Here is a 56,317-nt window from a genome sequence, read left to right as displayed (position 1 = left end):
CTGGATCGGCTTCGACCCCACCAACGACCAGCTCGCCGACGAGCGCTACGTGGTCGCGGCGTGGGGACGCGACTACGCCGATGTGCCGCCACTGCGCGGCATCATCTACACCGAGGCCAAGGAGAGCTCGATCACCGTCTCGGTCGACGTCGCTCCGCTCGAAGTGTGAATACCCAATTCGCGACAACCTTCGGCTCGGCCCCTTCTCGAGGTCACCAGCGACTCCGCGCGAAAAGGCTGCTCTCAGGCGCGGAGGCGTTCGCGGCGTAGTTGGTCGACCTCGGGGAGGTGCAGTGGTTCGAGGGTGTCGACGCCGAGGGCTCGGGTGAGGAGGAGGTCGGCGAGTTCGGGGTTGCGGGCGAGGGCCGGGCCGTGCATGTAGGTGCCGATGACCGAGCCCTGGACGACGCCCTCGAGTCCGTCGCCGACGCCGTTGCCGACGCCGCGGGTGACGCGCGCGAGGCCGGTCGCTTCGAGGCCGAGTTTCGTTCCACCACGGTGGTTCTCGAAGCCGGTGAGCGGGGCGGTGAGGCCGTCGAGCATGGGACTGGTGGTCACTTCGCCGATGGCACGCTTGGCCTGGGGCGAGGTGGTGACGTCGATGAGCCCGACGCCGTCCACGCGCTCGCCCGAGGAGGTCTCGTACCAGTTGCCGAGCACCTGGATCGCCGCGCAGATGGCAAGCACCGGAGCGCCTTTCGCGGCCGCCTCCTGCAGGCCGGGGTAGCGCTGCAGGTGCCGGGTGGCCAGCCGCTGCGCGGAGTCCTCCGCGCCGCCGAGGGTGTAGATGTCCAGCGAGTTCGGAACCGGTTCGGGCAGTGTGATTTCCACGATCTCGGCGTCGTAGCCGCGCATGCGCAGCCGCTGGCGCAGCACGAGCGCGTTGCCGCCGTCGCCGTAGGTGCCCATCACATCGGGCAGTACGAGGCCGATCCGTACCGTCGAGTCACCCATGATTCTCCAAGTCGCGGTTGAGGTCGCGGAACGCGGTGTAGTTGGCGAGCACCTCGACCTGCCCGGGCGGACAGGAAGCGATGGCGCGCAAGGGATCCGGGACGGTGGTGTGCTCGACGCCCGCGTACGTGAGGCGGACCGCGAGATCGGTGGCGCGCTCGCCGGAGGCGACGACCTGCACGCCCTCGAAGTGCTCGAAGCGCACGTCCCACAGCCAGGAGAGGTCCTCGCCGTCGGGCACCTGCCCGTTCACCGCGATCACCAGCCCGGCCGCGCTCGGCTCGATCATCGACAGGGCTTCCTGCCAGCCCGCCGGGTTCTTCGCGAGCAGCAGCCGCGCGGCGTGCTCGCCGACCTGCACGGTCCGGTAGCGGCCCGCGATCTCGCGCACCGTACCCGCGGCGACGACGGCCTTGGCCGTTTCGGCGCCCAGCGCGACCGCGGCGGCGACCGCCTGCGCGGCGTTACCCCGGTTGGCCCGGCCGGGCAGCGCCAGCTCGAGCAGGTGGCGTTCGCCGTCGGGGCCGACGAGGTCGTTCCCCTCCAGGTGCCAATCCGGTTGCGGCCGTTGGAAATCCGTACCGGTGCTGCGCCAGTGCTCGCCCTCCCAGACGATCGGCTCGCCGGAGCGCGGACAGCTCGTCGCGTCCATCGCCCAGCCGCCGCCCGCGGCGACCCACACCACGTTCGGGTGGTCGTAGGCGATCGAGGTGACCAGCACGTCGTCGCAGTTGGCGATCACCACGGTGTCGGGGTGACGGGCGAGACCGGCGCGCAGCTTGCGCTCGATCATGTTGATCTCGCCGACCCGGTCCAGCTGGTCGCGGCTGAGGTTCAGCAGCACCACGGCGGCCGGGTTCAGCGAGTCGCTGACGTGCGGCAGATGCAGTTCGTCCACCTCGATGGCGGCCAGCGGCACACCCTGGTGCGTGCTCAGCGCGGCGACGATGCCCGCGTCCATATTGGCGCCGTCGGCCTGCGTGGCGACCTGACCGAGGGTGCTCAGCGCGGCGGTGGTCATCCGCGTCGTCGTCGACTTGCCGTTGGTGCCGGTGACCAGCACCGTCCGCCTGCCACGTCCGAGCTGGTCCATGATCGTCGGGTCGATCTTCAGCGCGATCAGGCCGCCGATCATCGAACCCTTGCCGCGTCCCGCCTTCTGCGAGGCCCACGACGCTGCCGCCGCGGCCCGCAGGGCGATCCGCCCACGCATCGATATCTTCGCCACGCCGAGAGTCTATGTGCGGGGTTCGGGGTGCGCCGCGACAGCGTGGTCGGTGAGGTCGGGGTCACGGCGCGCCGGGCCAGTTGCGGCTGTCGCACCGAGGTAGGGGTGGTGGCCACACAGTCTGTGCACTCCTCACATAGGCGGTGGCTATGTGACGCGTACACGGGGCGTGTGGGAGCCCGCTGCTACGGGAGTCAGTCGCGGTACAGTTTTGCGGCGTAGTTTTCTGGGGAGTAGTAGTGCTCTAGGTCGTCTACCGTCTCCTTGATGTTCGGGTCTACGTCCTTGACCAGGCAGGCGGTGCTGGGGAGGGTGTCGGCGGGCCACTGCTCCGGCTCCCACAGGTGGCTGCGGAGGAACGCCTTGGCGCAGTGGAAGAAGATCTGTTCGACGGCGACCTCGACGGCGAGGATCGGGCGGTGGCCCTTGACCACCATGTCGTCGAAGTAGGCGGCGTCGCTGACCAGGCGGGCCCGGCCGTTGACGCGGAGGGTGTCGCGGCGGCCTGGGATCAGGAAGAGCAGGCCCACGTGCGGGTTGGCGAGGATGTTGAGGTAGCCGTCGGCCCTGCGGTTGCCCGGGCGCTCGGGGATGGCGATGGTGCGATCATCGAGCACTTTCACGAAACCCGCCGGGTCGCCCTTGGGCGAGGCGTCGCAGTTGCCGTCGGCGTCGCAGGTGCTCATCACCAGGAACGGGGAGCTGGCGATCCACTCACGATCGCGCTGGTGCAGTGCGACGCGCTCCTTGGTCGCCGCGCGCGGCATCACCGCACCGAGCAGCGCACGCAGGTCGTCGGGGTCGGTGATCTTCGTGGTCTCGCCCATACTTCGATTGAAGCACCGCGGCGACGGCCCGCGCGATCAAACATGGGGGTACCTGCACAGAGGGTGGGTCTCAATGTGAGTGCCTGGCAACGGAAGACAGGGTCTGCTTGTGCGCCGTCTCCGCACAAGCGCACCCTTGGGCAGTACACACGCCCCGCCTTGGCAGGTGTACTTGTGTGGCGACGGCGCGCAGCAGGTGTGTGTTTTCCCGTTGTCAGGCGTTGATACGGAGAACCACTGTTGGGCAGGTACACCTGCCCCCGCCTTGGCAGGTGTGCCTGTGCGGAGACGGCGCACAGCAGGTGTGTGTTTTCCCGTTGTCAGGCATTGACCCGGAGAACCACTGTCGGGCAGGTACACCCGCCGACAGGTGTACTTGTGCGGAGACGGCGCGCAGCTGGCGTGTGTTTTCCCGTTGTCAGGCATTGATACGGAGAACCACTGCTGGGCAGGTACACCCGCTTCAGTCGAATAGGTTCGGCAGACCCGCCGCGTACCGATCGGCGTCCATGCGCCGCAACGGTTCCAGCTCGGTCGCGCGGTACAGCGTGTACATCCGGCAGCGCGGCGCGTCCGAACCCGCGACGTCGAGCAGCGCGTTCACCGCGGCCCGCGCCGACTCGTTGGCGCCCTCCATGGTGGCCAGGTCGACGTTGGTGCGCACGTAATCGCCCGCGAGGAACAGGTTTTCGAGATCGCCGTGCGGTTCGGGGCGGAGCTCCCACGACCCGGCGGTGTTGATCAGCAGCGGGTCGGCGTTGGTGTTGCGGCGCTGTTCGGACTGCCAGACGATCGCGGGATCGAGGAACCAGGAATGCAGGTCGGCGTCGCGCAGTTCCTCGCCACGATCGTTGAGGTGGGCCTGCAACTGCGCCCACACCTCGCGCGCGATCTCCTGGTGCGTGCACTCCTTGGCGGTCTTGCCGTACAGGATGCCCGGGGTGTTCCAGTCGGAGATGTCGACCGAAAGGCAGTCCTGCACAGTGCCGTCACCGAATTCGGCGAGCTTGCGCGTCCACAGCTGGTTCTGGCTGATCGAGGTGAGCGACCACGGCGCGTCGATGTAGGCGGTGTGGCCCCTGGAGATCTCGGCCGGTCTGCGCAGGTAGAACTGGATGCCGGTCATCCAGTCCACGAACAGCCGGTCCATCGCGGCCAGCTCGGGGCGCACCTCGAGCACGTCGGGCGACCACAGCGCGCGGGCCTGTTCGGCGGCCAGCGCCACCACGAAGTAATCGGCCTCGACCGTGCGGCTGCCGTTGCCGTCGACGATGCGAGCGCCGCTGATGCGCCGGTTCCGCACCTCCAAACCGCGCACCTCCGCGCCCAGCGCGAACTCGACGCCGAGCTCACGCAGCCGCGCCGTCCACGGATCGATCCACGCCGCGTTGGTCGGGCCGTTCAGCACCCGGTCCAGCGCGCCGTCGTTGCCGACCTCGAACGGGTTGCCGAGGAACTGCTCGCCCATGTTGCCGATAGTGCGCACGCTGGCGAGGTTGTCCTTGGCGGCGACCATGATGCTGGTCAGCGTGCGCGAGATCAGCGCGCGGAATTCGTGCGAACGGTGGTGCGCGCCGACGAAATCGCGCCAGGCCATGTGCTCCCACTGGCCGTAGCGGCGGGCGTCGCAACTGGTGTTGAACACGAGCAGCCGGTTGGCGAAGAAAAGTCCTTCCGCGGCGGGCATTTTCAGTGCCGTCGCGATGGCGGCGCCGACGGTCTCGCGGAAGTCCTCCGGTCGCGGATTCGGTCGGGCGCGGAAGCCGAGCGGGATCTGGAAGTCGTCGCCGTCGCGGCGGGACATGCGCGCCTCGGGTATCGCGATCAGGTTGTTCCAGACTCCTTCGGCGTTGCCCGCGAACGGGATTCGCCGCATCGTGTCCGGAATGTGCTGGTAGAAGCCGGGAAAGAAACGGAAGCCGTGTTCACCCGGCAGATCGGGACGTCCGCCGGATCCGCTGCCCGGCACCGGAATGCTGCGCGCCTTGCCGCCGAGCGCCCGCCTCTCGTAGACGGTGACCTGGAATCCGCGTTCGGCCAGTTCGTGCGCCGCGGTGAGTCCCGCGACCCCGCCGCCGAGCACCACCACCCGTCTGCCGTCGGGTGCGCCCGACGCGCGCCCCGGTCTCAGCGCACCGGCCGTGTGAACCCCCGCCGACGCGACCCCCATTGCCGCCGTGCCGCGAATCATCGATCTTCGCGAGACGGCCCACCGCTGTTCTGCCATGCGCGACTCTGCTGCCTAGCCTTCGGTTCCCTACCTTCACCGCCGCACCCACTGTAAAGCGCCTGCTCGGGGCCATCCCACCCACCCCTGCCGCCGCTGGCTCGCGGCCGGTGACGAACCTCGGCCGCGGCGAGTTCAGCGCCCCGAGAGTACCGCCGACCTCGCGCGGCGCGAGCTACTTCCCGAAACTCGCAATTCGCAAACTCGCACTAGAGAGGGGTCCGCATCGCAGCCGGGTTCGCAGAGCCGTTCTGGTTCGGCGGCCTTCCCGGCCCACGGAACTCGCACTCGCCGGGCGCTCAGCGTGGGTTCGGCGGCCGGGTTCGGAGGGTTTCGCGGCCCTCGCACCGTGCACTCCAGGCGGCTGCTCAGCGCAGCGCGGGTTCGGCGGCCGCTGCTGGTTCCGCGGTCTTCACAACCCTCGGCCGCCGACCACCGGTGGTCGCGACGAACGCACCCGTGATCACGATCAGGCCGCCGAGCAACTGCCACGCGGTGGGCGTCTCGTCGAGGAAAGCCCAGGCCGCGGCGATGCCGACGACCGGGACCAGCAGCGAGAGCGGCGCGACCGCGCCCGCGGGATAGCGGCTCATCAGGAACGTCCAGAGCCCCGAGCCCGCGACCGTGCCCAGCGCGACGATGTAGGCGAGGCCGATCAGCGCGGGCCATCCGGTCGGCGACGCGAGGTCGGCCAGTGCGTGCCAACCGATCGCCGGGCCCTCGGTGAGCGCGGAGAGGGCGAACAGTGGAAGCGGCGGCACCACCGTCATCCACAGGGTCAGGTGCAGTGGGTTGACCGCTCCTGAAGCCGCGGCCAGCCGCGAGCCGATATTGCCGAAGGCCCAGCCGAGCCCGCCCGCCAGGGTGAGCAGCAGCGGCAGCAGCGGCGCGACGTGCACGCGGTCGGCGCCGATCACCACGATCCCGGCCACCGCGACGAACAAGCCGCCCAGCTGGACCGGGCGCAGCCGCTCGCCCAGCAGCAGCGCGCCGAGCACCACCGTGAACGGCGCCGAGGATTGCAGCACCAGCGAGGCGAGCCCGGTCGGCATGCCCGCGCGCATCGCGGTGAACAGGAACGCGAATTGCAGCACCCCGAAACCCGTGCCGTACAACAAGAGCCAGCGCAGCGGCACGTTCGGACGTGGCACGAACAGCAGCACCGGCACCGCGAGCACCGCGAAACGCAGGGCCGCGAAGAACAGCGGCGGGAAGTGGTCGAGGCCGACCCGGATGGCGATGAAGTTCAGGCCCCAGAGCAGGACGACGGTGAGGCCGAGCAGGCGGTCGCGGTTGGTCACGCTCACCATGGTCGAGCTCGGAAACCATCAGCACAATCGAATAAATTTGTACTGATATTGTAGTCGAGCTTCACTATCTACGAGAGGACGTGCCGGTGCCGGTCGAGTCGCAGGGACCGCCGATGTCCCTGGATCGGCTGCGGGTGCTGCGCGAATTCGCCGACCGGGGAACCATTTCCGCGGTGGCCGACGCGCTGTCCATGACGCCGTCGGCGGTCTCCCAGCAACTCAAGACGCTGGCCAAGGAGGCCGGTGTCGCATTGCTCGAACCCGACGGCCGTCGCATCCGGCTCACCGACGCGGGGCAGGCGCTGGTCGTTCGCGCCGACGAGGTGCTCGCCGCCATGGACCGGGCGGTCGCGGAGATGGCGCACTATCGCGGCTCGCCGCGCGGGCAGGTGCGGGTGGCGCTGTTCCCGTCGGGCGCGGCGCTGCTGCTGCCGCTGGTGTTGCCCGCGCTGGCGGGCAGCGATGTCGATGTGGTCGCCCGCGACGAAGACGTGCCGCCCAGCGGTGTGCCGCGCCTGCTCGCCGACTACGACATCGTCCTCACTCACCGCGACGAGCGCTCCGGCTCGGTGGCCGGACCGCGCATCACCTCGCGGTTCCTCATGCGCGAACCCATCGACGTGGTCGTCGCCCCGACGCACCGGCTGGCCGGGCAGCGCTCGGTCGCCCCCGCCGAACTCGCCGAGGAGACCTGGCTCAGCGTGCGCGGCGGCTTCCCGGTCGACGACGTGCTCGAATCGATCGCCACCGTGACCGGAGTGCAGCCGCGAATAGCACAGCGGCTCAACGATTTCCGCGTCATCGAGACGCTCGTCGCGTCCGGCTACGGCGTCGCGCTGATGCCGCGCTTCGCCGTCGCCCACCCCGACCTCGCGGTGCTACGACTCTCCGGCGTACGCGCCGCCCGCAACTACGACCTGGTCACCCGCGCGCACGCGGAGAAGCGGCCCGCGATCGCCACGGTGCTGGCGGCCTTTCGTGTCGCGGCGGAGCAAATCACCGCGGAGTAGCAGCCGCGAAGTCGCCGCTCTGCCAGCGTGGTCCGCACCGGTGTAGCGGTCGGCGATCGCCACCGGCGGCATTCTGGTCTGCGGCCGACCGGGTCGAAGTAGCGGCTACGGACGCCAGGCGCTGCGGGGTTCGATCTGCGGTCGCCCAGGGTGCTGGCAGCGTTCCGGGCCGCGGCGGAGCAGGTCACCGCGGAGTGCCGCGGCGGAGCAGGTCATCGCGGAGTGCCGCGGCGGAGCAGGTCATCGCGGAGTGCCGCGGCGGAGCAGGCCACCGCGGAGTAGCTGGTCCGCGCGTAGAGCCGCGTGCTCTCGCCGCCGTGCTCTCGGCCGCACCGGGCGCATCACTGTGGGAAGTCGCCGGAAACGAAGGCGGCCCGGCAGTTCGACTGCCGGGCCGCGACTTTCGACTACCGCAGCTCGTCCTCGGGATCCACGGTCGCCGCCTTCGATCAGACGCCGACGCGCGCCGAGCGTCCGAACCAGCGCCGCGCAGTGCGTCTAACGCAGACCCATCGGCCCAGGATGGTGGTACTGCTGGGCGCCGATGTAGCCGAAATCGTCGGCGACCATCGCGGCCAGTTCCAGCAGTGCCCGCCGGGTCGGCTTGCTGACGAGCTCCAGGTCGATTTCGGCGCCCTCGGCGAGGTGATCGTCGAAGGGCACCACCTGCACCGCGCGGGTGCGGTCCAGGAACAGCTTGCGCAGCTGATCCAGGTCGACGGTGGAGGCGCCGCGCCGCGAGGCGTTGACCACCACCACGGTGCGCTCGACGAGCTTTCCGTAGCCGTGGTGGTCGAGCCAGTCCAGCGTGGCCGAGGCGCTGCGCGCGCCGTCGATCGCGGGCGAGGTGACCAGCACCAGCGAGCTTGCCATGTCGAGCACGCCGGACATCGCCGAGTGCATCAGGCCGGTGCCGCAGTCGGTGAGGATGATGTTGTAGAACGACTGCAGGATGCCGATGGCCTTGCGGTAATCGGCTTCGCTGAACGCCTCGGAAACGGCCGGATCCTGTTCGGAGGCAAGCACTTCCAGGCGGCTCGGGGCCTGCGAGGTGTGCGCGCGGACATCCGAGTACCTGGAGATCTGCTGATCCTCCAGCAGGTTTCGCACGGTGGAGCGGGTCTGCCGCGGCACCCGGTGCGCCAGCGTGCCGAGGTCCGGGTTGGCGTCGATCGCGATGACCCGGTCGCCGCGCAGCGAGGAGAAGGTGGAGCCGAGGCCGACCGTCGTCGTCGTCTTGCCGACGCCGCCCTTGAGCGAGAGGATCGCGATCCGGTAGTCACCGCGCACCGGCTGGTTCACCCGGTCGACGAGATCGCGGTAGACGACGTCGGCCGCGGATTCGCCCGGGTTGATCATGCCGCCGGAAGCCTTGTGGACGGCGCGGCGCCACCCGCTGCGCGGCGCCCGGCGGGCCCGCTTCAGCAGGTTGAGGTCGTTGACCGAGTGGCCGGGTTGACCGGGCTGCGGCACGTGCTGCGGCTGGAACGGCTGGTGCTGCGGCTGCGGCGGCGGTCCGCCCTGCCACTGCTGGCCGGGACCGGTGAGCCCGGGCGGCGTCTGCCCGGGACCCGTGAGCCCGGGCGGCGTCTGGCCAGGACCGGTGAGTCCGAGCGGCGGCTGGCCGATCGGCGCGGGCGGCTCCTGGTACATCGGCTGCGGCGGAGCCATCGGCTGGACCGGCGGAGGCGGCGGCGCCCAGCTGTAGATCGGGCCGCTCTGTTGATCCTGTGCCGCACCGGCTTCCGGCCCGCTCTCCTGCGGAACTCGACGGACCAGACCGTCCGGTCCGATCTCCTGGCGGTACTCGCCGTAGGGCGCGCCCTGCTGCTCGGGACCGGGCGGCGGCGGAAGCTGTTCGGGGCCCGGCTGATACGGCCCGCCCTGGTAGGGACCGGGCTGCTGCATGAACTGGCCGGTGCTGTACGGACCGTACGGCTCCGCGGCTCCGTTCGGCGCGAAACCCTCGGCGGGACCGTAGCCGGGCGGGGCGACGGGCTGCGGGTACACGCCGGTCGGATCGCCGGGACCCATCGCGGGCGGATAACCGATCGGATCGCCGGGGCCCGCGGCGGGCGGATAACCGGTGAACTGTCCCTGTTCCGGCGCGGCGTCGGCCTGCGCCGGTACGCGAGCACCCGGTGCGGCCTCTTGGCCTTCGGCGGGTTCGGCCGCTGCTACGGCGTCCTTTTCGGGCGCCTCGGCGGGTGGCTCGTTCGTCTCGTCCTGCGCCGCTTGCGATCCGGAGGGTTCGGCGGTGACCGCGGCCGTATCCACCGAAGGACTCTGCAACCAGGGCGGAGAGGTCGGATTGTGGTCGTTGTTTGTCACAGTTCCCCCATCTGCTCGGGATTCGAGCAGAGAGCTCGGCGCTTGAGTGCAAACCAACGCTAGCAGGTGAGCAAACCCGCGCGCAGGCTGTGCCCGGCTGGGCAGCGGCCATAGCCTGGCGCAATGATCTTCGAGCCGCCGATGCTACTGCGCTGTGACGGCAAACCTTTCGCCACGATCGTCCGCTACGGCTACGAGACGCCGTGGGCCACCGGCGAGCTGCACGCGGACAACCCGGACGACTACGAGAGATTCGATAGCGCGGGTGCGCTGGAGCGATGGTCGCGCGAGCAGGCCGAGTTGTTGACGGACGACGAATACGACGCGGGATACGCGCGCGAACAGGCGCGTCTCGGGCTGTCGGATGCCGATGTGCGGCACTGCGAATCGGCGGTGTGGACGATCGTCACCGCGGACGGGACTGAGCACCAGACGTATTCGCTGGATTTCCTGAACGGCTACATCCAGTGGCGCTGGTGACGACGCCGCCGAGCGCGCGTCGATCGAACCGGCGCGTGCGGCGATTCGACGACCTACAGTCACGCGGCGACGCACTGATGACGTGGCCGGAGCACGAAGACCCCGGCCACGTCGGACGCGTCAGCTTGCGCGGTTGACCGCGGAGACGACCGCGCGCAGCGAAGCGGTGGTGATCGAGGTGGCGATGCCGACGCCCCAGACCACCTTGTCGCCGATGGCGACCTCCACGTAGGCGGCGGCCTGCGCGTCGTCGCCCGCCGACATGGCGTGCTCGGAGTAGTCCAGCACCCGCACGTCGTAGCCTACGGTCGCGATGGCGTCGACGAACGCGGCGAGCGGTCCGTTGCCGTTGCCGCTGACCTCCTGCTCGACGCCGTCCACCTTCACCACGGCGGTGATGGAGTCCACCCCGCCGTCGGTCTCGGACGCGGTGACCTTCTGCCGGATCCGCTCCAGCGGCCGGACCGGCGCCAGGTACTCCTCGTGGAAGACGTCCCACATCTCCTTCGGCGTGACCTCGCCGCCCTCGCCGTCGGTGATCCGCTGGATCGCCTGGGAGAACTCGATCTGCAGGCGCCGCGGCAGCACCAGGCCGTGATCGGTCTTCATGATGTAGGCGACGCCGCCCTTGCCGGACTGCGAGTTGACCCGGATGACCGCCTCGTAGGTGCGGCCGACGTCCTTCGGGTCGATCGGCAGGTAGGGCACCTCCCACACGATGTCGGACACGTCGGCGTCCTGCGCGTCGGCCGCGGCCTTCATCGCGTCCAGGCCCTTGTTGATGGCGTCCTGGTGGCTGCCGGAGAACGCGGTGTAGACCAGGTCGCCGCCGTACGGGTGGCGCTCGTGCACCGGCAGCTGGTTGCAGTACTCCACGGTGCGGCGGATCTCGTCGATGTCGGAGAAGTTGATCTGCGGGTCGACGCCGCGCGAGAACATGTTCATGCCCAGCGTCACCAGGCAGACGTTGCCGGTGCGCTCACCGTTGCCGAACAGGCAGCCCTCGATGCGGTCGGCGCCGGCCTGGTAGCCCAGCTCGGCCGCGGCGACCGCGGTGCCGCGGTCGTTGTGCGGGTGCAGGGACAGCACGATCGAGTCGCGGCGGGCCAGGTTGCGGCTCATCCACTCGATGGAGTCGGCGTAGACGTTGGGCGTCGCCATCTCGACGGTGGCGGGCAGGTTGATGATCAGCGGCTTCTCGGGGGTCGGCGCGATGATCTCGGAGACCGCGTCGCAGACCTCGCGCGCGTACTCCAGCTCGGTGCCGGTGTAGGACTCCGGGCTGTACTCGTAGCGCCAGTTGGTGTCGGGGTAGCGCTGCTCGACCTCCAGGCACAGCTTCGCGGCGTCGGTGGCGATCTTCTTGACCGCGTCGCGCTCGGCGCGGAAGACCACCCGCCGCTGCAGGATGGAGGTGGAGTTGTAGAAGTGCACGATGACGCTGCCCGCGCCCGCGCAGGCCTCGAAGGTGCGTTCGATCAGCTCGGGGCGGCACTGCGTCAGCACCTGGATGGTGACGTCGTCCGGGATGGCGCCGTCCTCGATGATCTCGCGGACGAAGTCGAAGTCGGTCTGGCTGGCCGACGGGAAGCCGACCTCGATCTCCTTGTAGCCCATCCGCACCAGCAGGTCGAACATGCGGCGCTTACGCGCGGGGCTCATCGGATCGATCAGTGCTTGGTTGCCGTCGCGCAAATCCACGGCGCACCAGCCGGGGGCGCGGTCGATGATCTTGTCCGGCCAGGTGCGGTCGGGCAGGGTGATCGGCTCGACCTCCTCGGCGAACGGCCGATACCGGAATGTCGGCATCGAGGAGTTCTTCTGCTTGTTCCATCTGGGCTGGTCGGCTGGCGCGGCCTTGCTCGGAGCGGTGATGGTGCGCGAGCCGGAAACGTAGGCGTCAGCAGGGGACATGCGTGTTCTCCATGGTGTGGGGTTTCCCGATTATGGGGCGACCGGCAGGCGAAACCCCGCGACGGGAGCCGGTCCGATCAGACCCCGTCGCGGCGGCCGAGAAGAAGTGCCCGCTGCATGATTCTCCCGAGTTTAGCGTGTCGCGGCGCGGCGCTGGAAGCCCGGTCCGATTGCGCGTGGTATGCGGGGCTGCCGATAGCGTGCCTGGAAGAACTGAACGCTTGTACGGGCCGCGGGTCCGACGGGACGTCTAAGGAACGTATCGGATGACTTGGCTCGAACTACTCGCCGTCTTCGGAGCGGGCATCGCCGCGGGCGGAATCAACACGATCGTCGGCTCCGGCACCTTGATCACCTTCCCGGTGCTGCTGGCCTTCGGGCTGCCGCCGGTCACCGCGAATGTGTCGAACACCATCGGCCTGGTGCCCGGTTCGATCAGCGGCGTCATCGGCTACCGGCGCGAACTCGCCGGTCAACGTTCCCGGCTGCTCCAGCTCGGCACGGCCTCGCTGCTCGGTGGCATCACCGGCGCAGTGCTGCTGCTGGTGCTGCCCGCCGCGGCGTTCAAGGCGATCGTGCCCGCGCTGATCATCGTGGCGCTGATCCTGGTGGTGGTGCAGCCGCGGCTCGCGGCCTGGGTCAAGCGGCGGCGCGAGAACGACAACGGGACCGTTCCGGAGCACGGCGGGCCGATCCTGCTCGCGGCGGTGTACGGGACCGGTATCTACGGCGGCTACTTCGGCGCGGCCCAGGGCGTGCTGCTGATCGGCCTTCTCGGCATCTTCGTGCACGACGAGCTCCAGCGGCTCAACGGCGTGAAGAACGTGCTGGCGCTCATCGTCAACGCGGTCTCGGCGGTGATCTTCATCGTGGTCGCCGAGGTGGACTGGCAGGCGGTGGCGATGATCGCGATCGGCTCGATCATCGGCGGCCAGCTCGGCGCCCACTACGGCAGGCGGTTGTCGCCCACCATGCTCCGCGCGGTCATCGTGGTGGTCGGCAGCATCGCGGTCGTGCGGCTGCTGACGTCCTGATCCGTGCCCCCGAGAGGAGAACCATGGCGCTGGAGATGCGCACGGCGTGCGAGCGCTGCGATGCGGCGCTCGTCGCGGACGGTCCCGCGGTGATCTGTAGCTACGAGTGCACGTTCTGCGCGGCGTGCGGGCGCGCCATGGGCGGCGTGTGCCCGAACTGTTCAGGCGAGCTGGTGGCGCGGCCGCGGCGGACCGCGCGATGAGACGGCAAGGACCGGAAGCGATCTCGGCGATCTCAGGGACGAATTCGTCACAAAGGATGACGACGCGCGCGGTGCCGACGGCACAGGATGGTCACCGTGCGTAGGTGGAAGTTCGTGCTGATCCTGGTCGCGGCGGCGGCGCCGGTGCTGACCGCGTGCACCGCGGTTCAGCAGGCGTCGGCCGTCTCGGAGCTGGTCCGGCAGGCCGACGCGGCGCCGACGCCGCGCCTCGACTGGCGGCCCTGCGCCGACGCCGATCTCAGCGGCTTCGAGTGCGCGACCGCCGCGGTACCGCTGAACTACGCCGAGCCCGAGGGCAAGACCATCGAAATCGCGGTGGTCCGGCAGCTCGCCACCGATCCCGAGCGCCGTATAGGCACCCTGTTCACCGCCGTCGGCGGGCCCGGCGGCTCCGGCCTCGACTGGGCGCGGCAGGGCGAGCTGGCCGAGGGTGAGCTCCGCGAGCGCTTCGACGTGATCACTTTCGACCAGCGCGGGATCGGCCGCAGCGCCGCGGTGCGCTGTTTCGACAGCGACGAGCAACAGCGCCGGTTCTGGGACGCCACGCTGCTGCCGCCCGCGAACGCCGAGCAGGAGCGCGCCGCCGAGCAGGCCGCGCGCACGCTCGCGGAGGGGTGCGCGAAGCACAGCGGCGAATTGCTCGGGCACCTCACCACGGTCGACGCGGCCAGGGACATGGACCTGCTGCGGCGCGCGGTCGGCGAGGAGCGACTGACCTACACCGGCGGGTCCTACGCCAGCTATCTCGGGCAGGTGTACGGCGCGTTGTTCGGCAAGCGCGTGCGCGCCCTTCAGCTGTCCTCGATGATCGACCCGAAGGTCTACACCGACGACGTCCGCGCCTCGGTCATCGATACCGCCGCCGGCACCACGGAGATCCACGCGGAGTTCCTGCGGCTGTGCGCCGAGGCGGGAAAGACGAAGTGCGCCTTCGCCGGTGGCCCCGAGCGGTCCGACCTGACCGGTCCCGCCACGCCGCCGGAGCGGGCCGAGAAGGCGGGCAGCGCCGCGCCCGAGCGCGTCGAGACCACCACCCTCGAGCCCGCCGACGCCGGGGCGGATCGGTTGCGCGCCAGGGACAACGCCCTGCTCGAGCGGCTGCGCCAAGGCCCGATCGCGGTCGGCGCGGGCGAGCACGCGTTGCCGGTGCGCTACAGCGAGGTCGTGCAGGCGCACGCGCTGCTGCTCTACAGTCCGGAGCGCGGCTGGCCCGCCCTCGCCGAACTGCTCATCGAACTGGAACGCGGACCAACGGGCGATCCGGCGAAGGTGCGCGAGATCCTGGCGGCGGGCGCGCCCGGATACGACTTCCTGGACGCCTTCACCGCGATCACCTGCGCCGACCAGAGCGCGGGTTGGCGGGCCGCCGACTGGCCCGTTCTCGCCCGCGAGACCGCTTCCGCCGAACCACTTTTCGGCCCGTTCTGGCTCGCCATGCACCAGCCGTGCGCGACGTGGCCCGCACCGGAGGACGGCTACCCGCAGCGCCACACCGGCCCGTGGACGCTCGGCTCCGACAAACCCGCGCTGCTGCTGAACAACCGCTTCGACCCGGTGACGCCGCTGACCTTCGCCAAGCGCGCGCAGCAGGAGCTGGTCAACGCCAGGCTGGTGGTGGTGGCCGACGGCTACGGCCACAACCCGGACGGCGACTGCGTGCGGCGACTGCGCGAGCGCTACCTCGTCGACCTGCGATTGCCCGCGCCCGGCGCCACCTGCGCCGCCGATCGGCAGCCGTTCGCGTCCTGACCCACGCTGCCTCCGGTCGGGCCGTGACGTTTCACAGTAGATAGCCCACTCCCGCTCAGGCACGCTATTCTGCGCTCGGCCATGCGTGATGAGGGAGGTGGCCTGGTGCACAGACGCGCCTTTTTCAAGGCGGCGGGTTTGGCAGCGCTTTTCGGCGCTGTTGGTTCGACGCTCGACTCGCGGCCCGCCGCGGCCGACCCCGTCTGGCACACGATGTTCCAGAACTGGGTGCCGGAAATCTTTGCGCCACTTCCCGATCCGCCCGAGCATTCGCCCGCTATCGTCATCGGCTCCGGTTTCGGCGCCGCCGTCACCGCGCTGCGGCTCGCCGAGGCGGGCGTCGCGAACACCGTGCTGGAGCGTGGATCGCGCTGGCCCAACGACCCGTGGCGGGAGATCTTCACCGGCGACGACCTCCCCGACGGCCGCGGCTTCTGGCACCGCACCGATTTCACCGGCGTCACCAAGGTTCCGATGCATTTCGCCAAGTTCGGCGGCGTGCTCGACTGCACCGAATACGCCGGCATCGATGTGTGGCGGGCGGCGGCGGTCGGCGGCGGCTCGGTGATCTTCTCGGGCGCGATGATCGCGCCGGAGCGCCGCTTCTTCGACGAGGTCTTCCGCGGTTCGGTGGCCTACGACGAGCTCGAGCGCGTCTACTACCCGCGGGTGCGCCAGATGTTGCGGCTGGACCCGATTCCGGCCGACATCTACGCCTCGGCCCCGTTCGCGCACTCCCGCGCCTGGGACGACCAGGTGCGCAAGGCCGGATACCACCCGCTGCCCAACGATTCGATCTTCACCTGGGACATCCTGCGCGGCGAGCTGGCGGGCACCACGCGGCCGTCGGCGACGGTGGCGCGCAGCAATCTCGGCAACTCGAACGGCGCGAAGTTCGACCTCAACCAGAACTACCTGCGCTACGCCCAGCAGACCGGCAAGTCGGCGGTGTTCCCCGGGCACCGCGTCGACGCCATCGGCAAGGAGTCCGGCGGTCGCTACGCGGTGCGCATCAGCAAGCTCGCGCCGACCGGCGAGGTGCTGGGCACCCGGACACTCACCTGCGACCGGCTCTTCCTCGGCGCGGGTTCGATCGGCACCTCCGAACTGCTCGTGCGCGCCAGGGCCACCGGAGCGCTGCCGGATCTCAACGAGCACATCGGCGAGGGCTGGGGCACCAACGGCGACGTGGTGCTCGCGCGCGGCGCCAGCTCGGTGGCCGGATTCGGCCAGGGCGTGCCGAGCGCGAGCCGCATCCTCGACGAGTCGACCGTGCCGGTCACGCTGGAGAACTGGTACATCCCCGGCATCCCGTTCGAGACGGGCGCGCTCGCCTCGCTCGGCATGGTGCTCGACCCGACGCGCAGCCGCTTCGGCTACGACCGGGCCAGCGACTCGGTGGGGCTGTCCTGGTCGACGCGCAATCGCGACGAGGTGGTCGCCGCCGCGCGCGCCGTCGATCGCCGCATCGCCGAACGCGCCGACGCGCTCGTGGAATACGGCGCGCTCGGCTACGACGCGAACGCCGTGTTCACCGCGCACCCGCTGGGCGGCGCGGTGCTCGGCTCGGCCACCGACGGCTACGGCCGGGTGCACGGGCATCCGGGTCTGTACGTGATGGACGGCGCGGCGATGCCGGGCAGCGCGGGCGCGGTGAATCCCTCGCTGACGATCACCGCGTTGGCCGAGCGCAACATCGAGGAGATCATCCGCTCCGGCCGCTGAGGATTCGCCGAGAACCATGTCCGGTCGGCCGTTTTCGGGCGGCGGGCCGATTACGCTCGGCGGGGACGTCGGCGTCGAAGGGATTCTTTCCGTGACAGTCCCCACCACCACATCGGACTTCGCGCAGGCACCGTACGCGAACGAGTACCCGCGTAAACCGCCCGCGCTGTGGACCGATTTCGTGATGCTCGCGCTCGCGGTGATCTCGGTGGGGCTGGTCGTGTGGATCACCTTCTTCACGGTGTCCGACCGCACCTATCGGACCATCGTGATCGTCGACTACGCGATCTGCGCGGTGTTCGCCGTGGAGTTCCTGTGGCGCTGGCGCAGGGCGGGCTGGCCGTGGACGTTCCCGTTCGTCTACTGGTACGAGGTCATCGGCATGATCCCGGTGGCGAACCCGTTGTTCCGCGGATTCCGGTTGCTGCGGCTCGTGGTGATCCTGGTGCGGCTGGCCAGGGTCGCCGACCGGGTCTTCGGCGATCGGGTGACCGCGGCGGTGGTCAACCGGTTCGTCAAGACCATCGTCGACGTCATCCGGCGGCCGATGACCATCGCGGTGCTCGACGAAGTGGCCCATGTGCTGCGCACCGGGCACTACACCCGCAATATCGCCGCCGCGCTGGAGGAGAACCGCGTGGAGATGGACGAGATGATCCTGGAGCTGATCAAGAAGGATCCGCAGGCCGGGAAGGTCCGCTACATCCCGTTCCACGACGACATCATCCGGCTGATCGCCGATACCAGCTTCCGCATCGTGTTCCAGGTCCTCGCCGATCCGCGCACAGACGAGCTGGTCTCGGACATGATCAGGGAGAACGTGGAGCAGATACGGCAGGCGGTGCGCGACGGCGTGCGCGTCGAGCCGTCCGCCTACGGCCCGACGCGGCACGAGCACACGGTGCGCTACCTGCTGGCCAACGACAAACCGCTGCCGTAGGCGTGCCTCAGTCTTCGTTCCGGCCGTGATCGTTTTGCGTACCTGCGCCTTCGCTCCGGCTCTGCGCGTTTGCGTACCGCGCCTTCCTTTCGGCCGTGCGGACTATCCGCGGACCGCTCCGGCTGTGTGGCTCACTCGGCGTGCGCCCCGTGCCGGATCTCGTCGCGCGGCCGCGCGTAGCGGATGGTCTCCCAGAGAATCAGCCCGCCGAGCACCACGAACAGGATGGCCAGCGAGGCCAGCGCGGGCAGCGCGCACGCCAACGGGGTGAGGGCGAGCAGCACGACCGCGGCGACCACTCGCTGCACGGACACCATCCGGGTCGCGTAGTGCTTGAAGCCGACCAGTGCGAGCAGGTAGATCACCACGCCGCCGTACAGCGCGTAGAGCGGGATGCCGTAGAGCGCGTCCGTCAGCGTGTGATGGGACGAGTCGCCGACGTAGTAGAGCACCTTCTTCAGCCCGAGCGAGAGCGCGATGATGCCGACGACCATCGGAAAGTGCCAGTACGTATAGCAATTGCGGGCGATCTTGATCTGGCGTTCGCCCTCGGCGCGCTTCAGTTCGTGTTCCACCGAGAGCGCGGCGACGTCGAAGTACGCCCACCACAGCAGGCCGGAGACCGCGAGCCCGAGCATCGAGGCGAGCGCGATCGGCCAGGAGATCGGCAGTCCGGCCACGCCGATGCCGATCGAGACGATCGATTCGCCGAGCGCGACGATGATGATCAGCCCGTGCCGTTCGGCGAAGTGGGTCGCCGAGTTGAGCCGCCAATCCTCACCGGCGAACATCGTCCACAGCATGTCGCCGACGATCGCCGCGAGCCACAGCCCGATCTGCACCGCGCCGTCGGTCATCGCGGCGATCACCAGCAGGGTGGTGCCGATGGCGATCGAGCCGAGCCCCCATCGCACCACCTGCCCGCGCAGTTGCGCGTCCTCGGCGCTGGCCAGCAGGAAGACCCATAGGTGCACCAGTCGAACGAGCAGGTAGGCGATCGCGAAGACGAGCGGGCCGAACCAGCCGCCGTCCAGGTCGTCGAAGGCTTCCGGGATGGTCAGCGCGGCGAGGAACGCCCCACCCATCGCGAAGAACATCGCGATCCTGGTGATGCCTTCGTCGGCGCGGACCACATTTCCCACCCACGCGTAGGCGATCCACACCCACCACATGACCGCGAGCACCAGCAGCGCGCGCACGATGTTCTCGGCGCTGGTGTCCCCGGCCGCCAGGGCGGTCACCATGGTGAACGCGAAAACTAGGACGAGGTCGAAGAACAACTCGAGCTGGGTCACCGAGGCGCCTTCGGCCATCGGTTGGAACCGAACTCGTTTGGTACCGATCATGGTGCCCATCGTCGCACCCGCGCCGGTTCGGCGCGGCCCGGAAACAAGGCGCGACCGTGCTTTTCGCTGAGGGCGTCATCGGCGCCCGGAATTATGCGCGCTCGCTATATCGCGAATTATGCGCACTCGCTATACGGAATGAAAACTCTCGGCTTCCGGGTAGCTTTCCGCGAATTCGATGAAGTTCTGCACGACTGTTTCATTCCAGCGTTGCACGGTGCGTTTCATCAGCAGGCCGGGCAGCGGGAGACGGGATTGCAACTCGGAGTGGTACCAGACGTTCGTGCCGTCCGCGCCGTCGGAGACCTCGAACCAGCCGCCGCCGCCGATCCCGCGCGAGCTGTCCACGACCTGCCAGGACGCGCGGTTCTCGGTCCATTCGTATTCGAGCACCTGCAAATCGGAGCTGCCGAGCACGTCGGCGGTGACGTAAACGCGGTGCGGCCTGCCGTATTCGTCGCGAGTGGCCACGCGCGCGTCCTGATACATCGACCATTCCGGCAGCATTTCGATCGCCGCCAAAGCGTCGAGAACGTGAGCCGGACTTACCTCGACGGTGAAGCGGATATCGGTTTTCGTGCGCATGCCTGTACCTCCGCCCCCCGGTGGATCAACTCGCCGATTCTGCACAGCGCTCTTCCCATTCGTCAACAACGAGGTCTATGGTGCGCGGTGCTACTGGCGAGTAGATATCAGCGAGGGCCGGAACGACTTTCGGGTCGGCCGTGGCAGCGATGTATTCGGACGCTATTCGCGGTGGTCGGGTCGGCGACCCGCCGGGAATCGGCGGGCCTGTTCGTCCTCTGGGCGGGGCAGCGCGGTTCAGGCGCCTTTACGGGCGATCACTCGGGGTGCTCGATCGTCGCGTCAGGTCCGGGATACACCAGGGATTCGTGTCCGTCCGTGAAACGAACCATGTAGGGCGGACCGCCGTCCGATCCGCGGACCTCGATGATCTCGCCTTGGCGATCACCTTCCCCCACCACGTGTCCGTGCACGTGCAGTCGGTCTCCAACGTTCGCCATCATCGGTCCATTATCGGATGGGCGTGACGCGTGTCACAAGGTTCCGGCGAATTCGCGCGGGTTCAGTCGCGGACGAGTCGTTCGACCGCCGTCTCGATCAGGTGCATGCTCTGTTCCTCGGTGAAGATGTCGGGCAGCGTCATGCGGTCCACGATCAGCCAGTTCAGCGTCAGATAGAGCAGGCGGACGGTGTCGGCGTCGCCGGGCTGGCCGGACTCCAGGTGGTTGCGCACATTGAAGTCGAGATCCTCGCGCACCCGTTCGGTGAGCACCGCGCGCAGCTCCGGTCGGCGCGTGGCTTCCAGGCGCAGTTCCAGCATGGCGAGGTAGCCGGTGCGGAACGCCTCGATGCGCGCGACGATGTCTTTCATCAGCTCGGTGATGTTGGCGCGGGTACGCGGCCCCTCGGTCACCTTGGCCATGGTCTCCTCGCTCGGTTGCAGCCGCTCGTAGAAGCGGCTGCCCACCTGGGTCATCAGGTCGTCGCGATTGGCGAAGTAGTTCGACGCCGTGCCCGCCGGGACCGCGGCTCGTTTGTCCACCGCGCGGAAGGTGAGGCCGCGCGCGCCCTCGTCCGCCAGGACCTCGATCGCCGCATCGATGAGCGCCTGCCGCCGCTCCGGGTTCGTCCGCATGTTGACACCACTCCATTCGTAGTACTACAGTTCAAATCACTACAAGCAGAGTACAACATGTCAGGTGGTCCAATGCGAAAGCTTGTCTATTACGTCGCCGTCTCGCTGGACGGATACATCGCGGGCCCCGGCGGGGAGTTCGACTTCTATCCGCTCGCGGACGACATGTCCGCCTGGATCAATGCGCACTACCCGGAGCCGATGCCGACTTCGATCCGAGCGCTCACGGGGATGCCGGTGGATACGCCGAACAAGAACTGGGACACGGTTTTGATGGGGCGCGGCACCTACGAAGCCGGTGGGATCGCCAACCCCTACGCGCACCTGAAGCAGTACGTCATCTCCAGCAGCCTCGGCCCGAGCGGCGACCCGGCCGTCGAAATCGTGGCGGGCGACCCGGTCGCCCTGGTGCGGCAGCTGAAGCAAGCCGATGGCCTCGACATCTGGCTGTGCGGTGGCGGCAATCTCGCGGCCCAGTTGGCCGACGAGATCGACGAACTGATCATCAAGAGCTACCCGGTCGTCGCGGGCAGCGGCATCCCGGCCTTCGCGGGTGCGTTCACCCCGACGCTGTTCACCCCGGCCCGGCGCCTGGAATTCACCAACAACGCCCAGGTCACCTGGTACAGCCGCGCCTGAATCGCCCGACCGAACCTTCCCCAGAAAGCAGGATCCCCATGCGAAAGCTCGTCTACTTCGTCGGCATGAGCCTCGACGGTTACATCGCCGGTCCGGACGGCGGCATCGAGTTCTTTCCGATAGCGCCGGACTTCGCCGAATGGCTCGCCGCCGAGTACCCGGAGACCTTGCCGACGCACGCACGTCCGCATTTCGGTCTCCCGGCCGACGCGCCATCCAAGAAGTTCGACACGCTGGTGATGGGCCGCGGCACCTACGAGCCCGCCTTGGCCGTCGGCATCACCAGCCCGTACTCGCACATGCGGCAGTACGTCGTTTCCAGCACGCTCGGCCGGATCGAAGACCCCACGGTCGAGCTGGTCGACGGCGATCCGGCGGGTCTGGTCCGCCGGTTGAAGCAGGAGGACGGCATGGACATCTGGCTGGCCGGTGGCGGCAAGCTCGCGGGCGCGCTCGTCGAGGAGATCGATGAACTCGTCGTCAAGAGCTATCCGGTCACCGCCGGTGCGGGCGTCCGCGCGTTCGACGGGCCGTTCCGGCCGACGCTGTTCGCCCCGACGCGGCGGCAGGAGTTCGGTAACGGCACCCAGGTCACCTGGTTGACCAAGGCGTGACGATCAGGCGGCGGTGAGGAAGGACAGGCGCACCTGGCGGTCGGGATTGTCCACGTTCAGGTCGACCATGGCGATCGACTGCCAGGTGCCGAGCATCAACTTCCCGCCGACGACCGGCACCGTGGCATAGGGCGCGATCATCGCGGGCATGACGTGCGAACGCCCGTGCCCCCGCGAGCCGTGCGCGTGCCGCCACCGGTCGTCGGCGGGCAGCAGATCGCCCAGCGCGGCGAGCAGGTCGTCGTCGCTGCCCGCGCCCAGTTCGATGATGGCGATACCGGCTGTGGCGTGCGGCACGAAGACGTGCAGCAGCCCGTCGCCACCTGCCGTTCCGGCGAACTCGGCGCACTGCGGCGTGATGTCGTGCACCACCTCGTGGCGGCCCGTGGTGACCGCGATCAGTGAGCTCTCCATGGCCCCATCATTCCCGGTTCGCGACGCCGCGCGGATGATCATTCGAGAGTTCCCGCACGTGTGTGCTTTTGCACAGCTCGGGGAGGTAGCCACGAATCCCGTGGACGGCGGCCGGTACTGTTGGTGGCTGTTACCAGCTGATTGTCGATCTTGGAGGACCCAGTCGTGGCTCTCGTTGTTCAGAAGTACGGAGGATCCTCGGTCGCTACCGCCGAGCGTATCCGGCGCGTCGCTGAACGGATCGTCGAGACCAAGAAGCAAGGCCACGACGTGGTGGTCGTCTGCTCGGCGATGGGTGACACGACCGACGAACTCCTCGACCTCGCCCAGCAGGTGGCGCCCGCGCCGCCCGCCCGCGAGATGGACATGCTGCTCACCTCCGGCGAGCGCATCTCCAACGCGCTCGTCGCCATGGCGATCCACTCGCTCGGCGCCGAGGCGCGTTCGTTCACCGGCTCGCAGGCGGGTGTGATCACCACCGGCGCGCACGGCAACGCGAAGATCATCGACGTCACCCCGAGCCGCCTGCGCGAAGCCCTGGACGAGGGCACCATCGTGCTGGTCGCCGGTTTCCAGGGCGTCAGCCAGGACAGCAAGGACGTCACCACGCTCGGTCGCGGCGGCTCCGACACCACCGCGGTCGCGCTGGCCGCGGCGCTGGAAGCCGACGTCTGCGAGATCTACACCGATGTGGACGGCGTCTTCACCGCCGACCCGCGCATCGTCTCCGACGCGCAGAAGCTCGAGCAGGTCTCCTACGAGGAGATGCTGGAGATGGCGGCCTGCGGCTCCAAAGTGCTGATGCTGCGCTGCGTCGAGTACGCGCGCCGCTACAACGTGCCCGTGCATGTGCGCTCGTCCTACACCGACAAGCAGGGCACCTACGTTTACGGATCGATGGAGGACATCCCCTTGGAGAAAGCAATCCTCACTGGCGTCGCGCACGACCGCAGCGAGGCCAAGGTGACCGTGGTCGGTCTGTCGGACGAACCGGGATTCGCCGCCAAGGTGTTCCGTGCCATCGCCGACGCCGAGATCAACATCGACATGGTCCTGCAGAACATCTCCAAGGTGGAGACCGGCAAGACCGACATCACTTTCACGCTGCCCAAGACCGAGGGCGCGCGCGCCGTCGAGATGCTCACCAAGCGCCAGGGCGAGATCGGCTTCTCCCAGGTCCTCTACGACGACCACATCGGCAAGGTGTCGCTGGTCGGCGCGGGCATGAAGAGCCACCCGGGCGTCACCGCCACGTTCTGCGAGGCGCTGGCCGACGCGGGCATCAACATCGACCTGATCTCCACCTCCGAGATCCGGATCTCGGTCCTGGTGAAGGACACCGAGCTGGACGACGCCGTGAAGGTGCTGCACCGCGCCTTCGATCTCGGCGGCGACGAGGTGGCCGTGGTGCACGCCGGAACGGGGCGCTGACATGATCGGGTCAAGCCCGGAGGCGGTAGCGGAGCGTGGCCACGTAGGGCTCCCGATCATGTCGAAAGGACACTGACATGATCGGGTCAAGCCCGGAGGCGGTAGCGGAGCGTGGCCACGTAGGGCTCCCGATCATGTCGAAAGGACACTGACATGGGTATTCGAGTAGGAGTCGTCGGCGCGACCGGACAGGTCGGCGCCGTCATGCGCAAGCTGCTGGAGGAGCGCGACTTCCCGGCCGACGAGGTGCGGTTCTTCGCGTCCGCGCGCTCGGCGGGCAAGAAGCTGCCGTGGCGCGGCGGCGAGATCGTGGTCGAGGACACCGAGACCGCCGACCCGTCCGGCCTGGACATCGCGCTGTTCTCCGCGGGCGCCACCATGTCCCGCGTGCAGGCACCGCGGTTCGCGGCGGCGGGCGTCACCGTCATCGACAACTCGTCGGCATGGCGTAAGGACCCCGAGGTTCCGCTGGTGGTCAGCGAGGTCAACCCGGAGGCGACCCGCAACCTGGTCAAGGGCATCATCGCCAACCCGAACTGCACCACCATGGCCGCGATGCCGGTGCTCAAGCCGCTGCACGACGAGGCGGGCCTGACCAGACTCGTCGTCTCCAGCTACCAGGCGGTCTCCGGTTCCGGCCTGGCCGGTGTGGACGAGCTGGCCTCGCAGGTGCGCGCGGTGATCGACGACGCCGAGAAGCTGGTGCACGACGGCAGCGCCGTGGCGTTCCCCGCGCCGAACAAGTACGTCGCGCCGATCGCCTTCGACGTGATCCCGCTGGCCGGTTCGCTGGTCGACGACGAGTCCGGCGAGACCGACGAGGATCAGAAGCTGCGCAACGAGAGCCGCAAGATCCTCGGCCTCCCCGAGCTGCTGGTGAGCGGCACCTGCGTGCGGGTTCCGGTCTTCACCGGGCACTCGTTGTCCATCAACGCCGAGTTCGCCAACCCGCTGTCGGTGGCGCGGGCCAAGGAGCTGCTCGCCGACGCGCCCGGTGTGAAGCTGGTCGACGTGCCGACGCCGTTGCAGGCCGCGGGCGCCGACGAGTCGCTGGTCGGCCGCATCCGCCAGGATCCCGGTGCGCCGGATGGTCGCGGTCTCGCGCTGTTCGTCTCCGGTGACAACCTGCGCAAGGGCGCGGCGCTGAACACCATCCAGATCGCCGAGGTGCTGCTCAGCGACCGCTGAGTTCGCTTGTCGAACCGGGCCGTCCGATCCGCCGCAGGGTCGGGTCGGCCCGGTCGTCGTATCCGGGGCTGGCACAATCCCTCCGGTAGGCGAGTTCGGCGTGGAGAGGTGTGGCCGGTGGGTTCATATGTCGCCGTGCACATCGCGGACTGGCCGCGGCTGGCGCGGACGGTGACCGAGCGGGCGCCGCGCCGGTTCGCCGACCTGGACTGGCCCGACGAAGACCATCGCCAGCGGTACCCGATCGGCCTGCGCTGGCTGGACAGCGCCGAGCACTGGATCGCCGAATACCGTTTCCACGCTTATAGCTCCGCCGCGCTGCATTCGGAATTCGAAGCCGTCTGGCGCGAAGCCCGCCTCTTCGTGCCGTGGGACGCGCCGACCGAAACGGCCGAGCTGATCGCCGACACCGACCTGTTCCTACGCGGCCTCTACGGCGCCGAGCTGCCCGTCGAACCCGCCGCCCACCACCCGTGGCGTCCGCACAGCGACACCATCCAGCCCACCACCTGGCTAGCGCACTCTCCGGCGCACTTGGCCACCCTCGCCAATCTCTGGGGCCGCATCGCTCCCCGAATCTCCGACCTACAGCCCCACCTGGAACGCGAAACCGGCAGCCGCCACCGCATCACCAACCCCGCCACCTTCGAACGCATCCTCCGCGACTGGGGCGAGGTGGTGCACGAAGCCGACACCCGGCGCTGGGGCATGCTCGTCGACATGTGGTGAGACCACCCGTGCCGCGCGAGGTACGGACGGTCTGTGGTCGGTCAGCGGATGCCGGGAGTGCGGGGATCGTGCCCGAGGCAGACGACGATGAAGCACCCGGGGGGGATATCCGCGAACGGAGGCGCGAGCTGGTAGTTCAAGCAGGAGAAGACATTGCAGCCCGGATACGCGGCCGGGCCGATGCCGAAGACCGCGAGCAGCAGGTCGGCGTCGACGAGGCGGCGCGGATCCAGGCGGATCGGCGGCTCGACGTACGGCCCGGGATCGGGGACGGGATTCTCGGGCATGGCGGCGAAGAGCATGCGAAAGAACTCGTACGGCAGTTCGTCGGTGTTCTGCAAGACGCCGGAAACGCCCTTGCTGCTGACGTTGCCGAAGACGCCGGTCCACATCACCATCAGATCGAGCGAGGGCAGCACGAAGACGTTCTGCAAACCCAGCCCGGCCATCATGTACATGTCGGGCGGCATGAACGCTGGCGATTCCGCGCAGTCGGGGCCGAGCCAGAAGAGGTAGCCGTAGCACGGGTTCGGCTGCGACGGCGTAAGCGCCATCCGGAGATACTCCTCGGACACGAGTTGTGCTGCGCCCCAACGTCCTTCGTTGCTCACCAGCAGGCCCAGCTTGGCGAGGTCGTTCGGCGGGATCATCAGATGCGCGTAGCCGTAGGTGTTTCCGGCGCGGTCCTTGGCCCAGTAGTAATCGGTGCGGAGGATGCCGAGCGGGTCGAACAGCTCGCGCTGCGCGAACTGCTGGAACGGCTCGCCGATGGCCAGTTCGATGACGAACGTCAGCAGGTCTACGTTGCGCTGGCTGTAGCTGAAGACGGTGCCCGGCGGATTGTCCAGCGGCACAGCGAGCGCCTGCACCGCGCTGTGTGGATCGATGGGGACGACTCCGGTGATGCCCTCGGTGAGCACGCCCACCGTCATGCCCGACGTCTCGGTGAGCAGGTCCTCGACCCGGATGGCTCGGTGCGCGGGATCGCCGAGCCCCGGGGGCAGGTACCTGTCGACCGGGGCGTTCAGGTCGAGCAGGCCACGATCCCACGCGATGCCCGCGAGCAGCGAGACCACACTCTTGGTCACACTCCAGACGTTCCACGCCACGTTGTCGGACTTCGCGTTCTTCAGCCCTTCGCCGATCAGGCAGTTGTGTCGAAAGACCTGGATGTTGAAGCGGTTTCGGCCACTGGCGAACTCCAATGCGGCGTCGAGCAGTTCGGCGTCGAACCCGGCTTGCTCCGGAGTCGCGCGTTGCGGCTCCCGACCGGAGCTGACCTCGCAGCGAACCTGTTTCGTGGTAGCGGCCGGAGCCGCCTGGGCCGTCGCGCCCGCAAGGCATCCCGCGACCAGCGAAACCGCCGCGATTCCGGCGAGGAATCCACAGAAACGCCCCATGGGCAAGAGGCTAGCGCGCCGGACCTTCGCATACGGGCCAACAGGCGGCGGCGCGCGGCACGAAAATCGCGGCGGCTCAGCGTGCCCGGCGCGGCACCGCGTAGAGCGCCGCGCCGAGTGCCAAGACGGCGAGTCCGACGAGCACCGACGCCGTCGGCAGCGCGGCCGCGACGACCATGCAGCCGAGCGCTCCCACCACCGGAATCCACCGCGCGGGGCGGTCCTCCGCCGCGGTCAGCGTCCCCGCCGAGACATTAGCGACGAGGTAGTAGACCAGCACGGTGAACGACGAGAACCCAATGGCCGCACGCAGATCGACGCTCGCCGCGACAACGGCGACCACCGCGCCGACGACCAGCTCGGCCCGGTGTGGCACCCCGAAGCGGGGATGCACCGCGGCGAGGGCGTGCGGAAGATGGCGGTCGCGCGCCATGGCGAGCGTCGTGCGCGAGACGCCGAGAATCAGCGCGAGCAGTGAGCCCGCCGCCGCGACCACCGCGCCGATCCGCACCACCGGCGCCAGCGCGGGGGCGCCCGCTTCCGAAACCACTCGCGCCAAGGGGTCGGTCGCGTCCGCCAAGCCGGACGAGCCGAGCACCGCGAGTGCGGCAGCCGCGACAACGGCGTAGACCGCGAGCGCGACGACCAGCGCGATCATGATGGCGCGCGGAATGGTGCGGCGCGGCTCGCGCACCTCCTCGCCGAGGGTGGCGATTCGGGCGTAACCGGCGAACGCGAAGAAGAGCAGCCCGGCCGCCTCCAGCACGCCGCGTGGACCGATCCGGTCCGGCAGCGCCGTGGCGGCGGTGTGCGTGCCCGCCAGTCCGATCACCGCCACCATCGCGAGCACCGCGAGCACGATCGCGACGATGACGCGGGTGGCCAGCGCGGACTTCTGCACGCCGGTGTAGTTGATCGCGGTGATGGCGAGCACCGTCGCGACGGCGACCGCCTTGGCCTGCTCGGGCCACGCGTAGTGGCCGACGGTGAGCGCCATCGCGGCGCACGAGGCCGTCTTGCCCGCCACGAATGCCCACCCGGCCAGGTATCCCCAGAACGGGCCGAGCCGTTCCCGGCCGTAGACGTACGTGCCGCCGGATACCGGGTAGCGCGCCGCGAGCCGCGCCGAGGACGTCGCGTTGCAGTACGCGAGCAACGCGGCGATGGCCAGCGCGAGCAGCAGCCAGGAGCCCGCGGCCGCCGCGGCGGGTGCGAGCGCGGCGAAGATCCCGGCGCCGATCATCGCGCCGAGACCGATCAGCACCGAGTCGGCCAATCCCAGCCGTCGGTGCAGTGCCGCGTCGCCTGAAATCATGGCAGCATCTTGGACCATTTCGGTGAACGCGTCTCACCGACTCCGCGGCGGCGAGCGGTTCATCGATGGACTGTGCCGGGCAGCGCCGATATGCGAAACGCCGCCAGGTCGGGGGGTAACCTGGCGGCGCCGCGGCGAGTAGCGGGACGCCACGCCAGCATCCCGACTCGGGTGTCGACGTCCCACAAGCGCCTCTCGGCGAGTGGTCGCTCGAAGCGACGAAGGGTGCGGCCCGGGGCTGTCCGGACGCCGACGGTGAGCTACAACCGGCGCCCGGCGGCAACTATTCCAGTGCTCAAATGTGTTGTGCGTCACGCTCGGTGCGCGGCGGGACGCGACCGGAGGACGCGAGGTTTCCGGGCGGTGACCGATTAGGATCAGCGGGGTATTCATGTGCTCGAACGGGGGAACCGCCGTGACCGATGATCCGGTGCTGGTCGAAATGCTTGCCGCGCTGGACCGAAGCCCCGATGTGCTCGCGCTGCGGCTGCGGGTCATCGAACTGCTCGCCGAGCGCGGCCGCCACGCCGAGGCGCTCGCGCAGTGCGGCGCCGCGCTGACCCAGGAGCCAGGCAACGCACGGGCCGTGGAGCTGCTGCAACAGTGCACCGCGGCGCTCGCGGGTGGCGCGGCTGCCACGCCGCACGCGCCCAGCGCGCCTGGTTCCGATGTCACGGCGTCGAGCACGGCAGCGTCGGCTGGTTTCAATGCCGCTGCGCCCGATGGAGTTTTGAATGCGCTCGCCGACTCGTCACGCGATGGGCAAGTGCCGGACGTCGAACCCGCCGCGCCGTCGAACCCCGAATCGGTCGCGGACTACGACTGGGACGCCGCCGAGGACCAGGTTTCCGACATCATCGCCCCGGCCTTCATCGATCCCGGGCCAGCGGAATACGCCGCGTCCACCGACGCCGGGTTGTTCTCCCGCAGCCGGGTGACGCTCGCCGACGTCGGCGGCATGGACGAGGTCAAGCGCCAGCTCGACCTCACCCTGCTCGGCCCGCTGCGAAACCCGGAGCTGGCCAAGGCATTCGGCACGTCCGCGCGCGGCGGCCTGCTGCTGTACGGCCCGCCCGGCTGCGGCAAGACTTTCATCGCCTCGGCGGTGGCGGGCGAGCTCGGCGCGAACTTCTATCCGATCGAGATCGCCGACATCCTCGACATCTACACCGGTTCCAGCGAACGCAACCTGCACAGCGTCTTCGAGGTGGCGCGGCGCAACGCGCCGTGCGTGCTCTTCCTGGACGAGGTGGACGCGCTCGGCCACAAGCGCAGCCAGATGTCGGGCAACTCGGCCATGCGCACCGTGGTGAATCAGCTGCTGAACGAGATGGATTCGGCCACCGTCGACAACGAGGGCGTCTACATCCTCGGCGCGACCAACCACCCGTGGGACATCGACGTCGCGCTGCGCAGGCCGGGCCGCTTCGACCGGATGATCCTGGTCGCGCTGCCGGATCCCGCCGCGCGCAAGGCGATTCTGCACTACCACCTGCGCGAGCGTCCGGTGGCGGGCATCGATCTCGGCGCGATCGCCGCGCGCACCGAAGGGTTCTCCGGCGCCGACCTCGCGCACGTGTGCACCTCGGCCACCCAGCTGGCGATGGCGGAATCGATCCGCACCGGCGCCGTCCGCCCGATCGGCATGGCCGACCTGGAGGCCGCGATGGCCCAGATCAAGCCGAGTGCGGGCGCGTGGTTCGAATCGGCGCGCAACGTGGTGGAATTCGCCAACGGCGACGGCAGCTACGACGAGCTCGCGATGTACATGAAGCGGATGAAGATGCGCTGAAAAGCCCTGCGGCATGACTAGTTTCGCCCACGAGGAGGTCGCGCGGGCCAAGGTGCTCATCGACCTCGGCCGGATCGAGGCGGCGCAGGCGAAGCTCGGCGCGGTGCTGGCGGGCGAACCCGACAACGCCGACGCGCTGATGTTGATGGGCTACGCCTGGTTCCGCACCGGCGAGTACGAGAAGTCCATCGGCTACAGCGCCGCCGCGCTGGCCGCGTTCCCCGACTACCAGTCCGCGCTGCGGGTGCTGGCGCTGGCCGAACAGGAACTGGCGCACCTGACCGAGCACGACCCGGCGGAACGGCAGCGGCACTACGATCGCGCGCTCGCCGCGGCCACCCGCAGCGCGGAACTCGACCCGGAGTACGTCGAGAACCTGCGCCTGCTCGCGGGGGTCCAGTCGGTGACGGACCCGGCCGCGGCGCTGGCGACCATCGACCGCGCGATCCAGATCGACCCCGACCACGCCGACCTGCACCGCGTCCGCGGTTCCATCCTGCGGCGCGGCGGCTCCTCCGCCGCGGACGCGGAAGCGGCGCTGCGCGAAGCGCTTCGGCTGCAACCCGAGCACGTCGACGCCACCCAGGAACTCGCGCTGCTCGACCTGGACCGCGGCGATTGGGAAGCAGGGGAGCGGGGTCTGCGCCTTGTCGCCCAGTGGGATCCGAGCCGCGCCGATTTCGTGCGCGCCACCCTCGCTGCGGTGGACGAACAGGCCGAATCGCTGGTTCGGCCGGAGTCTGCGTCCCCGTACATGCCCGCGCCGCCCGAGGTGCGGTACCTGCCGGAGACGCCGCGTTCGAACTGGCGGATCTGGGTGTCGCTGGTGTTCGGCGCCTTTCTGGTGCTGCGGCTGATCTTCGCCGCGGCGGGCTCCAACCCCGAGACGGAACCCTCGCGCCGGTCGCCGACGCATCAGGTGCCGACAGACCGTTTCCCGGGACACATTCCCACGCCTTATTTTCCGCCTACCCCGCGACCGTGGCCGTCGGGCTTCCCGCCGACCCTGCATCCGTGGCCATCGGGCTTCCCCCGGCCCGGTCTCACGCCGCCACGACCGCCTGTTCAGCCGCCGCCGAGGACGGTCCCGCCCCGCGTGCCCTGAGCCGACGGATCGCGCTTGGTCAGGAAGCCGGAGCTCCGACCGGCGCGAACAACGCCCTGAGCACCGCGGCGACCTGGGCGACCGCGCGCTCGACCGGGCCCAGCGGCTGGAAGAGGTGGCTGAGGGTGAGCCGGATGACGATCTCCGTGCGCGTCGTGAGTTCGTCCTCGGACAGGTCGGCCAGCTCGTATCGCGCCCGCACTGCCGCGCCGACCGCGTCGAGCGCCCGGCCGAGAATCGGCTCGGGGTCGGTCATCAGCGTCGGCAGCAGCTCGGTGTTGGCGGTGGAGCGCCCGGAAAGCACCGCTTTCAGCAGTGCGTTGTCGGAACCGGTGCGCAGCGTGAAGTCGACCGCGGCGGTCAGCCCCGCGGTCACGTCCGCCGGGTGCTCGGCGAGGCTGTCGGCGATACCGACCAGGAAGGTCTCCAGCTCCTGCTGGAGGACGAGGTCGGCGAGGTCCTGCTTGGTGCCGATCTCCTTGTAGAGCACCGGGCGGCTGACGCCGACCTCCTTGGCCACCCGCGACATGTTCACCGCGCCCCACCCCTCGGTGCAGACCAGCTCGCGCGCGGTCTCGATGACCCGTTCGCGCAGCAGTAACCGCATCTGGGACTGAAATCTCGGCGCTTCGGGCACGCCTTCCATCGTACACAGCACCCCAATTTGTCCGTGCTATTGACACTTGACGGCAAAGTGTATTCCAATTGGACACAGAGGCGCTATATGTAAAGTGCTCCACACCACACAAGATCGCCCGCGCCGACTCCGGCTTTCCGGGCAAGCGCGAGTTCTACGAGGAGACGAAGAATGACGACATCGCGATCGGAAGCGCAGGCACCGGCGCTGGAATGGCAGGATCGCAAGCGATATCTGTGGCTGTTCGGCCTGGTCGCGCCCACCGCCGTGTTTCTCGCGGCCTGGCTGGTCTGGATGTTCAACCAATTCGGGTTGCAGCCGGTGGCGCCGGTGTGGTGGTGGATCGGCCCGCTGCTCGTCTATGTGCTGCTGCCGCTCCTGGACCGCTTCTTCGGTCCCGACGGGCAGAACCCGCCCGACGAGGTGATGGAGCAGCTGGAGAACGACAAGTACTACCGGTACTGCACCTACGCCTACATCCCGCTGCAACTGCTGAGCCTGGTGTTCGCCTGCTACCTGTGGACGGCGACCGACCTGTCCTGGCTCGGTATCGACGGTGGACTCGGCCTGATCTCCAAGATCGGCCTCGCGCTGAGCATCGGCACGATGGGCGGCGTCGGCATCAACACCGCGCACGAACTGGGCCACAAGAAGGACGAGCTCGAGCGCTGGCTGTCCAAGATCACCCTGGCCCAGACCTGGTACGGCCACTTCTACATCGAGCACAACCGCGGCCATCACGTGCGCGTCGCGACCCCCGAGGACCCGGCCAGCGCCCGTTTCGGCGAGACGTTCTGGGCCTTCCTGCCGCGCAGCGTGTGGGGCAGCTTGCGCTCGTCTTGGGAGTTGGAGAAAGCGCGTCTGGCGCGAATGGGCAAGAGCCCGTGGACGATTCACAACGACGTGCTCAACGCCTGGCTGATGTCGGCGGTGCTGTGGGGCGCGCTGGTCGCGGTGTTCGGCCCGATCGTGCTGCCGTTCCTGATCATTCAGGCCGTCTACGGCTTCTCGCTGCTGGAGACCGTGAACTACCTGGAGCACTACGGCCTGCTGCGGCGGCGGACGCCGGGCGGTCGCTACGAGCGCTGCACCCCGGAGCACAGCTGGAACTCCGACCACATCGTCACCAACATCTTCCTGTACCACCTCCAGCGCCACAGCGACCACCACGCCAACCCGACCCGGCGCTACCAGACCCTGCGCAGCATGGACGGCGCCCCGAACCTGCCGAGCGGCTACGCCAGCATGATCACCCTGGCCTACCTGCCGCCGCTGTGGCGCAAGGTGATGGACGACCGGGTGCTCGCGCACTACGGCGGCGACATCACCCGGGTGAACATCCAGCCGAGCAAGCGCGACCGCGTGCTGGCGAAGTACGGGGTGCGGTGATGGCCGTCTACCGCTGCCCGATCTGCGAGTACGCCTACGACGAGAGCGCGGGCGCGCCCCGCGAGGGCTTTCCGCCGGGAACGTCGTGGTCCGCGGTGCCGGAGGACTGGTGCTGCCCCGACTGCGGCGTCCGGGAAAAGCCCGACTTCGAAAACCTGTCCCTCACAACCGGAAACTTACGATGAACACCGATTACAAACTCTTCCAGTGCGTCCAGTGCGGCTTCGAATACGACGAGGCGCTCGGCTGGCCCGAAGACGGCATCGAGCCCGGTACCCGCTGGGACGACATTCCCGACGACTGGTCCTGCCCCGACTGCGGCGCGGCCAAAGCGGATTTCGAGATGGTCGAGGTCAGTCGCGCATGACCGAACAGATCGTGATCGTCGGCGCGGGCGTCGCCGGAGCAACGGCGGCCAAGACCCTGCGCGCCGAAGGGTTTTCGGGTCGCATCGTCCTGGTGGGCGCCGAGGACGGCCTGCCGTACCGGCGTCCCATGGTCTCGAAGGAACTGCTCGCGGGCACCGCGGTCGAGCGGAGGACGTTGCTCGAGTCGCCGGAATCCTGGCGGGACAAGGACATCGAGCTGCGCACCGGCGTCACGGTCGAAACCATCGACACCGAGCACGGACGGGTGGCATTGTCCGGCGGCGAAACGCTCGGCTACGACCGCTTGCTGCTGGCGACCGGCGCCCGCGCCCGCACCCTGCCCGCACCGCAGCGCAACGTGCACACCTTGCGCGGCGCCGCCGACATCGAACCGCTGCGCGCGGCGATCGACGCGGGTAGATCGCTGTTGATCGTCGGCGGCGGTCTGATCGGCTGCGAGGTCGCGGCGACGGCGCGTTCGCTCGGCGCCGAGGTGACCGTGGTGCACGCCGGTTCGGCCCCGCTCGACCGCGTCGCCCCGCCCTCGGTGGGCTCGTTCTATCGAAAACTGCACGCGGACAACGGCGTCGCGATCCTGGACGACGTGCGGCTGACGCGCGTCGAGGGTCACGAGAGCGGCGTGACGGCGACAGCGCACGACGGCCGCGAGTGGACGGCGGGTGTGGCGCTCGTCGCCATCGGCTCGGTCCCCGACACGGCTCTCGCGGAGGTGGCGGGGCTGTCGGTCGACGACGGCATCCTCGTCGACGAGCACTACCGCACCTCCGCGCCGGGAATCTACGCCGCGGGTGACGCGGCCAGGCGCTTCGACCCAGAACTCGGTGCTCACGAACGCACCGAACACTGGAACAGCGCGCTGGCGCAGGGCGCGGCCGCCGCAAGAGCAATGCTCGGCAAACCCGCTGTCCGCCAAGATGTCTCGTGGGGCTGGTCCACCCAGTACGGTCTGAACCTTCAGTTCGCCGGACGTCTGCGGCACGACGACGACTTCGTGCTGCGCGGCACGCTCGCCGAGCCGAACTTCACCGTCCTCGCGCTGCGCCATCGCCGCCTGGTCGGCGCGGTCGCCATCGCCCGTCCCTCGGACATCCGTGCCGCCCGCGAGCTGATCGGCCACGGTGCGGTCCTCGACCCGGTCGAGTGCTCCGACGTATCGGTGGACCTCACCGAACTCCTCGCCCGGCACCGCGCGGAGCGGCGCTGATCCTTCGATAAAATTGGAACAGATCATTTTCTTGACTCATTCCAGAAAAGCATTCATGATGGGTTCATGCACACCAACCACACCGACCCTCGCGCCTTGCTGCGAGCGGCAGGCCTGCGGGTAACCGCCCCGCGGGTCGCGGTGCTGGACGCGGTCGCGGCCCGGCCGCATTCGGACGCCGACCGGGTGGCTGCCACGGTCCGGGAGGCCCTGGGCACGGTGTCCACACAGGCCGTCTACGACGTGCTGAACGCCTGTGTGCGCGCCGGAATCCTGCGGCGGATCGAACCGGCGGGCTCGCCCGCGCGGTACGAGACCCGGATCGGCGACAACCACCATCACCTGGTGTGCCGGAGCTGCGGCACGGTCGTCGACGTCGACTGCGCCGTTGGCAGTGCCCCGTGCCTGCAACCGCTGAACGATCACGGTTTCGTCGTCGACGAGGCCGAGGTCGTGTTCTGGGGCTTGTGCCCGACCTGCGGCTCGCGGGAGCAGCAGCCCGACGCGGCGGACTGAGCTCCGCCCACCATGTCAGCCCGGGCCCGCCCATCCCCCGGGACGATGCTCATCTGCGAAGGAGGCTTCGAATGACCAAGCCGACAACCACGAACACCGGAATCCCGGTGGAGAGCGACAACGAATCGCTCACCGCCGGCGCACAGGGACCGATCCTGCTGCACGACCACTACCTGATCGAGAAGCTCGCCCAGTTCAACAGGGAACGGGTGCCGGAGCGGATCGTGCACGCCAAGGGCTCGGGCGCCTACGGCGAGCTGGTCGTCACCAACGACGTCAGCGCCTACACCAAGGCCAAGCTGTTCCAGCCCGGCGCGCGCACCGAGTCGCTGGCCCGGTTCTCCACCGTCGCGGGCGAGCAGGGCAGTCCCGACACCTGGCGCGACCCGCGCGGTTTCGCGGTGAAGTTCTACACCGAGGACGGCAACTACGACCTCGTCGGCAACAACACCCCGATCTTCTTCATCAAGGACCCGATAAAGTTCCCGGACTTCATCCGCTCGCAGAAGCGTTTGCCGGGCAACGGACTTCGCGATCACAATATGCAGTGGGACTTCTGGACCCTGCGTCCGGAGACCGCGCACCAGGTCACCTGGCTGATGGGTGACCGCGGCATCCCGAAGACCTACCGGCACATGAACGGCTACGGTTCGCACACCTACCAGTGGATCAACGCCGCCGGTGAACGCTTCTGGGTGAAGTACCACTTCAAGACCGATCAGGGCATCGAATTCCTGACCCAGGCCGAGGCCGACCGGCTCGCGGGCGCGGACGCCGATTACCACCGCAAGGATCTGTGGGAGGCGATCGAGCGCGGCGAATTCCCGAGCTGGACCGTGTACGTGCAGGTCATGCCGGTGGCCGAGGCCGAGGGCTACCGCTTCAACCCGTTCGACCTGACCAAGGTGTGGTCGCACAAGGACTACCCGCTGATCGAGGTCGGCAAGTGGACGTTGAACCGGAACCCGGGCAACTACTTCGTCGACATCGAGCAGGCCGCGTTCGAGCCGTCGAACGTCGTTCCCGGCATCGGCTTCTCGCCGGACAAGATGCTGCTCGGCCGGGTGTTCGCCTACGCGGACGCGCACCGCTACCGCATCGGAACCAACTACGCGCAGCTGCCGCCGAACCGGGCGCGCGCGGCCGAGGTGAACTCCTACTCCAAGGAGGGCGCCATGCGCTACGACTACAACGACGCGAGTGTGCCGGTGTACGCGCCGAATTCGTTCGGCGGCCCGCACGCCGATCCGGAACGGGCGGGAGACGCCGGTATCTGGGACTTCGATCCGGCCATCGTGCGCGCCGGATACGTCCAGCACGCGGAGGACGGCGATTTCACCCAGGCGGGCACCCTCGTCCGCGAGGTGTACAACGACGAGCAGCGTGATCGATTGGTGGACAACATCGTTGGTCACGTTCTCGGCGGTGTCCGCGAGCCCGTGCTTTCCCGGGTGTTCGAGTACTGGAGGAACGTCGACGCGGATCTCGGCAAGCGCGTCGAGGAGGGCGTGCGCGCCGGTCTGAACGGCAACGGCTCCACCCCGCCGCCCGCGCAGGGCTGACTCGCAAGCGGCAAAGGTGCGCGCCGGCTTCCGGTGCGCACCTTTCTCGTTCTACCGCAGCGATTCTCGGGCAGATCACGCTCGTTCGCGGAGCGCGGGATCCAGGCCGTCGAGAATCATCTCGATCTGCTTGACGAAAGTATCGGCGGGCATCCGCACCTCGGCGGCGTCCAGCCGAGACGCGTAGCGTTTGTGCATCCTCGGGTACGGCCGGGACGCGGCCTCGCCCGCCGCCAGCATCTTCTCCAGCCAGTCCGCGGTGTCGAGCCCGCTGCGCCGAATCACCGCCAGTGAAGCGGCTTCCGCGGCGGTGACCCCGATGACGTAGCCGAACAGCACGTTCATCGCGTCGTCGGCTTGCTCCTCGTCGAACCCGGCGGACTCGAGCACCGTGAGCATGCCCTCGTTGGAGCGCATCATGTTCGGCCCCAGGTATAGGGTGCCGATCTCGCCGAAGACCGTCGCCAGCCACGGCTGGCGCAGGATCAGCCCACGCAATTCCGTCGCGAACTCCCGCATGGCCGCGCGCCAGCCGCCGGGGTGCGCCGGATCGGGAACGGTCAGCTCGCCGATGACCTTGTCGGCGGCCAGCTCGACGATCTCGTCCTTGTTAGCGACGTGTGTGTAGAGCGAGGTGGCCCCCGCGTTCAGTTTCGCGCCGAGCTTGCGCATGCTCAGCGCCTCGGTGCCCTCGCTGGCCAGCAGCTCGATCGCCGCGTCGACTATCTGCGCGCGGGTCAGCGCGGGCTGCTCGCGCTTGCGCCGCTGCGGTCGTGTCCATACGGACTGGATGTCCCCGTCGTCGGCTTCCACCTGCGTTCCTCCTCGGTCGTCCGGTCAGCCTATCCCGTGCTCGCACGGCGTTCGCGTGTATGAACGCCGTTCAGTTCTTGCGAACACTGTTCGGTGACCGTACAGTGTTCGGAAGAACGCACGCCGTACGGAACGGCTATTCGAAAGGGCTTCCGATGAAAACGACCGACCTCGCGGAGGCGACCGCGACCAGCCGCGACCCGCGGCGCTGGCTGATCCTGATCGTGTTGTGCCTGAGCACCCTGGTGCTGGTCATCGACAACATGGTGTTGAACGTGGCCATCCCGCAGATCGCCACCGACCTCGGCGCGAGCGCCCAGGACATCCAGTGGATCATCGACTCCTACATCCTGGTGTTCGCCGGGCTGCTGCTCACCTCGGGCAGCCTGTCCGACAAGTTCGGCCGCAGGCTGGTGATGATCATCGGCCTCGCATTGTTCGGCGCGGCCTCGGTCCTCGCGGCCTTCGCGACGACGCCCGAACTGCTGATCGCGGGCCGGGTGGTGATGGGCATCGGCGGCGCGCTCATCATGCCGAGCACTCTGTCGATCCTGATCACCGTCTTCGACGAGGACGAGCGGCCCAAGGCGATCGCGGCGTGGAGCGCGGTCGCGGTGGTCGGCATGGTCGGCGGACCGGTGACCGGCGGGCTGCTGCTCGATCACTTCTGGTGGGGTTCGGTGTTCGTGCTGAACGTGCCGGTCGTGGTGCTGGCGATCGTGGCCGCGATGGTGCTGATGCCGGAGTCGAAGGGCCCGTGGCGCAAGCCGGATCTGCCGGGCATGGTGCTGTCCATCGTCGGCATGACCGCGCTGGTCTGGACGATCATCATGGTTCCGACGCACGGCTTCACCGACAGCGGCACCCTTACCGCGGGCGCCATCGCCGTGATCTGCTTGGCGGGCTTCGTGATTCGCGAACTGACCACCGATTCGCCGATGGTGCCGCTCGGGCTGTTCGGCAACCGGGTCTTCACCGGATCGAGCTTCTCGCTGGTGCTGCTCACCTTCGCCAACGGCGGCCTGCTGCTCGCGCTCACCCAGTACTTGCAATTCGTGCTCGACTACACGCCGACCGAGACCGCCTTCGCGTTCACCCCGATGGCCGTGGCCGTGCTGGCGTTCAACGGACTCGGTGCCACCTTGGCGAGCAAGGTCGGCAACCGCAGCATCACCGCCGTCGGCCTCACCGTGACCGCCGCGGGCTTCGGACTGCTCACCCTGCTGGAGCCCACCTCGAGCTTCTGGCTGCCCGCGCTCGCGATGGCCGTCATGGGCAGCGGCTTCGGTCTGGCGATGCCCGCCACGATCGGCGCGCTGATGGGCGCGGTGCCCGGCGAGCACGCGGGCGTCGGCTCCGCGCTCAACGACACCATCCAGCAGGCAGGCGCGGCCCTCGGCGTCGCGGTGCTCGGCGCGGTGCTGTCGACCACCTACTCCGACGCGATGCCCGCCGACGCACCGGAATCCGGCCGCGAGTCCATCTCCGACGCGTTGGCCATCAGCACCGCCACCGGCGACACCGGCCTGGCCGCCGCCGCCCGAGACGCCTTCACCTCCGGCATGTCGACCACCTTCATCGTCGCCGCCTGCTCGGTCCTCTGCGCCGCCGCCCTGTCCCTGATCCTGCTGCGCGAACGCAAGTCGGACACCGACGCGGATGTCCTGGACTCGGACGAGTCCGCCGAGGTTCTCGCCGAATCACGCTGAGCGCCTGCAGAACCGCGGAACAACGCCGAGCAGCCACGCCACCGACGAAAGTCGGCTCAGCAGAACCGCAGAAAGGTGCGCACCCGTACGGTGCGCACCTTTCGCGTTCTCGCAGTGCAGTTTTGCAACACCGCGCCGATGCCCGACTGTCAGGGGCGCTCGAATTCACCCTCCCGCACGCCCGCGGTGAAGGCATCCCACTCGCCGGGAGTGAAAACCAGTGCCGGGCCAGTGGGGTTCTTGCTATCGCGCACACCAACCGCGTCATCGACGAACGCGACCTCGACGCAGTCTTGGCCCCCGCCGCTGTAGCTGCTCTTGAACCACTCCGCTCCGGACAGGTCAACGCTCACTCTCGAACTCCCTTGCTACCTCGCGCAACAGGTCACGTGTTGGCCGTGTGTCCAGCGCCGCTCGCCGGATGGCGCTGTACGCCTCACGGTACCCGTTTACGTCCTTGGTCTTCTCGAAGTACATCGCGCCCGTGAACGCTTCCGCGTAGACCAATGTCGGCTCGTTGGCGGCCCCCTTACTCGCTCGTCCGAAATCCAAGATGGTGAATGGTCCGGTCGGCAAGCCGACTGGCAGCCCCGCGCGGAAGGGCAGCACTCGAATCTCGATGTTCGGTCGTGTGCTCAGGTCTGCGATGTGTCGCAACTGGGCCGCCATGATCCTCGGGCCGCCCACCGATGTCCGCAGCACCGACTCGTGAAGTGTCGCCTGAAAGTTCGCCGGTTGCGTTCGCCGGGTGATGACGCCTTGTCGGCGCAGCCGCAACTCGACCCGCTTGTCGAGCTCTGCGTCTGTGTCGTCGGGGAAGTACAGGCGGTCGAGCGTCCGCGCGTAATCGGCGGTTTGCAGAAGGCCTGGGACGGCGGAGGGCTTGAACAGCGTCATCTCGTGCGCCGAAGACTCCAGTCCCATGTACACATCGAAGTTCGGCGAGATGAAGGAACCGTAGTCGTGCCACCAGTTCTTGACTGCCGCTTGCTCGGCTAGCGCCGTCAGGTCGGCGACTTGCTCGCGGTCGAGCTGGTAGATCTCACCGAGCAAGGCGATGTCGTGCGTCCGAATGCGCTCGGTCTGTCCTTTCTCCAGGCGCTGCAAGCTCGACTTGCCCCACTCCATGAGCTTCGCGGCGTCGATCAGTGTCATGCCGATGGATTCGCGCGCCTCCCGTAAGTACCGTCCTAGTTGGCGACGCGGCAGGGTGCTGTCGGCCTCTGCCATGCCTTCCCCCTTCGGGTCGTTGTGTGTTCCCGTGCCGGGAAATGTTCGCACCGGCTCTGGTCATTGCGCTGGGGAAACGCGCGATTCTTCTGGGTTCCCAAAATGTCGTTCCCATCGCGCCGCCGAAAAGGTGAGCTGAATCGGCGTCCGGTAGAGGCTGCTCCCGAACCCTCTCCTCACGGCCTCATCCCGAGTCGGCGGACCCGACAACACTCGGGCCGGGCGCACCCCAACTCTTCGACGTGAGCAGAGGTCTAAACGCATGGACCAGATGGCTTTCGGGGACACGCCCGCGTCCCGCTGCATGTACTACCGGCGGGTGTGCGATCTGCCCGCCGTGCTCGACCCGCCCGCGCTCGGGCGCATCGTCGTCACCGCGTCGCACGTGTGGGCGTTGATCGTGCCCGCGCGCTTGGGGCAGGCGGTGAAAACCCAGATGCGCCAACGCGGGAACGAGGTGGGTCCGGTGCTGTCGCATCCGCGTTCGAAGCGCTGGTCGTTCCTGATCCGGCCCGATCTGCCCGACGACGTACGCCTGTTCGCGGAGATGTTCCGGCTGGACGTGTCCGTGGTGCGTACCGGCGGAACGATCGCATTGCCCTCACCGGCCGACGAGTGCGCGATGTTCCGGTGCTGGGTCGAGCTTCCGCGCTCGCGGTTCCGGCCGTCCGGGCTGGTCGTGGTCGATGCGATCCGGGCGTGCGCGGGACAGGCCGGGCGTTGGGCCGTTCCGGACGGCGTGAGCGTGGGCAGCTGGACAGCGTCGGGTGGCGAAAAACCTTGAGTAGCAATGGTTCTCCGCTGCGGAGCGAACCGGACGTCGTGCTGAGCGTGTTTCTGCACGGTGCGCACTTCCAGTTCGCCGCGTGTCTCACGGCCGCGTTGTTGTTCGTGCAGGAACACCAGGCCCGGCATTACGTGGACGCGGTCACGGTGCGGCTGGCGGATACCGCCGGCCTACCGCGCCTGCCGTGCGAACGCCTGTATCTGGAGCCGTGAGCCCGAACCGTCGTGCCGAACCGAGGTCCGGCCCGAGGGCGCGAGCGTTCTGGGCATCGGGCGCCGCGAGCGGTGTGCCCGGAGCGGGGCTCCGGTTCGCCGACGGGCGGCGGATCGACTCCGAGGTAGACCTGGCCGGGTAGACGGCCAGGTTGCGTTTCACTACAGGAGACCCCACCAGTACAGCACTGCGGCAAGGATCCAGACCACCACGGTTTCCATCGTCGCTCCAATCATCGATCGCAACGATTCCATCATCGCTCGCGCGGCGGGGAAGTGTTAGCAAATCCGGATCTACCAGGCATTTCTCCCATACAAGGTGTTCTTAAGTGCGCGGCAAGACGCGGGCCGCATTGTTTGTGTCAACACCGGTTCGACCGGAACCCCGGACCTCACGAAGGACGCACAGACGATGATCGGCAAGCTGACCACCGCCCTCGCTCTCTCCGCCACCAGCGCCGCGCTCGTGTTCGGCGCGGGCGCCGCCTCGGCCGACACCGGCGTCCCCGGCGTCGCGCTCACCGGTCAGGCGACCTGCACGCACAAGGACGACCGGATCGAGATCGAGATCGCCGCCCCGATCGTCTACGCGCAGCCCGGCTACCGTCCCGGCGAGCACCAGCAGATCCGGTACCGCACCGTCGTCTACGACGCCGCCCAGCACACGCTGGCCAGCGCGGGGGAGTGGGAGAAGGGCAAGGCCACCGACACCAAGCCCGCCGAGATGGACGACACCAAGGTCAAGGTGCTGCGCAACGACCCGAACGCCTACCAGGTGGTGCAGCAGATCGAGTGGCTGGCGCCGGACGGGGAGAACCCGGTCGCCAGCGCCGACCTCGCCGCCACCGGATACCTGATCAAGGACGGCCGTACCGAACTCGGCACGTTCGAGTACTGCCAGTAACCAGGGGGAAGGGGGGAAACACGCCACCACCGGGGGTGGGGAACCGGGCGCGACCTGTCCAACGAGGGGTGGACAGGTCGGGCCCCGGATATAACCCGGCCGGGTCGGTCCACGAGGGGTGACCGACCCGGCCGGATCTCCTCCGGCGGCGCCATCGACGGCTCTTCCTGGAGCTGGTGGGCGAAGGAGGATCGCCCCCTGCCGAAGGTAACCGTCCGGTCGCAGGCCAGGAGTCCCACCCGAAGGTATGGGCGGGCCGGTTCACGAGGGGTAACCGGCCCGCCCCATCGTTGTCACTTCGGTGAATCGCGTTCACGGTAAGTTCGTTTGCGGCGTCGAACGCGCGGCTGTCAGTCTGGATGGATGGAACGATCGGTCACCCCGACCGGGCCTGCCTATCGCCTGCTGGCCCTCGATCACGAGATGCAGTTGAGCGCCGCCGAAAAGCGGCTGCTCGACGAGTTCGTCACCATCTTCGAGCCCGAAACCGTTGTGGGCTACCTGTTTTCGTCGTACGAGGCGTTCAGCGCGCGGGCCACGGTGACGCTGTACCTGCCGACCCTCGCGGAGAAGTTCGCCCGCCAGCAACTGGAAGCCAGGGCGAAGCTGGAAGGCAAAGTGGCGCAAGCCCGTCCGACCGTCTTGTTCTTGTGCACCCACAACGCGGGCCGTTCCCAGATCGCCCTCGGCTTCTTCACCCATCTCGCTCGCGGCCGCGCGGTGGCTTGGTCGGGCGGCTCGGAGCCGAGTTCCCGGCTCAATCCGGCCGCTGTCGCCGCGATGGCCGAGGTCGGCATCGACATCTCGGGGGAGTATCCGAAACCGTGGACCGAGGAGATCGTTCGCGCCGCCGACGTCATCGTGACGATGGGCTGTGGGGACACCTGCCCGCTGGTGCCGGGCCCGCGCTACGTGGAATGGATCATCGAGGACCCGGCCGGATTGGAGCTCGAGGACGTGCGGCCCATCCGGGACGACGTGGGGCAGCGGGTCGAGGGTCTGCTCGCGGAACTCGGTGTGCCGGTCCGCTAGGCGTACCTCCGCTCTCGCTCCGCCCATGCGCGGGCGATCGACGGACTGCGTCGTTCGTGCGTACCTCCGCCTTCGCTTCGGCCATGGGCCGCTACGGACGGACTGCGTCCGGCTGCGCAGCGTAATCGGGCAGATCGTAGGACTCGGTGGCGGTGAGCATCCGCATCATCAGCGGCTTCATCACCTTGGCGGTCATCAACCGCGCCACCGCGCGCCCCGCGCGGATGCCGAGCCGGGTCTTCGGAGTCATCGCACGCAGACCACCGGGCGGCAGCTCCTGTGCCTTGGCGACGAAGGGGCGCAGCACCTCCTCGTAGCGGACCAGTGCGCGCTCCGGATTGTCTGCGCACGAGGCGATTTCACCGGCGAGCACGTACGCGCCGACCAGCGCCATGGCGGTGCCCTGCCCGGTCAGCGGTGAGCCGCAGTAGCCGGCGTCACCGAGTAGGGCGACGCGGCCGCGGGTCCAGCTCGGCATGTCGATGCGGGCCAGTTCGTCGAAGTAGAAGTCCTCGGCCTCGCCCATCGCGGCGCAGATCGCGGCCGAATGCCAACCGCCGCCCGCGAGTCGCTCCCTGATCAGTCGCTGTTGCGCCGCGAGATCTCGGCGCAGCGCCGGATCGGCGGCGCCGCGCAGTATGACGATCGCCTTGCAGGTCGCGGGGTCGGCGTCCGGTCGCAGTCCGATGCCGGTCGCGCCGACCAGTGAATGCATCGAGAACCAGTGCGGCTCGGTGTTTTCCGGTGTCGGCATGGTGAAGAACGACATGTACCCGCCCAGGTAGGTCGCGAAGTCCTGTTCCGGCCCGAACACCAACCGCCTTGTCGCGGAATGCAATCCGTCGGCGCCGATCAGGATGTCGAAGCGCTCGACGGCGCCCGAGGCGAAGGTGACCTCGACGCCCGCCGCGTCCTGCCCGATCTCGGTGATCCACTCGCCGTAGCGGTAGTCGACACCGCCCGCCTCCGCCAGCGCGTCGAGCAGGACCTGATTGAGATCGCCCCTGGTGATCTCGATTTCGGCGACACCGCCCTTGCCGTCGAACAACTCGGCGGGCACGCGCAGTTCCTCGCGGCCCGCGTGGTCGAGGTAGAGCATGCCGCGTTCATCCAGCTGGCGGGCCTGAATGCCCGGCAGCAGTCCCATTCGCTCGGCGACCTCGCGGCTCGGTCCGCGCAGGTCGACCGCCTGCCCGCCGGGGCGCGGCGCGTCCGCCCGCTCGACGACGGTGGCGCGAATGCCCGCGCGGAGCAGTTGCAGCGCAACGGCATTGCCGCCGATGCCGCCGCCGCTGATCAGCACGCGGAGGGAGTTGGTGGTGGGGGTGATGCTCATGTCGGCGCTCCTGGTTCGAATGTCTTAGACAAATGTCTAACAGAAAAGTTGCACATTTGTCTAGTACAAATGTCTGAACGCCCGAAAGCGAAGACGCCGATGGCCCGGCAGCGGGTCGGCTGCCGGGCCATCGGGAGGAGCGCGCGATCAGTTCGCGGCGTTCAGATACGCCTTCCAGCCGCCGAACTCGGTGATGTCGGTGGCCGTCAGTGCCGCGTCGTAGGTGCACGCGAAACCGACCACGGACCGTCCGTCGGCGAGTTCGATGCTGGTCAACGCCATGGGCGGGGGCAGTTCCGCCAGGAAGCCGCCGAGCCCGGCGCGCGAGACGGTGAACAACTCGCCGAGGATCGGCGCGCCGAGGCCCGCGCCGTGCCGGACCAGTCCCGGCTTGGCGGGGACGGTGTCTAGTGCGGTCAGCCGATAGGCATCGGTGGTGTGGATCTCTCCGGCGAACCGGGCGCCGATCCGCTCGAGCTGCCAGTGCAGCGGTTGCCCGCGCAGGTGCGCGCCGAACACGGCGAGCTGCACCCCGCCCTCGACCAGCAGCGGTGCGTGCGCGAGTCCGCCGAGGCGGGCGGCGATGTCGATCGCGACCTGATCGCCGAAGGCCGGCGTCACCACCATCACCCCGAAGGGAGTGCCCGCGGCGGTCGGTTGGCCGGGAACGGCGACGGCCGCCATGTCCAGCAGGTTGCAGAAGTTGGTGTAGGTCCCCATGCGGCGGTTGATGCCGATCGGATCCGCCTGCACCGCCGCGATACTCGGGTGTTCGGTGGTGGTCGGGAGCAGCAGTGCGTCGCAGTCGCGAAGCAGCAGCGCGGCTCTCGCTCGCGTGCGCGTCAGCGCGTCGAGATCGGCGGCGAAAGCGGGGCCGGTGGTGGACTCGGCCGCGCCGATGATGGCCGCCACCGTGGGATCCGCGCCCGCCGGACCGGTCGCCAGGAATTGCCCTACGGCGGCATAGCGTTCCGCGACGATCGCGCCGTCGTACAGCAGCAGCGCCGCCTCGAGCAGCGGCGAGATGTCCAGTTCGACCGTCTCGATGCCGGAATCAGCCACGGCGGCAACGGTTCTGGCGAAGGCGTCGCGGTATTCGTCGCTCAGGGCGGCAAGGTCGGCGGCTCGCGGCACCGCGACACGCGGGGTCTGCGGCGCGGCGAGCCGCACATCCGCGGGCCAGTCACGGCTGCGCGGATCGTCCGCTTCGGGACCCGCCATCACGGCCGCCGCGGCGACCGCCCGGTCGAGATCCGCGGCGAACACCGTGACGGCGTCGTAGTCCGCGCAGGCCGGGACTACGCCGTGCGCCGGGATGATTCCCAGGGTGGCCTTGATGCCGACGATGCCGTGCAGCGCGGCGGGCACCCGGCCCGACCCGGCCGTGTCGGTGCCGACGCCGATGTCGACGAGGCCGAGCGCGACCGCGACCGCCGAACCCGAGGACGAGCCGCCGGAGATCAGCTCGGGATGCTCGGCATGCCGCACCGCGCCGTACGGGCTCCTGGTGCCGACCAGGCCGGTGGCGAACTGGTCCAGGTTCGTCTTGCCGAGCACGATGGCGCCGGCCGCTTGGAGTCGGGCTACGGACACCGCGGTAAGCATTGCAGCATAAGCGAATTCGGGACAGGCTGCGGTGGTGGGCAGTCCCGCCACGTCGATGTTGTCCTTGACCGCCACGAGCTGCCCGGCCAGCGGTAATGTCTCGCCTGCCGCCAGCCGACGTTCCACTTCGGCGGCGTCGGCGGCGGTCTCGTGCTCGGGGCGCAGCGTGATCCACACTTCGGGGCGGTCCACCTCGGCGATGCGCCGATACGCGGCCGCGACCCGCGCGGTGGGCGAATCCTGCTGGATGCCAACGACGCCTGCGGTCATTCGTCCACTCCGATCACTGCTAGCGGGGTACCCGGGGCCACCTTGGCGCCGGGCGCGGTCAGCACCCTGAGCACCGTGCCCGCGCCCGGGCTGTGCACGGGCAGCTCCAGCTTCATGGCTTCCAGGATGGCGACCGGCGCGCCTGCGTCGAGCCGCTGCCCTTCCTCGACCTCGACCCGCCACACATTGCCGATCATCGGCGCTGTCACGATGGCCGCGTCGGCGGGCAGCCCGGCCAACGGGTCCGTCACGGATTCGGGCTCCTCCGGTTCCGTTGTCGTACGCTCGAACTCGCCCGCGGCGTGCCACGCCCGCTTCTCGGCTTCGAACGCTGCCGTCTGCTTGGCCTCGAATTCCGCGATGGATTCCGCGTTCTCGGCGAGCAATCGCAGATGATCGGCAAGCGCGAAGGTTCCTTCGCTCACCTCGGCGTCGAACCGGCCCGCGGCCGCCGCCGCGCGATGCTCGAGCAGCTCCTCGGGACTCACCGGCTCCCAGACGATGCGGTCGAAGAACCGGAACAGCCACGGGGTCCCCGGCTCGAAGGGCGCGGACTGCCGATAGCTGGACCAGATCGGCACGGTCCGGCCGATCAGCTGGTAGCCGCCGGGGGATGCCATGCCGTACACGCACAGGTACTTGCCGCCGATGCCGACCGCGTCGGAGGGGGTCCAGGTGCGCGCCGGGTTGTACTTGGTGGTCACCAGGCGGTGTCGCGGATCGAGCGGAACCGCGAGCGGCGCACCCAGATACACGTCGCCGAGGCCGAGCACCAGGTACTCGGCGTCGAACACGGTGTCGCGCACTTGCTCGACGCTGTCGAGACCGTTGATGCGCCTGATGAATTCGACGTTCGACGGAAGCCACGGCGCGGTGTCGCGGACGCCGCTGCGGTAGCGGTCGATCGCTTCGGCGATGGAGGGGTCGTCGAAGGAGAGCGGCAGCCGGATGGTGCGGCTCGGCACCGCGAGATCGTGCGTGGCGGGCAGCTCCGATTCCAGCTCGACCAGCGTGCCCAGCAACCGGTGCTGAGCAAGCACGTCGGGGTCGAAGTGGATGTGCAGCGAACGGACGCCCGGGGTCACGTCCACGATGCCGGGCAGACCGGCCGCGGCCAACGCCTCGGCGAGTGCGTGCACCCGCATGCGCAGACCGAGATCCAGCACCATCTCGCCGTATTCGACGAGGATGTTGTCGTCGCCGCCGCGCAGATACGCCACCGGCGGTCGCTCGTCGTCCCCGGCTGCCGAGCCGAGGACGCCGCGATCGCCGAGTGCGTCGCTGGTGGCGGCGACCGTCGCCGTCGCGCGCCGGTTGTCGGAACGGCGCAGCGCGGTGGCCTCGGCGTCGTCGACCGGCACGAACCGGACCGTGTCGCCGGGACGGAGCTGGCCGAGTTTCCACCGGTGCGCCGAGATCACGGTGATCGGGCAGGCGAAACCGCCGAGGCTCGGTCCGTCCGGGCCCAGCAGGATAGGGGTGTCGCCCGAGACGTTGAGCGCGCCGACGCTGTAGGGGTTGTCGTGCAGGTTCGACGGGTGCAGACCGGCATCGCCGCCGTCAGCCCGCGACCAGCTCGGCTTGGGGCCCTCGAGGCGGATGCCGGTGCGATTGGCGTGGCTGCCGACCCGCCACGGGTGCGCCGCGAACTGCTCCATGTCCGCGTCGGTGAAGTAGGCGGGGGCGGTCTGCGGGCCGATGCCGACGGCCAGCTGCCACTCGTGGGTGAACTCGGGGCGGGTCGGAGCGGGAGCCGGTTCGGTGAGTCCCGCGCGGTCGGTGACGATGTGCAGAACCTCCCCCGCCGCAACGGCTTTGCCCGTGGTGCCGCCGAATCCGCCGAGGGTGAACGTGGACGCGCTGCCGTGGTAGAGCGGGGCGTCGAGGCCGCCGCGCACGGCGAGATAGGTGCGCAGGCCGGCGTCGTTCGGTGCGCCGATGTCCAGCACCGAACCGGCGGGGAGCGTGATCGGTTCCCACATCGGTGCGGGCTCGTCGTCGACGGTGATCGGCGCCTCCGCGCCGGTTACGCAGACCACCGTGGTGGTGGCGAAGCGCAGTCTCGGGCCTTGCAGCGTGCACTCCAGCGCTGGCACGCCCGGCGGGTTGCCGACGGCGGCGTTGGCCAGGGTGAACGAGAGGTCGTCCATCGGGCCGGACGGCGGGATTCCGACCTCCCACAAACCGAGGCGGCCGGGGTGATCCTGGATGGTGGTCATGGTGCCGCCGCGCAGCACGTCGATGCGTGGTGCGATGGATTGGATGTCGGCGAGCGTGCCCGTGACGTGGGACGCCGAGCGGACGAGCGAATCCGTTGCCGCGGTGTGCAATTGGGCGAGATTCGTCTGGACCCCGTGGATTCGGGTCTCGGCGAGGGCGTCGGCCAGTTCGGTGAAGGCCGCGTCGCGAGTGGGACCGGCGGCGATCACCTTGGCCAGCAGGGGGTCGTAGTACGGGCTCACCTCGGTGCCGGTGTCCACCCAAGTGTCGACGCGCACGTCGGCGGGGAATTCGGCCGCCGTGATCAGTCCGGCGCTCGGCCGGTAGTCCTGACCGGGATCCTCGGCGTAGACGCGGGCCTCGACGGCCCAACCCGACTGTGCCGGACCGGCTTCCGGCAGACCGTCGAGCATCGTGGCATCACCGCCCGCGAGCCGCAGCATCCATTCGACCAGGTCGACGCCGGTGATCGCCTCGGTCACCGGGTGTTCCACCTGGAGCCTGGTGTTCATCTCCAGGAACGAGGCTTCGCCGCGTTCGGCGTCGTAGACGAATTCCACCGTGCCCGCCGAGCGGTAGTCGACCGACTCGGCCAATGCTCTCGATGCGGAGAGCAATTGGTCGGTCAGCTCCGCGCTGAGGCCGGGTGCGGGCGCTTCCTCGATCACCTTCTGATTGCGGCGTTGCAGGGAGCAGTCCCTGGTGCCGAGGCTGACCACTCTGCCGTGCCCGTCGCCGAAGAGTTGCACCTCGACGTGCCTCGCGCGGGCGACGAAACGCTCCAGAAAGACGCCTGTCGAGGAGAAGTTCGTCGCGGCGAGGCGCTGGACGCGCAGGTATGCCGCGCGGAGTTCTTCCGCGGTGAGACAGCTCTGCATACCGATACCGCCACCGCCGCCGACTGCCTTGAGCATGACCGGAAAACCGATCCGCTCGGCCTCGGCCACCGCGTGATCGGCCGAATCCAGCAGGCCGCTACCGGGAATCAACGGCACGCCGACGCGTTTCGCGGCCTCGCGCGCGGTGTGCTTGTCGCCGAAGATCCGCAGCTGCTCCGGCGTCGGGCCGACGAACGCGATGCCAGCATCGGCTACCGCGGCGGCGAAATCCGCATTCTCCGAGAGGAATCCGTATCCCGGGTGGATCGCGCCCGCACCGGTCGCGAGCGCCGCCTCGATCACCAGGTCGGCGCGCAGATACGACTCGGCGGCCTGCGCCGGGCCGAGCCGGACCGCGGCGTCGGCGGCCGCCACATGCGGCGCGGCGGCGTCGGCGTCGGAGTAGACGGCGACGGTCTTCAGGCCAAGCGCCTTCGCGGTGCGCAGCACCCGGCCCGCGATCTCGCCGCGATTCGCGACGAGCACAGTATCGAACTCCACCGTGCACTCCCTATTCAGTTGCCATCGACATCGCCGCGATGGCGCGGGTGACCCGCTCCAAAACGACATCCAGTGATTCCCCGATATGGGTGTGCAGCAGGCGATACGCCAGCGGCAGGTCGTCGGCGAGCACCGCGTCGAGGATCGCGAGATGCTCGGTGATCGTGGTCTCGATCCGGTTGTTGACCATGAAGTCGTACATGCGCACGTGCCGGATGCGGGAGTTCACCGATTGCAGCGCGTGCACCAATTCGGCGTTGCCCGCCGCGGTGAGCAGGGTGACGTGGAATTCCTCGTCGCGCACCACGAAACCCGGTTCCTGTTCCGGCGGAGCGGCCTGGAGCTCGAGCCAGCTCGCCCGCTCGGCCTCCAGCAGGGCATGGTCGTGGCGCACCGCCGGATTGCCGATGGCGCGCTGAATACCTCCTAATTCCAAAGTGATTCGCAACTCGTACAGATCGCGAATGAGCGGGATGCTCGGCCGCACCGGGCTGAACCCGTACTCCTCGCGGCGCAACAGACCGTCCGAGCAGAGTACGGTGAGCGCCTCGCGGATCGGCGTACGCGAAATGCCGAAGCGCGCGGACAATTTCGGCTCGGTGAGCCGCTCCCCGAACTTGATGTCCCCGTTCATCAGCTCATCGCGCAACGCCGCGTAAACCATGTCCCGCAACGGCCGTCCCGCCGCATCAGCCGCCGTGGCCACCCTTGTCGACATGCGTGTATACGCTATGGATCTCGCGTTTCCCCCATGTGTCCGCAAGTTATCAAGCGGTAAGCGTCTCCTCACCGCCCGCCGGCCACCACCCTACTGCCGCTCAGGAGCGCGCCGGCTCGGCCCGCAGCCCGGGATACGGATCGATGATCCGCGGATCGCGCATATCATGCGGATGCGCCGGAGCAGCCAGGGTCGGCACTCGGGGCGCGGGTAGATGTTGGCCAGCACCTCGGTGCCGGTCGCATCGAGCTCCGCGTCACTCGGTCATTTGTCGATGGCGCATCGCAGGCAAATGTTCACCGGAGGCGCGGATCGGCTGGGAGCAGACTGCAACAGCGGGCTACACGGGGATGTCGTCGGCGTCATATCGGACAGCGAAGCTGGGTGTAGCCCCGGTACCGGGGACGATGCCGTTCCCTCATCGGCACGCCACCGGCCGCGCCTTCGGGTGGCGCCCCGGCGCCGGGGTGTAGGCCCCTGTCGCTGGGAGGAAGCTATGGACGCCTCCGTGTTCTTCGGATTGCTCGCGCTGGTGTGTGGGTTGCTCGCGGTGATCGCCGCGACCATCTGGTGGCCGGTGCCGGGCCAGCCATCCGACGACGAGCTGCCGCTAGTCGATGCCGAACGGCGTGGCGTAGCGGGCGATTCCGCTCGGCAGTGGGTGGGCCGGGTCGATCGCCCGCGTCATCAGCGCCTCGTCGGGCGCCTCGATACTCGGGGCGATGCCGTACCGCGAGGCCCGGTCGAAGCCGAACCGCGGGCAATACGTCGGATGGCATAGCCACCACGCCGCGACACCGCGAGCGCGGCGCGAACGGCGATCGAGCCCGCGCCCGCGCGACGGAATGCGCAATCGGTCGAGTCCGAGACTCGCCGGAGCGACGCGCCGACGAATCCGGACATTCTTCGGGACATGCTGCGCGACAGGGTATTTGACCGACCGCATCGCATAGTGTGTGCACACCTCCCGTCGAGGGGCGGTGGACTCTGGTCCAGACACCGCGCCCAGAAGGGAGGTGGTGGGGGAATGGCGAAGCATCGCCGGAAGAAGAGCAAGGCCCCGGTCGATTACGGCATCCTGTTGGTAGCAGCTGTCGTGACCGCCGGGGGCGCTCTCTCTGGTCCGCCGAGTGCGGGCTAGGTAACCCACCCGGGTGGGGCGTCGTAACCCGCGGCGCTCCACCCTCTCGGCATCACCGAAGTGACGCCACGAACTATACCGTCTCGCCGTAGCCCCTGTCTCGAAAGCGATCTCGGCGGAATCAGCGCGTCAGCGGAGTCCTTCGAGTAGGTCGCGCATCAGTTCGGTGGCCTGGGGGCGGCCGTCGTCCACCTCGGTGAGGGTCAGTGAGAGTTCGGTGAGGGCGCCGTAGAACGCGCTGGCGAGCAACTCGGCGGGGTAGGGCTTGATCAGCTGGTCGGCCAGGAGGGTTCGGACGGCATCGAGCACCAAGCCGCCGAGATGCTGCCGATCGAGTTCGCGCCAGCGCTGCCAGCCGAGCGCGATGGGCCCGTCCATCAGCACGATCTTGCGGTAGTCGGGGTCGGCGCAGACGTCGAGAAACGCGCCGATGCCGCGCTCGGCCTGTTCGAGCGGATCCGAGCCCGACGCCGTCGCCTCGCGTATCCGTTGCGCCGCTTGGCTTTCCAATTCGTCGAAGACCGCCTCGAAGAGGCCGCGCTTGCCGTCGAAGTGATGGTAGAGCGCGCCTCGGGTGAGCCCGGCGGTCCGGACCAGCTCTTCGGCCGAGAGCTTGGCGTAGTCGCGCTCGACGAACAGCCGCCGCCCGGTGTCGAGCAACGTCTGGCGGGTGTTCTCGGCGTATTTGTCCCGCATGGTCTTGACAGGCTCCATACATAAGGGATATCACATACGCAATGAATCTCGAATACACGGTGTATGAAAGCAGGTCGGGATGGTGCAATCGACGGACGTCGTAGTCGTCGGGGCGGGTGTGGCCGGGTTGGTGGCCGCTCGCGAGCTGGTCCGCGCCGGGAAGGAGGTGCTGGTCCTGGAGGCGCGGGACCGAGTCGGCGGACGGCTGCGCAACGAAGACCTGCTCGACGGCGTCCCGATCGAGATGGGCGGGCAGTGGGTCGGTCCTGGACAAGAGCGGGTCCTCGGCTTGATCGCCGAACTCGGACTGTCGACATTCCCGACCCATGTCGCCGGACAGAACATCGGCGAGTTCGGCGGAAAGCGTGCGGTCTTCAGCGGCCGGATTCCCAAGTTGAACCCGGTGGCGCTGGCCGACATCGGGCAGGCGCAGCTGCGGCTGGATCGGGTGGCGCGCGCGGTCGCCGCACGCGACCCGTGGCTCGCCGACCAGGCCGACAAGCTGGACGGGCAGACCTTCGCGACCTGGGTGAACAGGCACGCCTACACACCAACGGGACGCGCTTTCCTGCGGCTGGTCACCGAGGCGGTGTTCTCCGCCGAACCGGAGGACATGTCCGCGCTGTGGGCGGCGTTCTACGTGGGAGCGGCGGGCGGGCTCGACGCGCTGATCAATACCGATGGCGGCGCGCAACAGGACCGCGTGGTCGGCGGAAGTCAGCGGATCGCCCTCGAGCTGGCCGCGGCACTCGGCGAGCGGGTCGTTCTCGACGCTCCGGTGACGGAGGTGACCTGGAGCGACGACGAGTTGCGGATCTCGGCCGGGCACACGGCTGTGCGGGCCCGGCGGGCGGTGATCGCGGTGCCGCCGCCGCTCGCCGCGCGGATCCGCTACCTGCCCGGGCTTCCCGGTGGGCGCGATCAGCTGGTTCAGCGCATGCCGATGGGGCGGGTCATCAAATTCAATGTCGCGTATCGGGACCCGTTCTGGCGGGCGCAGGGTTTCAGCGGCCAGGCCAACAGCGATACGCGGCCGGTGGGCACGGTCTTCGACAACACCCCGCCGGACGGCGCGCCCGGCGTGCTGGTCGGGTTCTTCGAAGGCAAGCACGCCGACGTCGCGTCCCGGTTGTCTCCCGAAGCGCGCCGAGCTCAGGTGCTGAAAGATCTCGTCGGCTACTTCGGCCCCGCGGCGGCCGACCCGATCGCGTACCTGGAACGCGACTGGGCCGAGGAGGAGTACAGCCGCGGCTGCTACGGAGCTTTCGCGACACCGTCCACCCTCACCCGCTTCGGCCCCGCGCTGCGCACCCCCATCGGACCGCTGCACTGGGCGGGCACCGAGACCGCCACCCGCTGGCCCGGATACATCGATGGCGCGGTGGAGTCGGGGGAGCGGGCCGCGGGCGAAGTGCTCGCCGCGCTGGAACGCAGCGGTGAATCGACTCGACGACCGGCGGCAGCAGCCGAGAAGGGCTGAGACCGGACTGGGAGGCATGTCGACCGGAAAAGATAGAGGCCCTGACCGTCGAAACGGTCAGGGCCTCTGTCGTGTCTCAACCACACGAGTCGGGGTGACAGGATTTGAACCTGCGACCTCTTCGTCCCGAACGAAGCGCGCTACCAAGCTGCGCCACACCCCGTGAAGCGAACCTGGAGTAGCTTACAACAGGGAAGGTCCAGACGTTAAACCGGCAGGTCAATCAGCTTTCGTAGGAGCGAACGCTGCGGAAGATCCGCTTCGCGGCCTCGGCGTCGACGGCGTTCGGGACGCCGGTGTCGGCCGCGATCACCATGACGAAGCTGCCGATGTCGGCGCCGGTGGCGAAGGTGTACACCGAGTACTCGGTGGCGCAGCCGGGCTTCGCGTCGGTGATGGCGCCCCGGGTCTCGACGAACGTGCCGTGCTGAGCGCCGTCGAGAGAGTCCAGTGGCTGCGGGACGCCGGGGACACCGCCGCCGGGCGCGTTGGGGTAGGCGATCTTCGCCGTCTTCGTGCCGAGTTCGGTCGCGGCGCCGACGGTATCGGTGTTGTCCGAGCCGGTGACGAACGCCACGGTGCGCGTCGAACCGGGGCAGTAGTCCTTGCCCTCGGTCGCGTAACCCTTCCCGCCGACAGCATTGGGCGGCTTGCCGAAGCCCCCGGAGTCGCCGACGGTCCAGTCGGCGGGCACGTCGTACGCGGCGCCGCTCTCGGGCGCTACGACGACCTGGTAACCCGCCACCACCGGCGGCCCCGCGTTCGTCTCCTGCCGCCGCGCCGGAGCTCGCGTACCGGACGAGGTGGTCAGCGCGCTCACCATCGACGGCGTCCCGTCCGCGCTGGCCTCCTCCGGCCCGCCCGCGACGACCACGGCAGCCGCGCCCGCCGCCAACACCGTCGCAGCGACGCCGATCCCGACCCAGGCCCGCGCGCCTCCCGAGCCGGACCGAGGGGATTCGGTCACCCACTGCGGAACCGACCCGCCCGCGGTGGTCCACTGCGGAGTCGAACCGTCCGCGGGCATGTGCGGCGCAGCAACCGGCGCAGGCGACCAACCGCCGAGGTTCTGCTGCGGCGCGATAACCGGAGTGGCCAGGTCGAGCCCGCCGATCCGGTCGTGCGCCCGGATGTGCGGCTCGATCTCGCGCCAGGCTTCCGGTGATCCCGCGGCGGACCGCATGCCCGGGGTGATGTCGCCGGGGGCGTGCGGAACCTGCGGCCCCGCCGCGAAAACGGGCTCGCCCGGCGCCGCGGGTTCGACGGGCGAAAACGGCTGGACCGCTGCAGGATTCGGCCCTGTTGCACCGCGGAACTCGGGGTGACCCTGCGCCGCCGCCGTCTGAACGGGCAAAGCTGGCTGGCCCGTTGGAGGATTCGGCGTTGCACCGTGGAACTCAGGGTGGCCCTGCGCCGCCGCCGTCTGAACGGGCAAAGCTGGCTGGCCCGTTGGAGGATTCGGCGTTGCACCGTGGAACTCAGGGTGGCCCTGCGCCGCCGCC

Annotated in this window: 52 protein-coding genes and 1 tRNA gene (1 of these 53 only partly in view); 27 read left to right on the top strand and 26 right to left on the bottom strand. The window is 68.8% G+C overall.

What is annotated here, in order from left to right; genetic code table 11:
* A protein-coding gene (locus tag AB0H49_RS28215; RefSeq protein ID WP_357255769.1) for a transglutaminase family protein crosses the window boundary here: on the top strand, window positions 1-169 show its 3' portion. The gene continues 746 nt to the left of window position 1, outside the view; the window shows 169 of its 915 coding nt (coding positions 747-915); its start codon lies beyond the left edge, outside the window; its stop codon occupies window positions 167-169.
* A gap of 74 nt (window positions 170-243) precedes the next feature.
* Here AB0H49_RS28215 and AB0H49_RS28210 read toward each other — a convergent pair whose 3' ends face one another.
* The 5 genes from AB0H49_RS28210 to AB0H49_RS28190 all read right to left on the bottom strand — a co-directional run bounded on the left by AB0H49_RS28210 (window position 244) and on the right by AB0H49_RS28190 (window position 6,537).
* Window positions 244-954, bottom strand: coding sequence for a glutamine amidotransferase (locus AB0H49_RS28210; protein ID WP_357255767.1), 711 nt, complete (start codon window positions 952-954; stop codon window positions 244-246).
* A complete protein-coding gene (locus tag AB0H49_RS28205; protein ID WP_354998980.1) occupies window positions 947-2,167 on the bottom strand; it encodes a MurT ligase domain-containing protein in 1,221 nt (406 codons plus the stop codon). The genes AB0H49_RS28210 and AB0H49_RS28205 overlap by 8 nt, the downstream gene beginning before the upstream one ends.
* 209 nt (window positions 2,168-2,376) lie before the next feature.
* The gene (locus tag AB0H49_RS28200) at window positions 2,377-3,009 is read right to left on the bottom strand and encodes a pyridoxamine 5'-phosphate oxidase family protein (protein WP_354998027.1); all 633 of its coding nucleotides are present in this window, start codon (window positions 3,007-3,009) and stop codon (window positions 2,377-2,379) included.
* Window positions 3,010-3,472: 463 nt separating this feature from the next.
* On the bottom strand, window positions 3,473-5,236 hold the full coding sequence (locus AB0H49_RS28195; protein WP_357255764.1) for an FAD-dependent oxidoreductase: 1,764 nt from the start codon (window positions 5,234-5,236) through the stop codon (window positions 3,473-3,475).
* Between the two features lie 368 nt (window positions 5,237-5,604).
* A complete protein-coding gene (locus AB0H49_RS28190) occupies window positions 5,605-6,537 on the bottom strand; it encodes an EamA family transporter (protein WP_357255762.1) in 933 nt (310 codons plus the stop codon).
* A 122-nt stretch (window positions 6,538-6,659) separates the two neighbouring features.
* Between AB0H49_RS28190 and AB0H49_RS28185 the strand changes: the two genes are divergently transcribed.
* Window positions 6,660-7,556: a LysR family transcriptional regulator gene (locus tag AB0H49_RS28185; RefSeq protein ID WP_357255760.1), complete on the top strand. Its 897-nt coding sequence runs from the start codon at window positions 6,660-6,662 to the stop codon at window positions 7,554-7,556.
* Between the two features lie 498 nt (window positions 7,557-8,054).
* Here the strand turns inward: AB0H49_RS28185 and AB0H49_RS28180 are convergent, their stop codons facing one another.
* Window positions 8,055-9,464 carry a MinD/ParA family protein gene (locus tag AB0H49_RS28180; RefSeq protein ID WP_354998978.1) on the bottom strand — a complete coding sequence of 470 codons (1,410 nt, stop codon included), beginning with the start codon at window positions 9,462-9,464 and terminating at the stop codon, window positions 8,055-8,057.
* A 546-nt stretch (window positions 9,465-10,010) separates the two neighbouring features.
* Between AB0H49_RS28180 and AB0H49_RS28175 the strand changes: the two genes are divergently transcribed.
* Window positions 10,011-10,367: a hypothetical protein gene (locus AB0H49_RS28175; RefSeq protein WP_357255758.1), complete on the top strand. Its 357-nt coding sequence runs from the start codon at window positions 10,011-10,013 to the stop codon at window positions 10,365-10,367.
* A gap of 120 nt (window positions 10,368-10,487) precedes the next feature.
* Here the strand turns inward: AB0H49_RS28175 and leuA are convergent, their stop codons facing one another.
* On the bottom strand, window positions 10,488-12,281 hold the full coding sequence (gene leuA / locus AB0H49_RS28170) for a 2-isopropylmalate synthase (protein ID WP_354998023.1): 1,794 nt from the start codon (window positions 12,279-12,281) through the stop codon (window positions 10,488-10,490).
* A 266-nt stretch (window positions 12,282-12,547) separates the two neighbouring features.
* Here leuA and AB0H49_RS28165 point away from each other — a divergent pair, with 266 nt between their 5' ends.
* The 5 genes from AB0H49_RS28165 to AB0H49_RS28145 all read left to right on the top strand — a co-directional run bounded on the left by AB0H49_RS28165 (window position 12,548) and on the right by AB0H49_RS28145 (window position 17,953).
* Window positions 12,548-13,315: a sulfite exporter TauE/SafE family protein gene (locus AB0H49_RS28165; RefSeq protein WP_354998022.1), complete on the top strand. Its 768-nt coding sequence runs from the start codon at window positions 12,548-12,550 to the stop codon at window positions 13,313-13,315.
* 23 nt (window positions 13,316-13,338) lie between these two features.
* Window positions 13,339-13,518: a DUF1272 domain-containing protein gene (locus tag AB0H49_RS28160; RefSeq protein ID WP_357255756.1), complete on the top strand. Its 180-nt coding sequence runs from the start codon at window positions 13,339-13,341 to the stop codon at window positions 13,516-13,518.
* A gap of 96 nt (window positions 13,519-13,614) precedes the next feature.
* Window positions 13,615-15,288 (top strand): alpha/beta hydrolase, encoded by a 1,674-nt coding sequence (locus AB0H49_RS28155; RefSeq protein WP_357255754.1) that lies wholly within the window; start codon window positions 13,615-13,617, stop codon window positions 15,286-15,288.
* Between the two features lie 81 nt (window positions 15,289-15,369).
* The gene (locus AB0H49_RS28150) at window positions 15,370-17,013 is read left to right on the top strand and encodes a GMC oxidoreductase (RefSeq protein WP_357255752.1); all 1,644 of its coding nucleotides are present in this window, start codon (window positions 15,370-15,372) and stop codon (window positions 17,011-17,013) included.
* Between the two features lie 91 nt (window positions 17,014-17,104).
* Window positions 17,105-17,953 (top strand): ion transporter, encoded by an 849-nt coding sequence (locus tag AB0H49_RS28145; RefSeq protein ID WP_354998018.1) that lies wholly within the window; start codon window positions 17,105-17,107, stop codon window positions 17,951-17,953.
* Between the two features lie 131 nt (window positions 17,954-18,084).
* Here AB0H49_RS28145 and AB0H49_RS28140 read toward each other — a convergent pair whose 3' ends face one another.
* From AB0H49_RS28140 to AB0H49_RS28125, 4 genes are all read right to left on the bottom strand, one after another.
* Window positions 18,085-19,299 carry a low temperature requirement protein A gene (locus AB0H49_RS28140; protein ID WP_357255750.1) on the bottom strand — a complete coding sequence of 405 codons (1,215 nt, stop codon included), beginning with the start codon at window positions 19,297-19,299 and terminating at the stop codon, window positions 18,085-18,087.
* 129 nt (window positions 19,300-19,428) lie between these two features.
* Window positions 19,429-19,884 (bottom strand): SRPBCC family protein, encoded by a 456-nt coding sequence (locus tag AB0H49_RS28135; protein ID WP_354998016.1) that lies wholly within the window; start codon window positions 19,882-19,884, stop codon window positions 19,429-19,431.
* A gap of 257 nt (window positions 19,885-20,141) precedes the next feature.
* A complete protein-coding gene (locus tag AB0H49_RS28130; protein ID WP_354998015.1) occupies window positions 20,142-20,327 on the bottom strand; it encodes a DUF1918 domain-containing protein in 186 nt (61 codons plus the stop codon).
* Between the two features lie 59 nt (window positions 20,328-20,386).
* A complete protein-coding gene (locus AB0H49_RS28125; RefSeq protein ID WP_354998014.1) occupies window positions 20,387-20,959 on the bottom strand; it encodes a TetR family transcriptional regulator in 573 nt (190 codons plus the stop codon).
* 72 nt (window positions 20,960-21,031) lie between these two features.
* On the opposite strand from AB0H49_RS28125, the gene AB0H49_RS28120 reads away from it, so the two are divergent.
* Window positions 21,032-21,598: a dihydrofolate reductase family protein gene (locus AB0H49_RS28120; RefSeq protein WP_357255747.1), complete on the top strand. Its 567-nt coding sequence runs from the start codon at window positions 21,032-21,034 to the stop codon at window positions 21,596-21,598.
* Window positions 21,599-21,636: 38 nt separating this feature from the next.
* A complete protein-coding gene (locus tag AB0H49_RS28115) occupies window positions 21,637-22,212 on the top strand; it encodes a dihydrofolate reductase family protein (RefSeq protein WP_354998012.1) in 576 nt (191 codons plus the stop codon).
* Window positions 22,213-22,215: 3 nt separating this feature from the next.
* Here the strand turns inward: AB0H49_RS28115 and AB0H49_RS28110 are convergent, their stop codons facing one another.
* Window positions 22,216-22,626: a YjbQ family protein gene (locus AB0H49_RS28110; RefSeq protein WP_357255745.1), complete on the bottom strand. Its 411-nt coding sequence runs from the start codon at window positions 22,624-22,626 to the stop codon at window positions 22,216-22,218.
* Window positions 22,627-22,791: 165 nt separating this feature from the next.
* Here AB0H49_RS28110 and AB0H49_RS28105 point away from each other — a divergent pair, with 165 nt between their 5' ends.
* From AB0H49_RS28105 to AB0H49_RS28095, 3 genes are all read left to right on the top strand, one after another.
* The gene (locus tag AB0H49_RS28105) at window positions 22,792-24,057 is read left to right on the top strand and encodes an aspartate kinase (RefSeq protein ID WP_354998010.1); all 1,266 of its coding nucleotides are present in this window, start codon (window positions 22,792-22,794) and stop codon (window positions 24,055-24,057) included.
* Between the two features lie 153 nt (window positions 24,058-24,210).
* A complete protein-coding gene (locus tag AB0H49_RS28100; protein ID WP_354998009.1) occupies window positions 24,211-25,245 on the top strand; it encodes an aspartate-semialdehyde dehydrogenase in 1,035 nt (344 codons plus the stop codon).
* A 117-nt stretch (window positions 25,246-25,362) separates the two neighbouring features.
* Entirely contained in the window at window positions 25,363-25,974 is a 612-nt protein-coding gene (locus tag AB0H49_RS28095; protein WP_357255743.1) for a hypothetical protein, read from the top strand.
* 41 nt (window positions 25,975-26,015) lie between these two features.
* On the opposite strand, the gene AB0H49_RS28090 is transcribed toward AB0H49_RS28095, so the two are convergent.
* A complete protein-coding gene (locus AB0H49_RS28090) occupies window positions 26,016-27,374 on the bottom strand; it encodes a serine hydrolase (protein ID WP_357255741.1) in 1,359 nt (452 codons plus the stop codon).
* A gap of 76 nt (window positions 27,375-27,450) precedes the next feature.
* Complete coding sequence (locus AB0H49_RS28085; RefSeq protein ID WP_357255739.1) at window positions 27,451-28,689, bottom strand: APC family permease; 1,239 nt, start codon at window positions 28,687-28,689, stop codon at window positions 27,451-27,453.
* A 415-nt stretch (window positions 28,690-29,104) separates the two neighbouring features.
* Here AB0H49_RS28085 and AB0H49_RS28080 point away from each other — a divergent pair, with 415 nt between their 5' ends.
* Together AB0H49_RS28080 and AB0H49_RS28075 are read left to right on the top strand one after the other, a co-directional pair.
* Window positions 29,105-30,481, top strand: coding sequence for an ATP-binding protein (locus AB0H49_RS28080; RefSeq protein WP_357255737.1), 1,377 nt, complete (start codon window positions 29,105-29,107; stop codon window positions 30,479-30,481).
* A 13-nt stretch (window positions 30,482-30,494) separates the two neighbouring features.
* A complete protein-coding gene (locus tag AB0H49_RS28075; protein ID WP_357255735.1) occupies window positions 30,495-31,586 on the top strand; it encodes a tetratricopeptide repeat protein in 1,092 nt (363 codons plus the stop codon).
* Window positions 31,587-31,605: 19 nt separating this feature from the next.
* On the opposite strand, the gene AB0H49_RS28070 is transcribed toward AB0H49_RS28075, so the two are convergent.
* Window positions 31,606-32,223 carry a TetR family transcriptional regulator gene (locus AB0H49_RS28070; protein ID WP_357255733.1) on the bottom strand — a complete coding sequence of 206 codons (618 nt, stop codon included), beginning with the start codon at window positions 32,221-32,223 and terminating at the stop codon, window positions 31,606-31,608.
* A gap of 171 nt (window positions 32,224-32,394) precedes the next feature.
* Between AB0H49_RS28070 and AB0H49_RS28065 the strand changes: the two genes are divergently transcribed.
* The 6 genes from AB0H49_RS28065 to AB0H49_RS28040 all read left to right on the top strand — a co-directional run bounded on the left by AB0H49_RS28065 (window position 32,395) and on the right by AB0H49_RS28040 (window position 37,283).
* Window positions 32,395-33,612, top strand: coding sequence for an alkane 1-monooxygenase (locus AB0H49_RS28065; protein WP_357255731.1), 1,218 nt, complete (start codon window positions 32,395-32,397; stop codon window positions 33,610-33,612).
* On the top strand, window positions 33,612-33,797 hold the full coding sequence (locus tag AB0H49_RS28060) for a rubredoxin (RefSeq protein WP_357255729.1): 186 nt from the start codon (window positions 33,612-33,614) through the stop codon (window positions 33,795-33,797). Before AB0H49_RS28065 ends, AB0H49_RS28060 begins: the two co-directional genes overlap by 1 nt.
* On the top strand, window positions 33,794-33,979 hold the full coding sequence (locus AB0H49_RS28055; RefSeq protein WP_097247683.1) for a rubredoxin: 186 nt from the start codon (window positions 33,794-33,796) through the stop codon (window positions 33,977-33,979). Before AB0H49_RS28060 ends, AB0H49_RS28055 begins: the two co-directional genes overlap by 4 nt.
* On the top strand, window positions 33,976-35,205 hold the full coding sequence (locus tag AB0H49_RS28050) for an FAD-dependent oxidoreductase (protein WP_357255727.1): 1,230 nt from the start codon (window positions 33,976-33,978) through the stop codon (window positions 35,203-35,205). Before AB0H49_RS28055 ends, AB0H49_RS28050 begins: the two co-directional genes overlap by 4 nt.
* A 66-nt stretch (window positions 35,206-35,271) precedes the next feature.
* A complete protein-coding gene (locus AB0H49_RS28045; protein WP_357255725.1) occupies window positions 35,272-35,721 on the top strand; it encodes a Fur family transcriptional regulator in 450 nt (149 codons plus the stop codon).
* A 71-nt stretch (window positions 35,722-35,792) separates the two neighbouring features.
* Window positions 35,793-37,283, top strand: coding sequence for a catalase (locus tag AB0H49_RS28040; RefSeq protein ID WP_357255723.1), 1,491 nt, complete (start codon window positions 35,793-35,795; stop codon window positions 37,281-37,283).
* Window positions 37,284-37,358: 75 nt separating this feature from the next.
* Here AB0H49_RS28040 and AB0H49_RS28035 read toward each other — a convergent pair whose 3' ends face one another.
* A complete protein-coding gene (locus AB0H49_RS28035; protein ID WP_357255721.1) occupies window positions 37,359-38,096 on the bottom strand; it encodes a TetR/AcrR family transcriptional regulator in 738 nt (245 codons plus the stop codon).
* A 155-nt stretch (window positions 38,097-38,251) separates the two neighbouring features.
* On the opposite strand from AB0H49_RS28035, the gene AB0H49_RS28030 reads away from it, so the two are divergent.
* Complete coding sequence (locus tag AB0H49_RS28030; protein WP_357255719.1) at window positions 38,252-39,805, top strand: MFS transporter; 1,554 nt, start codon at window positions 38,252-38,254, stop codon at window positions 39,803-39,805.
* A gap of 149 nt (window positions 39,806-39,954) precedes the next feature.
* Here the strand turns inward: AB0H49_RS28030 and AB0H49_RS28025 are convergent, their stop codons facing one another.
* A complete protein-coding gene (locus tag AB0H49_RS28025) occupies window positions 39,955-40,158 on the bottom strand; it encodes a DUF397 domain-containing protein (protein ID WP_357255717.1) in 204 nt (67 codons plus the stop codon).
* Entirely contained in the window at window positions 40,148-41,035 is an 888-nt protein-coding gene (locus tag AB0H49_RS28020) for a helix-turn-helix transcriptional regulator (RefSeq protein ID WP_357255715.1), read from the bottom strand. Before AB0H49_RS28020 ends, AB0H49_RS28025 begins: the two co-directional genes overlap by 11 nt.
* A gap of 262 nt (window positions 41,036-41,297) precedes the next feature.
* Here AB0H49_RS28020 and AB0H49_RS28015 point away from each other — a divergent pair, with 262 nt between their 5' ends.
* The 4 genes from AB0H49_RS28015 (at window position 41,298) to AB0H49_RS28000 (ending at window position 43,970) form a co-directional block, all read left to right on the top strand.
* Entirely contained in the window at window positions 41,298-41,819 is a 522-nt protein-coding gene (locus tag AB0H49_RS28015) for a DNA-directed RNA polymerase subunit beta (RefSeq protein WP_357255713.1), read from the top strand.
* Window positions 41,816-42,034, top strand: a complete 219-nt coding sequence (locus AB0H49_RS28010) for a hypothetical protein (RefSeq protein WP_357255711.1) — start codon at window positions 41,816-41,818, stop codon at window positions 42,032-42,034. The genes AB0H49_RS28015 and AB0H49_RS28010 overlap by 4 nt, the downstream gene beginning before the upstream one ends.
* A 412-nt stretch (window positions 42,035-42,446) precedes the next feature.
* The gene (locus tag AB0H49_RS28005) at window positions 42,447-42,938 is read left to right on the top strand and encodes a hypothetical protein (RefSeq protein ID WP_357255709.1); all 492 of its coding nucleotides are present in this window, start codon (window positions 42,447-42,449) and stop codon (window positions 42,936-42,938) included.
* 423 nt (window positions 42,939-43,361) lie between these two features.
* Window positions 43,362-43,970: an arsenate reductase ArsC gene (locus AB0H49_RS28000; protein ID WP_357255903.1), complete on the top strand. Its 609-nt coding sequence runs from the start codon at window positions 43,362-43,364 to the stop codon at window positions 43,968-43,970.
* 91 nt (window positions 43,971-44,061) lie between these two features.
* On the opposite strand, the gene AB0H49_RS27995 is transcribed toward AB0H49_RS28000, so the two are convergent.
* The 6 genes from AB0H49_RS27995 to AB0H49_RS27970 form a co-directional block, all read right to left on the bottom strand.
* Window positions 44,062-45,306: an FAD-dependent monooxygenase gene (locus AB0H49_RS27995; RefSeq protein ID WP_357255707.1), complete on the bottom strand. Its 1,245-nt coding sequence runs from the start codon at window positions 45,304-45,306 to the stop codon at window positions 44,062-44,064.
* Window positions 45,307-45,453: 147 nt separating this feature from the next.
* Entirely contained in the window at window positions 45,454-47,181 is a 1,728-nt protein-coding gene (gene atzF, locus AB0H49_RS27990) for an allophanate hydrolase (RefSeq protein WP_357255705.1), read from the bottom strand.
* Window positions 47,178-50,780: an urea carboxylase gene (gene uca, locus AB0H49_RS27985; RefSeq protein ID WP_357255703.1), complete on the bottom strand. Its 3,603-nt coding sequence runs from the start codon at window positions 50,778-50,780 to the stop codon at window positions 47,178-47,180. The genes atzF and uca overlap by 4 nt, the downstream gene beginning before the upstream one ends.
* A 10-nt stretch (window positions 50,781-50,790) precedes the next feature.
* Complete coding sequence (locus tag AB0H49_RS27980; protein WP_357255701.1) at window positions 50,791-51,498, bottom strand: GntR family transcriptional regulator; 708 nt, start codon at window positions 51,496-51,498, stop codon at window positions 50,791-50,793.
* Window positions 51,499-52,108: 610 nt separating this feature from the next.
* A complete protein-coding gene (locus AB0H49_RS27975; protein WP_357255699.1) occupies window positions 52,109-52,444 on the bottom strand; it encodes a hypothetical protein in 336 nt (111 codons plus the stop codon).
* 324 nt (window positions 52,445-52,768) lie between these two features.
* The gene (locus tag AB0H49_RS27970; protein ID WP_357255698.1) at window positions 52,769-53,353 is read right to left on the bottom strand and encodes a TetR/AcrR family transcriptional regulator; all 585 of its coding nucleotides are present in this window, start codon (window positions 53,351-53,353) and stop codon (window positions 52,769-52,771) included.
* A gap of 61 nt (window positions 53,354-53,414) precedes the next feature.
* Between AB0H49_RS27970 and AB0H49_RS27965 the strand changes: the two genes are divergently transcribed.
* Window positions 53,415-54,815: an FAD-dependent oxidoreductase gene (locus AB0H49_RS27965; RefSeq protein WP_354997984.1), complete on the top strand. Its 1,401-nt coding sequence runs from the start codon at window positions 53,415-53,417 to the stop codon at window positions 54,813-54,815.
* Window positions 54,816-54,904: 89 nt separating this feature from the next.
* Here AB0H49_RS27965 and AB0H49_RS27960 read toward each other — a convergent pair.
* Window positions 54,905-54,978: transfer RNA gene (locus AB0H49_RS27960), tRNA-Pro, on the bottom strand.
* Window positions 54,979-55,038: 60 nt separating this feature from the next.
* Window positions 55,039-55,998: a hypothetical protein gene (locus AB0H49_RS27955; protein ID WP_357255696.1), complete on the bottom strand. Its 960-nt coding sequence runs from the start codon at window positions 55,996-55,998 to the stop codon at window positions 55,039-55,041.
* Between the last annotated feature and the right edge of the window lie 319 nt (window positions 55,999-56,317).

It is taken from the genome of Nocardia sp. NPDC050713 (assembly GCF_040654315.1).
GTDB lineage: Bacteria > Actinomycetota > Actinomycetes > Mycobacteriales > Mycobacteriaceae > Nocardia.
The sequence above is the reverse complement of the archived record's forward strand: the minus strand, read 5'-3'. Positions and strand labels throughout refer to the sequence as shown.

What these genes read in the sequence shown, in the direction of transcription:
- AB0H49_RS27955 (WP_357255696.1), bottom strand. Translation starts at nt 55,998, where the DNA reads ATGCGGTCCGCCGCGGGATCACCGGAAGCCTGGCGCGAGATCGAGCCG.
- AB0H49_RS28075 (WP_357255735.1), top strand. Translation starts at nt 30,495, where the DNA reads ATGACTAGTTTCGCCCACGAGGAGGTCGCGCGGGCCAAGGTGCTCATC.
- leuA (WP_354998023.1), bottom strand. Translation starts at nt 12,281, where the DNA reads ATGTCCCCTGCTGACGCCTACGTTTCCGGCTCGCGCACCATCACCGCT.
- atzF (WP_357255705.1), bottom strand. Translation starts at nt 47,181, where the DNA reads ATGACCGCAGGCGTCGTTGGCATCCAGCAGGATTCGCCCACCGCGCGG.
- AB0H49_RS28120 (WP_357255747.1), top strand. Translation starts at nt 21,032, where the DNA reads ATGCGAAAGCTTGTCTATTACGTCGCCGTCTCGCTGGACGGATACATC.
- AB0H49_RS28065 (WP_357255731.1), top strand. Translation starts at nt 32,395, where the DNA reads ATGACGACATCGCGATCGGAAGCGCAGGCACCGGCGCTGGAATGGCAG.
- AB0H49_RS28205 (WP_354998980.1), bottom strand. Translation starts at nt 2,167, where the DNA reads ATGCGTGGGCGGATCGCCCTGCGGGCCGCGGCGGCAGCGTCGTGGGCC.
- AB0H49_RS28060 (WP_357255729.1), top strand. Translation starts at nt 33,612, where the DNA reads ATGGCCGTCTACCGCTGCCCGATCTGCGAGTACGCCTACGACGAGAGC.
- AB0H49_RS28150 (WP_357255752.1), top strand. Translation starts at nt 15,370, where the DNA reads ATGCGTGATGAGGGAGGTGGCCTGGTGCACAGACGCGCCTTTTTCAAG.
- AB0H49_RS28135 (WP_354998016.1), bottom strand. Translation starts at nt 19,884, where the DNA reads ATGCGCACGAAAACCGATATCCGCTTCACCGTCGAGGTAAGTCCGGCT.
- AB0H49_RS28195 (WP_357255764.1), bottom strand. Translation starts at nt 5,236, where the DNA reads ATGGCAGAACAGCGGTGGGCCGTCTCGCGAAGATCGATGATTCGCGGC.
- AB0H49_RS28130 (WP_354998015.1), bottom strand. Translation starts at nt 20,327, where the DNA reads ATGATGGCGAACGTTGGAGACCGACTGCACGTGCACGGACACGTGGTG.
- AB0H49_RS28030 (WP_357255719.1), top strand. Translation starts at nt 38,252, where the DNA reads ATGAAAACGACCGACCTCGCGGAGGCGACCGCGACCAGCCGCGACCCG.
- AB0H49_RS28090 (WP_357255741.1), bottom strand. Translation starts at nt 27,374, where the DNA reads ATGGGGCGTTTCTGTGGATTCCTCGCCGGAATCGCGGCGGTTTCGCTG.
- AB0H49_RS28125 (WP_354998014.1), bottom strand. Translation starts at nt 20,959, where the DNA reads ATGCGGACGAACCCGGAGCGGCGGCAGGCGCTCATCGATGCGGCGATC.
- AB0H49_RS28020 (WP_357255715.1), bottom strand. Translation starts at nt 41,035, where the DNA reads ATGGCAGAGGCCGACAGCACCCTGCCGCGTCGCCAACTAGGACGGTAC.
- AB0H49_RS28140 (WP_357255750.1), bottom strand. Translation starts at nt 19,299, where the DNA reads ATGATCGGTACCAAACGAGTTCGGTTCCAACCGATGGCCGAAGGCGCC.
- AB0H49_RS28165 (WP_354998022.1), top strand. Translation starts at nt 12,548, where the DNA reads ATGACTTGGCTCGAACTACTCGCCGTCTTCGGAGCGGGCATCGCCGCG.
- AB0H49_RS28000 (WP_357255903.1), top strand. Translation starts at nt 43,362, where the DNA reads ATGCAGTTGAGCGCCGCCGAAAAGCGGCTGCTCGACGAGTTCGTCACC.
- AB0H49_RS28110 (WP_357255745.1), bottom strand. Translation starts at nt 22,626, where the DNA reads ATGGAGAGCTCACTGATCGCGGTCACCACGGGCCGCCACGAGGTGGTG.
- AB0H49_RS28185 (WP_357255760.1), top strand. Translation starts at nt 6,660, where the DNA reads ATGTCCCTGGATCGGCTGCGGGTGCTGCGCGAATTCGCCGACCGGGGA.
- AB0H49_RS28100 (WP_354998009.1), top strand. Translation starts at nt 24,211, where the DNA reads ATGGGTATTCGAGTAGGAGTCGTCGGCGCGACCGGACAGGTCGGCGCC.
- AB0H49_RS28055 (WP_097247683.1), top strand. Translation starts at nt 33,794, where the DNA reads ATGAACACCGATTACAAACTCTTCCAGTGCGTCCAGTGCGGCTTCGAA.
- AB0H49_RS28005 (WP_357255709.1), top strand. Translation starts at nt 42,447, where the DNA reads ATGATCGGCAAGCTGACCACCGCCCTCGCTCTCTCCGCCACCAGCGCC.
- AB0H49_RS28115 (WP_354998012.1), top strand. Translation starts at nt 21,637, where the DNA reads ATGCGAAAGCTCGTCTACTTCGTCGGCATGAGCCTCGACGGTTACATC.
- AB0H49_RS28015 (WP_357255713.1), top strand. Translation starts at nt 41,298, where the DNA reads ATGGACCAGATGGCTTTCGGGGACACGCCCGCGTCCCGCTGCATGTAC.
- AB0H49_RS28085 (WP_357255739.1), bottom strand. Translation starts at nt 28,689, where the DNA reads ATGATTTCAGGCGACGCGGCACTGCACCGACGGCTGGGATTGGCCGAC.
- AB0H49_RS28160 (WP_357255756.1), top strand. Translation starts at nt 13,339, where the DNA reads ATGGCGCTGGAGATGCGCACGGCGTGCGAGCGCTGCGATGCGGCGCTC.
- AB0H49_RS27980 (WP_357255701.1), bottom strand. Translation starts at nt 51,498, where the DNA reads ATGTCGACAAGGGTGGCCACGGCGGCTGATGCGGCGGGACGGCCGTTG.
- AB0H49_RS28040 (WP_357255723.1), top strand. Translation starts at nt 35,793, where the DNA reads ATGACCAAGCCGACAACCACGAACACCGGAATCCCGGTGGAGAGCGAC.
- AB0H49_RS27970 (WP_357255698.1), bottom strand. Translation starts at nt 53,353, where the DNA reads ATGGAGCCTGTCAAGACCATGCGGGACAAATACGCCGAGAACACCCGC.
- AB0H49_RS28045 (WP_357255725.1), top strand. Translation starts at nt 35,272, where the DNA reads ATGCACACCAACCACACCGACCCTCGCGCCTTGCTGCGAGCGGCAGGC.
- AB0H49_RS27975 (WP_357255699.1), bottom strand. Translation starts at nt 52,444, where the DNA reads ATGCGGTCGGTCAAATACCCTGTCGCGCAGCATGTCCCGAAGAATGTC.
- AB0H49_RS28050 (WP_357255727.1), top strand. Translation starts at nt 33,976, where the DNA reads ATGACCGAACAGATCGTGATCGTCGGCGCGGGCGTCGCCGGAGCAACG.
- AB0H49_RS27995 (WP_357255707.1), bottom strand. Translation starts at nt 45,306, where the DNA reads ATGAGCATCACCCCCACCACCAACTCCCTCCGCGTGCTGATCAGCGGC.
- AB0H49_RS28210 (WP_357255767.1), bottom strand. Translation starts at nt 954, where the DNA reads ATGGGTGACTCGACGGTACGGATCGGCCTCGTACTGCCCGATGTGATG.
- AB0H49_RS27965 (WP_354997984.1), top strand. Translation starts at nt 53,415, where the DNA reads ATGGTGCAATCGACGGACGTCGTAGTCGTCGGGGCGGGTGTGGCCGGG.
- AB0H49_RS28175 (WP_357255758.1), top strand. Translation starts at nt 10,011, where the DNA reads ATGATCTTCGAGCCGCCGATGCTACTGCGCTGTGACGGCAAACCTTTC.
- AB0H49_RS28180 (WP_354998978.1), bottom strand. Translation starts at nt 9,464, where the DNA reads ATGCAGCAGCCCGGTCCCTACCAGGGCGGGCCGTATCAGCCGGGCCCC.
- AB0H49_RS28200 (WP_354998027.1), bottom strand. Translation starts at nt 3,009, where the DNA reads ATGGGCGAGACCACGAAGATCACCGACCCCGACGACCTGCGTGCGCTG.